Origin of the sequence: Segatella cerevisiae (assembly GCF_024054555.1) — a bacterium.
In the GTDB taxonomy this organism is placed as follows: Bacteria; Bacteroidota; Bacteroidia; order Bacteroidales; family Bacteroidaceae; genus Prevotella; species Prevotella cerevisiae.
Genome location: NZ_JAMXLY010000029.1, coordinates 1 through 40,713, shown reverse-complemented (window position 1 = coordinate 40,713; position 40,713 = coordinate 1). Strand labels below are relative to the sequence as shown.

At 45.4% G+C, this 40,713-nt stretch carries 31 protein-coding genes, 5 tRNA genes and 1 rRNA gene; 13 read left to right on the top strand and 24 right to left on the bottom strand.

From position 1 onward, the window contains the following. Positions 1-121: 121 nt before the first annotated feature. From NG821_RS08260 to NG821_RS08245, 4 genes are all read right to left on the bottom strand, one after another. Positions 122-1,015, bottom strand: coding sequence for a LicD family protein (locus NG821_RS08260; protein WP_252761184.1), 894 nt, complete (start codon positions 1,013-1,015; stop codon positions 122-124). Positions 1,016-1,672: 657 nt separating this feature from the next. Then, a complete protein-coding gene (locus NG821_RS08255; RefSeq protein WP_252761183.1) occupies positions 1,673-2,527 on the bottom strand; it encodes an N-acetylmuramoyl-L-alanine amidase-like domain-containing protein in 855 nt (284 codons plus the stop codon). Positions 2,528-2,531: 4 nt separating this feature from the next. Beyond that, positions 2,532-3,686: a DUF4421 domain-containing protein gene (locus NG821_RS08250; protein WP_252761182.1), complete on the bottom strand. Its 1,155-nt coding sequence runs from the start codon at positions 3,684-3,686 to the stop codon at positions 2,532-2,534. Between the two features lie 45 nt (positions 3,687-3,731). Continuing rightward, on the bottom strand, positions 3,732-4,715 hold the full coding sequence (locus NG821_RS08245) for a Gfo/Idh/MocA family protein (RefSeq protein WP_252761181.1): 984 nt from the start codon (positions 4,713-4,715) through the stop codon (positions 3,732-3,734). Positions 4,716-4,891: 176 nt separating this feature from the next. On the opposite strand from NG821_RS08245, the gene yihA reads away from it, so the two are divergent. Beyond that, entirely contained in the window at positions 4,892-5,488 is a 597-nt protein-coding gene (yihA, locus tag NG821_RS08240) for a ribosome biogenesis GTP-binding protein YihA/YsxC (RefSeq protein WP_252761180.1), read from the top strand. A 131-nt stretch (positions 5,489-5,619) separates the two neighbouring features. Here the strand turns inward: yihA and NG821_RS08235 are convergent, their stop codons facing one another. The 4 genes from NG821_RS08235 to NG821_RS08220 form a co-directional block, all read right to left on the bottom strand. After that, on the bottom strand, positions 5,620-7,782 hold the full coding sequence (locus NG821_RS08235; protein ID WP_252761179.1) for a peptidylprolyl isomerase: 2,163 nt from the start codon (positions 7,780-7,782) through the stop codon (positions 5,620-5,622). 178 nt (positions 7,783-7,960) lie between these two features. After that, positions 7,961-9,220 (bottom strand): hemolysin family protein, encoded by a 1,260-nt coding sequence (locus tag NG821_RS08230; protein ID WP_252761178.1) that lies wholly within the window; start codon positions 9,218-9,220, stop codon positions 7,961-7,963. 51 nt (positions 9,221-9,271) lie between these two features. After that, on the bottom strand, positions 9,272-9,892 hold the full coding sequence (locus tag NG821_RS08225; protein WP_394802073.1) for an LPS export ABC transporter periplasmic protein LptC: 621 nt from the start codon (positions 9,890-9,892) through the stop codon (positions 9,272-9,274). A 38-nt stretch (positions 9,893-9,930) separates the two neighbouring features. Then, entirely contained in the window at positions 9,931-11,229 is a 1,299-nt protein-coding gene (locus tag NG821_RS08220) for a hypothetical protein (protein ID WP_252761176.1), read from the bottom strand. Positions 11,230-11,432: 203 nt separating this feature from the next. Between NG821_RS08220 and NG821_RS08215 the strand changes: the two genes are divergently transcribed. The 6 genes from NG821_RS08215 to NG821_RS08190 all read left to right on the top strand — a co-directional run bounded on the left by NG821_RS08215 (position 11,433) and on the right by NG821_RS08190 (position 20,206). Further along, positions 11,433-12,632 carry an Lnb N-terminal periplasmic domain-containing protein gene (locus NG821_RS08215; RefSeq protein ID WP_252761175.1) on the top strand — a complete coding sequence of 400 codons (1,200 nt, stop codon included), beginning with the start codon at positions 11,433-11,435 and terminating at the stop codon, positions 12,630-12,632. Next, entirely contained in the window at positions 12,622-13,029 is a 408-nt protein-coding gene (locus tag NG821_RS08210) for a hypothetical protein (RefSeq protein ID WP_252761174.1), read from the top strand. Before NG821_RS08215 ends, NG821_RS08210 begins: the two co-directional genes overlap by 11 nt. Before the next feature lie 80 nt (positions 13,030-13,109). After that, a complete protein-coding gene (secA, locus tag NG821_RS08205) occupies positions 13,110-16,472 on the top strand; it encodes a preprotein translocase subunit SecA (RefSeq protein ID WP_252761173.1) in 3,363 nt (1,120 codons plus the stop codon). A gap of 15 nt (positions 16,473-16,487) precedes the next feature. Next, complete coding sequence (locus tag NG821_RS08200) at positions 16,488-17,213, top strand: ATP-binding cassette domain-containing protein (RefSeq protein ID WP_252761172.1); 726 nt, start codon at positions 16,488-16,490, stop codon at positions 17,211-17,213. 186 nt (positions 17,214-17,399) lie between these two features. After that, positions 17,400-19,868, top strand: coding sequence for a ferrous iron transport protein B (gene feoB / locus NG821_RS08195; protein WP_252761171.1), 2,469 nt, complete (start codon positions 17,400-17,402; stop codon positions 19,866-19,868). Positions 19,869-20,132: 264 nt separating this feature from the next. Further along, positions 20,133-20,206: transfer RNA gene (locus NG821_RS08190), tRNA-Cys, on the top strand. Positions 20,207-20,687: 481 nt separating this feature from the next. On the opposite strand, the gene NG821_RS08185 is transcribed toward NG821_RS08190, so the two are convergent. Both NG821_RS08185 and NG821_RS08180 read right to left on the bottom strand, forming a co-directional pair. Continuing rightward, complete coding sequence (locus tag NG821_RS08185) at positions 20,688-21,506, bottom strand: MBL fold metallo-hydrolase (protein ID WP_252761170.1); 819 nt, start codon at positions 21,504-21,506, stop codon at positions 20,688-20,690. Next, positions 21,506-22,375, bottom strand: a complete 870-nt coding sequence (locus NG821_RS08180; RefSeq protein WP_252761169.1) for an MBL fold metallo-hydrolase — start codon at positions 22,373-22,375, stop codon at positions 21,506-21,508. Before NG821_RS08180 ends, NG821_RS08185 begins: the two co-directional genes overlap by 1 nt. A gap of 88 nt (positions 22,376-22,463) precedes the next feature. Between NG821_RS08180 and NG821_RS08175 the strand changes: the two genes are divergently transcribed. Then, on the top strand, positions 22,464-22,961 hold the full coding sequence (locus NG821_RS08175; RefSeq protein ID WP_252761168.1) for a hypothetical protein: 498 nt from the start codon (positions 22,464-22,466) through the stop codon (positions 22,959-22,961). On the opposite strand, the gene tamL is transcribed toward NG821_RS08175, so the two are convergent. Then, positions 22,915-25,107, bottom strand: coding sequence for a translocation and assembly module lipoprotein TamL (gene tamL, locus NG821_RS08170; RefSeq protein ID WP_252761186.1), 2,193 nt, complete (start codon positions 25,105-25,107; stop codon positions 22,915-22,917). The genes NG821_RS08175 and tamL overlap by 47 nt on opposite strands. Before the next feature lie 265 nt (positions 25,108-25,372). Here tamL and NG821_RS08165 point away from each other — a divergent pair, with 265 nt between their 5' ends. From NG821_RS08165 to hisB, 3 genes are read left to right on the top strand one after another with little or no spacing between them, the layout of a single operon-like run. Continuing rightward, the gene (locus NG821_RS08165) at positions 25,373-26,134 is read left to right on the top strand and encodes an RNA methyltransferase (RefSeq protein WP_252761167.1); all 762 of its coding nucleotides are present in this window, start codon (positions 25,373-25,375) and stop codon (positions 26,132-26,134) included. Next, on the top strand, positions 26,115-27,026 hold the full coding sequence (locus tag NG821_RS08160) for an MFS transporter (protein WP_252761166.1): 912 nt from the start codon (positions 26,115-26,117) through the stop codon (positions 27,024-27,026). The genes NG821_RS08165 and NG821_RS08160 overlap by 20 nt, the downstream gene beginning before the upstream one ends. Further along, a complete protein-coding gene (gene hisB / locus NG821_RS08155; RefSeq protein WP_252761165.1) occupies positions 26,998-28,074 on the top strand; it encodes a bifunctional histidinol-phosphatase/imidazoleglycerol-phosphate dehydratase HisB in 1,077 nt (358 codons plus the stop codon). The genes NG821_RS08160 and hisB overlap by 29 nt, the downstream gene beginning before the upstream one ends. Positions 28,075-28,312: 238 nt before the next feature. On the opposite strand, the gene NG821_RS08150 is transcribed toward hisB, so the two are convergent. The 10 genes from NG821_RS08150 to nspC form a co-directional block, all read right to left on the bottom strand. Next, the gene (locus tag NG821_RS08150) at positions 28,313-28,876 is read right to left on the bottom strand and encodes a hypothetical protein (RefSeq protein WP_252761164.1); all 564 of its coding nucleotides are present in this window, start codon (positions 28,874-28,876) and stop codon (positions 28,313-28,315) included. A gap of 365 nt (positions 28,877-29,241) precedes the next feature. Further along, positions 29,242-29,859, bottom strand: coding sequence for a 4'-phosphopantetheinyl transferase family protein (locus NG821_RS08145; protein ID WP_252761163.1), 618 nt, complete (start codon positions 29,857-29,859; stop codon positions 29,242-29,244). Between the two features lie 6 nt (positions 29,860-29,865). Beyond that, positions 29,866-31,143, bottom strand: coding sequence for a gliding motility-associated protein GldE (gene gldE / locus NG821_RS08140; protein ID WP_252761185.1), 1,278 nt, complete (start codon positions 31,141-31,143; stop codon positions 29,866-29,868). Between the two features lie 79 nt (positions 31,144-31,222). Beyond that, entirely contained in the window at positions 31,223-31,669 is a 447-nt protein-coding gene (locus NG821_RS08135; protein WP_252761162.1) for a single-stranded DNA-binding protein, read from the bottom strand. Between the two features lie 9 nt (positions 31,670-31,678). Further along, the gene (locus tag NG821_RS08130) at positions 31,679-32,236 is read right to left on the bottom strand and encodes a hypothetical protein (RefSeq protein ID WP_252761161.1); all 558 of its coding nucleotides are present in this window, start codon (positions 32,234-32,236) and stop codon (positions 31,679-31,681) included. 30 nt (positions 32,237-32,266) lie between these two features. Then, positions 32,267-32,339: transfer RNA gene (locus tag NG821_RS08125), tRNA-Gly, on the bottom strand. Between the two features lie 16 nt (positions 32,340-32,355). Continuing rightward, positions 32,356-32,439: transfer RNA gene (locus tag NG821_RS08120), tRNA-Leu, on the bottom strand. 29 nt (positions 32,440-32,468) lie between these two features. After that, a tRNA-Leu gene (locus NG821_RS08115) sits at positions 32,469-32,550 on the bottom strand. 34 nt (positions 32,551-32,584) lie between these two features. Beyond that, positions 32,585-32,657, bottom strand: a tRNA-Gly gene (locus tag NG821_RS08110). A gap of 118 nt (positions 32,658-32,775) precedes the next feature. Continuing rightward, on the bottom strand, positions 32,776-33,948 hold the full coding sequence (gene nspC, locus NG821_RS08105) for a carboxynorspermidine decarboxylase (protein ID WP_252761160.1): 1,173 nt from the start codon (positions 33,946-33,948) through the stop codon (positions 32,776-32,778). A gap of 253 nt (positions 33,949-34,201) precedes the next feature. On the opposite strand from nspC, the gene NG821_RS08100 reads away from it, so the two are divergent. After that, positions 34,202-35,140 carry a ribose-phosphate pyrophosphokinase gene (locus NG821_RS08100; RefSeq protein WP_252761159.1) on the top strand — a complete coding sequence of 313 codons (939 nt, stop codon included), beginning with the start codon at positions 34,202-34,204 and terminating at the stop codon, positions 35,138-35,140. Between the two features lie 234 nt (positions 35,141-35,374). Here the strand turns inward: NG821_RS08100 and glgP are convergent, their stop codons facing one another. Both glgP and NG821_RS08090 read right to left on the bottom strand, forming a co-directional pair. Beyond that, positions 35,375-37,939 (bottom strand): alpha-glucan family phosphorylase, encoded by a 2,565-nt coding sequence (gene glgP, locus NG821_RS08095; protein WP_252761158.1) that lies wholly within the window; start codon positions 37,937-37,939, stop codon positions 35,375-35,377. 33 nt (positions 37,940-37,972) lie between these two features. Next, positions 37,973-39,640, bottom strand: coding sequence for a glycogen/starch synthase (locus tag NG821_RS08090; RefSeq protein ID WP_252761157.1), 1,668 nt, complete (start codon positions 39,638-39,640; stop codon positions 37,973-37,975). 125 nt (positions 39,641-39,765) lie between these two features. Here NG821_RS08090 and NG821_RS08085 point away from each other — a divergent pair, with 125 nt between their 5' ends. Continuing rightward, complete coding sequence (locus NG821_RS08085; RefSeq protein ID WP_252761156.1) at positions 39,766-40,212, top strand: hypothetical protein; 447 nt, start codon at positions 39,766-39,768, stop codon at positions 40,210-40,212. Positions 40,213-40,593: 381 nt separating this feature from the next. On the opposite strand, the gene rrf is transcribed toward NG821_RS08085, so the two are convergent. Beyond that, positions 40,594-40,706, bottom strand: a 5S ribosomal RNA gene (rrf, locus tag NG821_RS08080). Positions 40,707-40,713: the final 7 nt, after the last annotated feature.

Here is a 40,713-nt window from a genome sequence, read left to right as displayed (position 1 = left end):
TACCTTTGCCTTAAAACTTGGTTCAAACTTACTTCTTCTTCCCATTTCTGTTCCTTTCTTACTTAGTGCAAAGATAAACAATATTCTTTAACTTTAGCACCTGTACTAAAATTGGGGAGTATTATACCCTCAGTTCAGGAAGATAATCTGTATAGGGTTTGTCCGGATCAAGGACCTGAAATCCCCCATGCTGGGAGGATATCATAATCGGAGTCATGTAATTGTCTCCATATTGTCCCCTTAAAATTTTCTTGTAGTCAATCGGTGCAGGCAGTTCCATATCTTCAAAAGGTATCATTATCGTTTGTCTATACCAAGAAAGATCTTTAATTGAAGTCTTAAGCGTCTTCCTGCTGAAACACGGACTACTTATTCGTTTGCAATCTTCAGAATCATAATAGCGGAAGAGGTCATTATAAAGGGTAAACATGTGATTCCGCTTTTTCTTTGTCAGAAAAACCCGGGTGTTCAAAAGACTCAAATTCCTGGATAAATTCGAGAGACCGGGCGACATCTGCCGATAACAATATTTATCCAAACGTCTCCCAATATCATCAGCCGTTTCAAGTCTGCGCTTCCAATCACTGTCTTCTACATCTGGCATGTGGTCATAAACAAATATGTCTATAAATATACCCTGATGAAACTTTTGGTTGATGTCACAAGGCAATATGGCTGTCGTCCCATCATATCGGAGTTGGGCATGTCCCCGATAATAATTAATATCCGAATACGCCGATTGGAAAAAAAACGGATGTCTGAACTCAGTCTGACTGATTTTGACAAGTTGATCATAATCCTCTCGTATCATCAAGAAATCCATATCATCATCCCAGGGAATATAACCGTGATGGCGTATAAGCCCCAATAAGGTCCCGCCATCAGCCCAAACTCGGAGATGGTGCTTTTTGCAAACCTCCAGCAACTTCGCTGCCATGGTCATCTGGATATTCCACACCCTCTTCATCTTCGGGGAAATGATGTATCCACCTCTGTTCTCTTCTCTTAAATCCATAGTTTAAACGTCTTTATGTATTGCCTTTGTACAAGGAATCCGGGGTATCACATTCCATTGTCCATTTCTCCTCGAATCACATTTCCTCAACGACATTGACAATATATCACAAAGTCCGTGCATTATTCATTGTCACAATTAATGCTTTGATACAAGTCAATGTCAAACAGACTTAGTCTACTATAGTAAATAAGAAATTAACGGAAATCTGTTTTCTGAGAGCCTGTTTTATTTTATGAGCATAACCTAAACCCCACTTATTCTCTCCGATCTATCAACTTTCTGATACCTTCTCTTTGGTCACAGAACACCAAGACCTGCCTAATCAGAAATCCATCAACAACACGCAACCGAATCAATTCAGATACAAAACAATGCAGAATTAGCTCCCAAAATATGAAAAACTCCAGCAGCACTTTTCTTATGATCTGCATGAAGGGTTGCTTTAAAGGAACAAAAACAGAATGGCATACACTTAACCCTTCACAAAACAGAGTAAAGAACGTCTCCGGGCAAAAATCTTTTGTCTGCCACTATAGAAAGGAAAGGCAAGGGCAAATAATAGTATACCTTACCAAGGGCATTTCCCCCAAGACGAGAAGTGAGGAGGATTACAGCAGAATAAAAGAGTACCTTTTCCCGAAATTAGTCAGACATCTATCTCAACCGGCATACCCGGATGCCAATCTGGGTAGGATGATGACTCATATATGCAGCCAAGGTCATCGACTCCTCAACTACCTTATGATGGATGCTTGAGGCATTCAGAAGGTGCAAGGCACCATCTTCACCCCATGCAGCAATGCCGATGTGAGCAATATCTAGGCCTGACTTGTTTGTTACGAGAGCCAGAATATCACCATTTTTCACCGCCTTGCGGAGGAGCGCACTGTCGCTGAGCCGCTGTTTGGGGATATACCTGTAAACTTTCCCATTGATACCCGACTCCATACTTCGGATACCTTTCACCCAACTAGGATGGACACTGAGCATATGGTAACTGCGCCAATGAGTAGACATATACCCTACCTTGATCCTCTGAAGAGCAGAGAAAGGAGGAACAGGCCCCTGGATGTCTGTCACCAGACCTGACTTGACATTCTCGTTGATCCAAACTGTGAAATAATGCTTGCGGTTCAGGAAAGCGACTTTCCCGCCAATATAGCGTAATTGTGCCAACCGGGAACAGAAAGAGGAGAAGTCGTATCGATGCGACTGGGCACATAAAGCAAGTGCGGCAGCTTCTTCGACGAAAGTAGTACAGTCCACTTCCCGTACATTGACAACAAGTTTTTCCTGTGTATTGCGGTCGAGTGTTCCGCTGACATAAGGGATGCCAATGAATTTCCTGCCGAAATAGAGCATCCAGTCAGCAGGCTTTTTCTTCAATGCCGCAGCTTCCTGCAGCCATTTAGTGATCTTGGTCCGGTCAGCAGTCGTATAACTCGTGCCTTGGGCAAAGGCCGTAAAAGGCAAGATCAAGAACAGAATCACACCTAAGAGTTTCTTCATATCCTTATCCAAAATTAAATCCTACATAGACATTAAATGAACCGAAATAATTATTCACAGAGAACCGGTTCTTCTTATAATTATACGAATTGAAAATTGCGCTTGTACCGAAATACCAGCGCATGTTGTTCCACACCATTCCGAATCTACCTATCCCGTTCAGATTGAAATTATGGATACTGAAATCCCTGAACTTGAAGTAATCATGCTTCTCGTTACCTTCAGTATGATTATAGGCGACGGCAGCTGAAAGACTAACATTCAGCAGCCAGTTCTTCGCAAATACCCAGTTGTAGCCGTATCCACAACTCACATTCCAGTCTGTATAATGCACATTTCCTCGAGAAGTGCTGTCCTGGGTAAACACATTCTTGATTCCCAGATTAGTCTCGACCATCTCATTCATCTGCGCCCAATCCATGTCGATCTTATGGTTCAGATAACCTAATCCCAGCAGAAAACTGCCGACACTCTTCTTCTGTATCGTGCTTTGGCTGTAAGCCGCAGGATAAGAGAAATGGTGATGGTTAAAGATGTAATAGACGTTGATTGACCTGATACAGGAATTGAACCCACCAAAATCCTGATTGATCAGAGGACTTGTGTCAACATGATTTCCAATACTTAAGGAGCGAATCTTATAATTATTACCAGTTTTCTTCCAAAGCAGGTCGATACCAATCATGTTACTGTAGATGCTCAGGTCAAATTCTTTCCTGTTCTTGTCATTCTTGCTGGCACTGATATGCGCCAAGTCTATAGTATAACCCAGAAATATCCACTGCCAACCCACATACGGTCCCATCCGATAAGAATTTTCCGGTGCCAAGGTCACCCGTTTATCAGATGCAGTAGTCAAGGTATACCCTTCATAGGAATTAGTATTCTGGAGCATCACTGTGAAATTATAACGTTGAGGCTCGATATAGGAATGATCGTAATTATTGAAACTATGGACGATCTTGCCCAGTCCATGTGCAATCCGCTGGAAAAATCCTCTGCGTTCAGGTTTCTGTATGCTATCCCGCATTGCGAAAAGACTGTCTGTAGGAGTCTGAGAACCATCTGAATGAAACGCATGCTCAGATCTATCAGAAAGCACCGGCAAATCTTCTCTCTGCCTGCCGAAACAGGAAAGAGCGACGAGGGCTAACGCCAAAAACAAATATCTTCGTAAACGGAACAACGCGCAATAAATTAAAGATCAATTTTTCCAGAGAATACGATCCAAGACCCAGTTAGTAGGGGTTGCCGAGACACTCGTACAGGTACAGTTGCCTATCCCCTGAAGATCCTCGATGACAGACTTGATGATCGGCAACTGGACATAAGGCGGATTAGGAACGACAATACTCCTGCTGCCATCACTGGTAATGAGTTTGATAGGATCATAGTTGAACACCGAAAAAGACAGCGTGCCTTTTGTGCCGATAATCTCGATACGATCCTCCCTGGCACTCTCGTGCCCTACAAAGCACCAACTCCCACTCCCCGGAATGCCGCTCTCGAAATAAAAGCAGGCCGAGATGGTATCCTCAGCCTCATAGAGGCGGGCGACATTGGCAGGGTAGCCGTGGGCACGTGTGATTACACCGAAGAGATCTTGAAGCAGGTCAAACTGATGAGGCGCAAGGTCATAGAAATACCCGCCGCCTGAGATGTCAGGATTCAGCCTCCACGACAGTTTACCCTGGGACTGGTAATCCAAACCACGTGGAGGCACTGAGAAGCGCAGCAGCACGTTGACGGGTTTGCCGATCGCCTGATTTTCGATCAGAGACTTCACTTTCCTGAAATAAGGCAGATAGCGACGATAATAAGCCACGAAGCAAGGGACCCCCGTCTCCTGACTAATCCGATTGACACGGGTACAGTCAGCATAGCGGGATGCCAGAGGTTTCTCCACATAGCAAGGTTTCCCCGCCCGCATCGCCATAATAGCATAGGTGACATGGCTGGAAGGAGGCGTGGCAATATAGATGGCATTCACTGCAGGATCATCTATCAGTTCCTGCGCATCCGTATACCATTTCGGAATACGGTGACGCTCAGCATAGAAGCGCGCCTGTTCCTTAGAACGGCACATGACAGCTTCCACATGCGAGCCTTGGACATCATTAAAGGCAGGTCCGGACTTCTTCTCAGTCACCTCTCCACAACCAATAAATCCCCAGCTAATCTCTTTCATATCAGGTACATCTTAATAATGCAAAGATAATATTTTCAAGTCGAAAAGAAGCCCTTTTTACAAATTTTATTAACCCTCCTACTGTTTATCGCCTCATGAACAAGCCTATAAGGAAGTTATTCCGGTTTTTTTTCTTACCTTTGTGCTGAACCAACCATTCATTACAAGAAAATTTTATGAAAATAGAAAAGTCGGAATTCACGATCTCTGCACCCAGTGTAGAATTGTGTCCTAAAGACCATCAACCAGAATACGCCTTTATCGGGCGAAGTAACGTGGGAAAGTCCAGTCTCATCAACATGCTCTGCGCACACAAGGGACTGGCAAAGACTTCCTCCACTCCAGGAAAGACCTTACTGATCAACCACTTCATCATCAATGACAGTTGGTATCTCGTGGACCTCCCGGGATATGGGTTTGCCAAGCGTTCGAAGACGGAGAAGATGAAACTCGACCACATGATCACTGAGTATATCCTGAAGCGCGAACAACTCGTCAATGTGTTTGTCCTGATTGATATCAGGCACGAGCAACACGCCATTGACCGCCAGTTTGTCGACTGGCTCGGCGAGAACAGCATCCCCTTCTCCATCATCTTCACGAAGGCTGACAAAATCGGCAAGAACAAAGTTAGGGAGAATGTCAAAAAATGGATGGATGGCCTGAAAGATACCTGGGAAGAGACACCTCCCTACTTCATTACGAGCAGTCTGGACAAAACCGGACGCGATGAAATCCTAGACTATATCGAAAAGATCCAAAAGACTTTATAAGAGAGTCTCCTCCGGATAAAGAAACGGTATCATATCAAAACGGCTACACTTATCGGACACGAAAAAGCCCGGAACTCCTGCATGAAGTTCCGGGCTTTATTGTCCTCCTTAAAAGGAGGAGTTATAGCATATTAGAAGAACAAATATCTATTGTCTACAACATGAGCGTTCAGATACAGTTCCTGCATGAAGTTGCTGGCATACTGCATTTCCTTCTGGCGCAGTTTCTGTTCTTCAGTTTTCTCGTCAAATTTGACAGGAAGCATCGTCTTGTTCACGACCGCAAAGAGATAGACTCCAGCCTCACCCTTTACAGGATGATCGACGAACTTGCCCTTAGCGGTGGCATAGACCGCACCTGACAGAGCCGGTTCACTGGCACCTGTCGCAGAGACGAATACCGGTGCGGCAAAAGTAACCTGATTGACCGCACTGACCTTAGCACCTTTGGCTTTGGCAGCAGCGATACTGTTCACACCCTTCAGCTTGGCAATGATCATGGCAGCCTTCTTGTCTTTCATGACCTCAGCCTTGACAACAGCCATGACCTGAGGATCATCGAGGTCACGATAGCCGACACGATGAATCTTATTGAGGATCACAACCATCAGATGGTCATTGTCCCCACACTCATACAACGGAGAGACGTCACCCTCATGAGTACCACCATCGAAAATCCATTTCAAGGCATCACGGGTAGAGTGCACATTCCCCACATAATGGGTAGCTGTTGTCAGATCCTTGAAGGACTGCAACTTATAGCCATAATGGGCAGCATCCTTGGCAATAGCCCCTGCCGTCTGGTTCGCACTCACGAAAGCAGAGAATTTATTGTAAGCATTGCGATAAGTATCTTTCGAGAACTCAATAGGCTTTTTGATGACTGCCACCTGATAATTGTCCTTAAAGCCTTGACGGTCGGTCACCTGAACGATGATATTACCTTGAGTCAATGAGATATTGGCATAAGCATTCAACTGGCCCGACTGTAAGGCCGTCACCATCTTACGGTTGTCAGCAGAAGCACTCTGTGCCATACTCCCGATAAGTTGTTGGCTCGTCACCCACATCTTATTGCCTGTCTGACCGGATTTCTTAGCCAAAGCCTCGAAATCAGCACCTTTCTGGAGAGCCTTCATGATACTGTCAGCCTTCACACGAGATGCAGCAGGCGTACTTGCCATAACCTGAATGGAACGATATTGTACAGAGTCAGGCAATGATGCCTTGGACATCACTTTCAAAATATTCAACGTATTGTCCTGTCTGTTTTCCATCACCTTCGTGGTTGTACCTACGCTGATGGAATCCAAGTCAGCTGCAATATCGGCAGGATAGAAAGCCTTGGGAGCCGGAACGCCGAGATAAGGGATCGTCGACTCAGACTTTCTGACGACGTCAGTCGGATCTGCGGCAGAAGCAAGTTGTTTCTGGTAGCCGTTCATACTGTTCATGAGCGTTGAGCGGTCAGAACGCGAAGCAACGACATGATAGTCGACATAACTGATGTCCCTACTCTCTACAGGTTGCTTGAAACGCAATTTCAACTCATCATATTTCTTTTCGAGATCGCCTCTGGTGATCTTCACTTGACTGTCATTGATGTCAGCATAAGGGAAGGCGGCGAGTTGGATGGAACTCTCCTGATTTTCTTCCTTGAAAGCCATCTTGGCCTCTACCGGATTGGACAGGAAACAGTGGGCGAACAGACTCTGGTATTTCTGGGCCAGGACCTGTTGACGAAGCGTTTTCTCAATGAATGTCCAATACTTGTAAATCTTATCATACTGTTCCTGCTCTTGAGGGTTAGCAGAAGGAGAATTCTGGTTGGCCTTGTATTCAGCCAAGAATTTCTGCAGTGCGGTAGCGTCGAAGCGTCCCGTCTGCTGGTTCACGAACGGTGTCTGGAGGAGCATGGGGTTAGTGCCTTCGTTGAGGATGTTCTGCATCTCTCCATCAGTAACCCGAAGACCGAGTTTCTTGGCTTCTTTCTCCACGATATGCGACTGCACATAAGTATTCCAGACCATATCCTTGACCTGATTCATCTGGTCGTCAGGGATGTTGTCCGTTCCCTGTTGCATCTTAATGACGTCCGAATAATCATCCACAAGTTTCTGAAAGTCATTGACGCTGATTTTCTCGCCCAATACCTCACCCACTTGTTGCCGACGATCATTTGAGGTCGTTTCGCAAGAGCGGAATAGTTCCTCGGCAATAAAAGCGAAGAGGCCAAATCCGATGATAATAATCAGAATGGTACCTCGAGATCTAATTTTTCCTAATGCTGCCATTATTATTCAATTCTATATATTTATTATTATTTTTTTCAGAGTGACCACAAAAATACGAATAAATTATCAAACACGTGAATAAATCCCAATAAAATTAAATTTCGAGGGCAAATTCACGTCTCTCACCTGTCTTGCAGGGAGATCTGTCAGCCTGATACACGTGACAAAGGGACTTATGTCAACACTCCACAGTCAACTTGACCAGTTCGATCTTCTTCATTGTGTTCTTGATGATTTTAAACTTATATTTCCCGAATTCGATGACCTCGTTGAGTTTCGGAAAACTCTTGTATTCGTACAGGATGAGTCCGCCGATAGTCATATAGTCCTCATTCTCCGGCAAGTGCAGTCCGAATTTCTCATTGACCTTGTCGATCTCCATCCTCGCCGAGAGGATGTACGTATTCTTGTCTATCCGTTTAGCGATAAGGTGGTTACTGTCATGCTCGTCCTCAATATCCCCAAAGATCTCCTCTACAACGTCCTCGAGACTGACGATGCCACTTGTGCCACCAAACTCGTCTACGACAACACCGAGAGATTTCTTCTGCTGGAGGAACAGTTGCATGAGTTTCTGAGCCGCCATCGTCTCCGGCACGAAAGGCATTGTGCGGATACGTTTTCGCCAGGTCGAGGAATCTCGGAACATCTCAGAGCTGTGAATGTAACCGATAACATGATCTATATCATTATGGTATACGATGATCTTGCTGTTCCCGCTCTCAATGAACATCTGCATCAATTCGTCCTCTGTACAGTTCTCATCCACGGCATTGATCTCCGTCCTGGGGATCATACAGTCACGCACCTTCGTATCCGGGAAATCCAGGACATTGTGGAAGATCTTCACGTCATCCTCCACAGACCCGTCATTCTTCGCACTGTCAATACTGGAACTCACGAGATAGTCGAGGTCAACCTTGGAAAAACCGTCATCATCACCATCTTTATCCAACTTTACCCCGATCAACCTCAGCAGTAACTTGGACAGGAAAGTGGCAAAATGAGAGATCGGCCACAGGAGTATATAGAAGAAATAGGCAACTGGGGCGAAGAACGCCAAAAGATGATTTGAATTGCTTTTAAAAAGGACTTTCGGAAGAAACTCGCCCGTAAACAAGATGACAAGTGTCGAGAGGACGGTATCCCCGATGACCCTCGACGCTGGTCCGAAATCCCGAAACAAAGTGGCATCAAAGAGTTTGGCAAAGAACATCCCATAGATAATCATGGAGATATTGTTGCCCACCACCATCGTCGAAACAAAACCATTGGGATGGTTATAAAAAACGGAAAGCAGTTTCTGGACAAGTCCATTTTTATCCTTGTCCATTTCCGCAAGCATCCGGTTACTGGTCACGAAAGCAATCTCCATTCCATTCAGGAAGGCACAGAGCACGATCGTCAATATAATCCCTGCCACAAGCGGTAAGTTCATGAATACTCCTTTCTCATTAAACGTCAAATTCAGGTATCACAGTCCTACTCCTCAGTGAGTCAAAGGTATTGTCGTATTTTTCGGTCTCGGAACAGCCTGCGGCCTCAATCTTGATTTCATTGTGTCCGGTGCTGTCCGCATGGTATCATTGCCACTTGACATCATATTCCCCTTCACGAAAGAGCCTTTCGTATTGGATACGAAATACTTGGTCATCTGCTCGTCACTTCTGAAATAAGCGCCCACCAACGTACGGTCAGGGGTAACCAGACGAGAGAATTTATTCGAATAGATCTCGTGCTGATTCTCGTCCCAGAAGAGTTCCTCACTCGAGAAGCGCAACCCGTCTTTAGTCAGGATCCGCACCCTTCCATGCAACTCCCACAGTCGGTTACGGTCATAGTAATAAGCCGTGTCAGCCTGCAGATAACTGTAGATATGAAAATGCTCGTCGAAAGCTTCCAGGAAAACCCCCTTGTTGAAAATCCAACGAGAAGGGTTGAGATTCTGGTTGACCTCCCAGCGCTCTGTGACAATACGGTATTTGATGACGCCCGAATCAGAAATCAGGGCGTTCACCCCATAGGATGTCATCACCGGCACTGAATCACGGTCACGAATCGCCGGCGCAGTATGCTCTACTTCCTGCTGACATGCTGCCAGGAAAGCCATCAACATCACACAGACAATGACGAGACCCGATTTTCTCATTATTCCACCTTGAACTTCTGGAACCAGCGCTCATTGAACGTAATTCCGATATTGATTCTGAATGTGTTTTCCGTGATCAGACCTGTAGCCATGCGGTGCACCCACTGTGCACTCACGTTCAGGAAAGAACGGTTATTAATACTGTTGATAATAGGAATGCCAAAACCGAGCGATGCGGAATACTCCTTAGGGCCATCTGCTCCGTTGATAGTAGTATAAGGTGTAGCGTAAGAGACACCTGCTCTATATCTCATGCGGCGGAAAAAGCGCCGGTCACGCTCACTGTAGCAATACTCACCGCCCAGTGTCATTTTCTGACGGTCTTTCAACACCCCGCTTTGCATGACATAACTGGTGGAAGACTGGCTCTCGTTCAGCATTGGAAAATTGAGTTTGCCCCATTTCTGCAAGGTATAATCCAATCCTATCTTCCACTGGTTATTGTGATTCCACATCAGACCTGCACCATACATGTCCGGAATATCCAGATGAAGGGATTTGCCCCCGAGCGTGTCGGCATCAGAAACTCCCGTTTGGGAATTCGTCGAGGTGACGATGACATTCGGACGTCCATCGATATTGTGCCCCGGACTGTAAGTCAAGCCGACAGTCAAGGCGTCCTTCTTCGTCAGTTGATGTGAATACTGGAGACCGAAATCCAGTTTATAACTTTTTACGTCAGCCGAATAATTTCGGGTCAACGTATTGACATAAGCATCTGAATAAGCATTGGAGATACCACGGCTGTAGTCTCCCCACAGGTAAGAACCGTTGACACCAAAGGCAAAGCCTTTGAAAGGCTCCCAGCCGAAACCCAGGTACACCTGATGAATGCCACCGCTTCCGTTATAAGTATTGGTATAAGTCGTATTCGACGCCTCTCCAGTATTGCCGGTGAGCGTATAGTCATAGCCTACATTCGTGAAAGGCACCAATCCGAAACTGACACCGACGTGTCTGAAAGCCCTGAACCCTGCTACCACATATTCCAAGTCAGCGTTCTTGGCATTCAGAGATTTGCCAGCTTCCTTGAAACGGGTCAACTGGCCAGAAAGTCCCATATCAAAAATAAACGATAAAGAATCGATTGCAGAATAAGAAGCCGGGTTGAGGTAATTGACCTGATTATGCTCCCTAAAACCTAACGCAACGCCATTCATGCCCCTGTTAAAACCGGTAGTCTGCTCGGACATTTCTCCAAGTCCATACGCACTATAAGGAGAATTTGTGCCGCTTTGAGCCCATACAGACGGCGATATTGCAGTCAAAAGGATGACTGCCAGAATCAATTTCTTCATTCGTTTTTTTTTAGAGTTAGGAATTTACTCGTCACGAACCTTTGTAATTCTACGTCTTGTTTGCAAAATTATTGTAAACGTATTTGTTTGCAAAAGTATTGAAAATTTTTGAGATAAAAGAACGATAAGTCAGAAATTAAAGTTATTTTTGCATCGTGAAACGTTTCAAATCCATTTTCTGTGGCGTGCTGTGCTTACTGTTAATGAATTTAACAGCCTCAGCAACCACAGGCGAGAAAACCGCACCTGCAGAGGATATTCTCAGGCACATGGAGCAAGTCGATATCAGTTTACTGACCTGCGGCCCGGGGCAAGAGATCTGGAGTCTTTACGGTCACACAGCCATTCGCGTCAATGACCGTGCTACCGGTACGGACTACTCGGCCAACTACGGCATGTTCTCGTTCAGCCAAAAGTATTTCGTACTGCGCTTTGTGTTCGGACTGACTGATTATCAGATGGGCGTGATGAGCACGGCAGATTTTCTGGCGGAATACCAGGAAGAAGGGCGTTGGGTGAAAGAACAGCAGCTCCGTCTCTCTCCTGGAGAGAAATGGCAGATTATCCAAGCGCTTTCAAAGAACTACCTCCCCGAAAATAGGACGTACAGGTACAATTATTTCTATGACAACTGTACGACAAGGGCTAGGGACATCCTTCTAAAACCTTTGGGTGCAGCGAGCAAACTGAGCAATCCGGGGGAAACAAAAATCTATCCGTCATACAGACAACTGATTCACAAGTGTACCCAAAACAACAGATGGGATCAGTTCGGCGAAGACCTTCTTCTGGGCATCAAGGCTGACCGCCCACTTCATTATAAGGAACAGGAATTCCTGCCAGAACGCCTCAGTGACGATTTTGGACAAACTTTCCGTGTGGTCAACGGCAGGAAGCAACCTTTCGTCAGCAAGACAACTTATCTGGTCAGTCCTTCGGCAGTCCTCGTTCCGGGAAATCAGTTTACACCCAGGATGGCAGTTGTCGCCTTCGTCATTGTCCTTCTGGGACTGAGTCTGTTGGAGTATTTCAAGAAAAAGAACTATTGGGGCATCGACTTGGCTCTTGCGCTCCTCACAGGAATACCGGGAATCATCATCTTCCTGATGATCTTCTCACAGCATCCGACGGTCAGCCTGAACTTTCAGATCCTTATCCTCAATCCCCTCACCCTATTCTTCGTCTGGCCGCTTATCAAGAATGAGAGGAAAGGCATCATACACCCTGTATGGAAGTTGTGGATGACCTTTCTGATTTTCGGGATCATCGGAGGCGTCTTCCAAACTTATGCGGAAGGAATGACGTTGCTGGCATGGATTTTGCTATTAAGATGCATATTCAAAATGACGTTACTTCGTGAGAAACGAAAAAATCAAAACAAGGAATCTCTGAATGAACGCTGAATCAAAAAGAAAACACAAGGACTACGCCGTCAATCACTGCATTGTCACAATGCTGGTCTTGTTGGCCTCTACAGGTGTGGAGACCCAGGCTTACCATTCTGCTTTGCAACTGGTTCTGGAGGGCATTTCCAACAGTGGTGTCAATCAGACACAGGAGACGAAGGCCTTTGAAAACGATATTCTGTCAATCATCCGGATCATCAAGACCCAGAGTGACCAGACATCACCAATACAACATCTGGAAAAAGATGCTTTTTTCAATTACCAACCTCGAATCCTCTCTTATATAGAAGTCGGGAAATATGCTTATAAACAAGAGCCGGCACTCAAAAGTGCCAACCAGACCTTCAAGGATTCCATCGTCATCCGAGGACCTAACGACAGAGTGACAGTATAGGACAACCCTCAAAAATCATGTCATATCAATCAAGGCGTGCCAATCCGACACGCATCATTCAAGAAACAATCAATTAAAAAATGAATTTAAATAAATTTCTCAAATCCCTTTTCGGTGACAAATCTGCACGCGACATGAAATTGATTAAGCCGTATGTGGACAAAATCAAAGCAGCTTACCCTGACATCAAGAAACTCACCAACGACGAGTTGCGTGCTAAGACGAACGAAATCAAGAAATATGTTCAGGATGCAGCCAAACCCGAACTGGATAAGATTGCAGAACTCAAGGCAAAAATCGAAGACACGCCGATCGACGAACGTGAAACGATCTTCGACCAGATAGACAAACTCACCAAAGAAGCTGACGACAAGTATGAGGTGGCCCTGAACGAGGTCATGCCGATTGCATTCAGTATCATGAAGGATACGGCACGTCGCTTCGCCGAGAACGAAGAGACGGTAGTCACGGCAACTGATTTTGACCGCACCCTTGCCTCCGACCCTCAGAAAGATTTCATCACGATCAAGGGTGACAAGGCTATCTACCATAATGAATGGACAGCAGGTGGGAACAAGATCAAATGGAATATGGTCCACTATGATGTTCAACTTTTCGGAGGTGTCGTACTCCATCAAGGAAAGATTGCAGAGATGGCAACCGGTGAAGGTAAGACGCTTGTCGCTACTCTGCCTGTATTCCTGAATGCGCTCACCGGCAAAGGTGTCCACATGGTGACCGTCAATGACTATCTGGCAAAACGTGACTGTCAGTGGATGGGCCCTCTGTATGAATTCAACGGTTTGAGTGTCGACTGTATCGACCTGCACCAACCTAATTCCCCCCAGCGCCGCAAAGCTTACCAGGCTGACGTGACGTTCGGTACCAACAATGAGTTCGGTTTCGATTATTTGCGTGACAATATGGCCATCAGCCCGGACGATCTCGTGCAGCGCAAACACAACTATGCCATTGTCGATGAGGTCGACTCCGTGCTCATCGATGATGCCCGGACCCCTCTGATCATTTCAGGTCCTATCCCCAAAGGGGACGACCAGATGTACGAAGAGTACCAGCCGCTGGTAGAGCGCCTCTATGAGGTACAACGCAGACAGGCTACTGAACTGTTGGCTGAAGCCAGACAGAAAATCACGAAGGGCAAACAGAGCAATGACCAGAAATTACTGGACGAAGGTTTCCTCGCTCTTTACAGGTCTTACAAAGCTCTGCCTAAATACAAACCACTGATCAAATACCTCTCTGAAGAAGGTATCAAGGCTGGAATGCTCAAGACGGAAGAGTACTATATGGCAAACAACAATAGGGAAATGCCAAAGGCCATCGAACCGCTCTATTTCGTCGTAGACGAGAAACTGAATTCCGCCGACACGACGGACAGAGGTGACGCCTGGCTCTCCCGGCAGACCAATGATCCCAAACTATTCGTGCTCCCTGACATTGCCAGTGAACTGTCAAACTTGGAGAAAGAGAAAGAAGACGGAAAATATACTGATGAGCAGTACGTTGACATGAAAGACGATCTGCTAACACACTATAGTGTCCAGAGCGAACGCGTACACACCCTGCAGCAACTCCTCAAAGGTTACACGATGTTCAACAAGGACGATGAATATGTCGTCATGGACGGACAAGTGAAGATCGTCGACGAGCAGACCGGCCGTATCATGGAAGGCCGCCGTTGGAGCGATGGCCTGCACCAGGCTATCGAGGCTAAGGAACATGTCAAGGTAGAGGCTGCCACACAGACCTATGCGACCATTACGCTGCAGAACTATTTCAGAATGTACCACAAACTCGCAGGTATGACTGGTACGGCCAGCACGGAAGCCGGTGAATTCTGGGACATCTACAAACTGGATGTCGTGGAGATCCCGACAAACAAACCTATCATTCGTAAAGACCTCGAAGACCGTATCTATAAGACTGCCCGCGAGAAATACAAGGCTGTCATCGACGAGATCGTCAAGATGAGGGAGAGTGGCCGTCCTTGTTTGGTAGGTACAACTTCTGTAGAGATATCCGAGTTGTTGAGCAAGATGCTCAAGATGCGTGATATTCCTCACAATGTGTTGAACGCCAAACTCCATCAGAAAGAGGCTATGATCGTTGCTTCGGCCGGCCGCAGTGAGAACGGGCTGGGCGTCATTACGATCGCTACCAATATGGCAGGTCGTGGTACTGATATCAAACTGACCCCTGAGGTCAGAGCTGCCGGTGGTCTTGCCATCATCGGTACGGAACGTCACGAGAGCCGCCGTGTAGACCGCCAGTTGCGTGGTCGTGCAGGTCGTCAGGGTGATCCGGGATCGTCTGTGTTCTACGTGAGCCTTGAAGACAAACTGATGCGTCTGTTCGGATCTGAACGTATTGCGAAAGTTATGGACAGACTGGGATTCTCTGAAGGCGAACGTATCGAGAGTCCGATGATTTCGAGAAGCATCGAACGTGCCCAAAAGAAGGTTGAAGAGAACAACTTCGGTATCCGTAAGCACTTGCTGGAATATGACGATGTCATGAACAAGCAACGTACCGTGATCTATGAGAAACGCCGTCATGCTCTGATGGGCGAACGGATCGGAATGGATATTACCAATATCATTTGGGACCGGGTCGTGAACATCGTCAACAACAATGACTTCGAAGGTGCTTCGGAAGAGTTCCTCAAAGTCCTGGCAATGGAAATTCCATTCGATGCCGACGAATTCGAGAACGGCAACAAGAACGATCTGGCAGAACGTGCCTTTCAGTCAGCCATGGCAGACTTCAAGCGGAAGACAGACCGTATCCAGTCTGTAGCTTTGCCGATCATCAAAGATGTCTATGAAAAACAGGGACAGATTTACCAGCGGATCATGGTACCAATCACGGACGGCAAACGTGTCTACAATATTCCATGTGATCTGAAAGAGGCCTACGACACAGAAGCAAAATCTGTAGTCAAACAGTTTGAAAAGGTTATTATGCTCCATATCGTTGACGATGAATGGAAAGAGAATCTCCGCCAACTTGATGATCTGCGCCATTCTGTCCAGAACGCAAGTTATGAACAGAAAGACCCGTTACTGGTGTTCAAGCTCGAGAGTGTCAAAGTATGGGACTCCATGATCGATGAAATGAACAATCGTATCGCAGAGATCCTCATGCGTGGGCAGATTCCGGAAATGCAGCAACAGGTACAAGAGGCAGCACCAGAGCAGCACTCCAGACGTTACATTGAACAGAAGAATGACCTCGGTGATGAAACAGGACGTTCCGGGCGTGCAGCTCAACAAGCTGCAATGCGCCAGGATACCCGAAATGAAGGTGCACCGATGCGTAACCACACCCCCTATAAGGCTGAAAAGATGCCACGTCCGAATGATCCTTGTCCATGTGGAAGCGGAAAGAAATTCAAGTACTGCCACGGGAAAAACTTATTTTAAAAACAAACAGAGATTATGAAGATAGAACTCCATCATCTCATCAAGAAGTTCGGGGAAAAGACAGCAGTCAATATCCCCGAACTTCTGTTGTCTTCAGGAGAAATTATCGGTCTTGTCGGAAACAATGGTGCCGGAAAGACAACGCTGTTCCGATTAATGCTTGACCTTTTAAAAAGTGATGAGGGGTATGTTCATCTCATTTATCAGATTGAAGATGAGAACCAAAGTATTGATCCAGCCAAATCGGAAGAATGGAAGCCTTTCACCGGTGCCTATATTGATGAAGGATTTCTCATAGACTTTCTCACCCCTGAAGAATACTTTGAATTCGTAGCTAAAGTCAATAATATCCCTAAAGAACAACTCTACGAGCAACTCGCTTCTTTCCACGACTTCATGGGAGATGAAATCATGGGACAGAAAAAACTCATAAGGGATTTCTCTGCCGGTAACAAACAAAAGATCGGTATTGTCGGTGCCATGATCAACCGGCCTCAACTCCTCGTTCTCGATGAACCGTTCAATTTCCTGGATCCATCAAGCCAAAACTATCTAAAACGGCTACTGACGAATTATTTACAGGAGACGAAGGCAACCATTATCGTATCCAGCCATAATCTTCAACATACTGTTGAAATCAGTAACCGAATCATTCTTATGGAGAAAGGATATGTGCTCAAGGACCTTACCAATGAAAATGGTTCCGCAAATCAAGAACTCGATGATTATTTTGAAATATAAACTTTCTGATTGCATACACACATCATTTCAGGCATTATCTTCACTGCTACAAGAGAGTAGAAGGGCCAAACATACTGTTTTCCCCTCATTATTTGTAGGTATTTTCAGATATTACAGACGCAATTCTGTCCTAGTCCTATAAAGTATGTTTATATTTGCAACCAAATATAGGTAAAACGGTAAAAGATGAAATTATCAGAACTCAAAACCGGAGAAAAAGCAGTAATCGTAAAAGTATCCGGTCATGGCGGTTTTCGCAAAAGGATCATAGAAATGGGATTTATCAAGGGCAAGACAGTAGAAGCCCTTCTTAATGCACCACTGAGGGATCCGGTAAAATACAGGGTAATGGGATACGAGGTATCTCTCAGACATTGCGAAGCTGCCTTGATAGAGGTAATCTCTCTGGAAGAGGCAAGAATTATCGAAAAGGAGAAACAAAAACAGGCCTCAGCCGGAAAACAAACACTTCGTACAGTGGCAGACGCCACTGACCCTGATGACCGTCCTTTCATCAATAAGGAATGGGAAGAGGCGGCAGACGAAAGACACCGTGTCATCAACGTAGCACTGGTAGGAAACCCCAACTGTGGAAAAACTTCTCTTTTCAATTTTGCTTCCGGAGCTCATGAGCGTGTAGGCAACTACGCAGGAGTGACGGTAGATGCAAAAGAAGGCTACGCTAAATTTGAGGGCTATGAATTCAATCTGGTCGACTTACCCGGAACTTATTCATTATCAGCCTACTCGCCCGAAGAGATCTACGTACGTAAGCAACTTATTGAGAAGACACCCGATGTGGTCATCAATGTTGTTGATTCGTTCAACCTTGAGCGTAATCTCTATCTCACCACTGAATTGATTGACATGCACATCAGCATGGTCGTAGCCTTGAATTTCTATGACGAAGCCAATCAGCGTGGTGACATCTTCGACCGGGACAAATTAAGTGAACTGTTGGGTGTACCCATGGTACCGACCGTTTTCAAAAGCGGAAAGGGTGTCAAAGAACTCTTCCACGAAATCATTCAAGTCTATGAGTCGGAAGAAGGCAGTGACCCGCATTACCGCCACATCCATATCAATCACGGACACGAGATCGAGAACGGGATCAAAGAGATTCAGGAACACCTGAAGAAAGAAACGGATATCCGCCAGAGTTATTCCACTAGATACCTCGCTATCAAACTCCTACAGATGGACAAGGACGTGGAGAGCATTGTCTCCAAACTGCCGGATGCAAAAGAGATCTTTGCCCATAGAGATACAGCCGCAGCCAGAGTCAAGGAAGAAACAGAGGAAGACAGTGAAACAGCAATCATGGATGCCAAATACGGATTCATTCATGGCGCCTTGGAGGAAGCCGGTTACCATACCGGCAAGAAGAAAAACAGCTACCAGCTCACTCATCAGATAGATAAGATCCTTACCAATAAATGGATAGGATTCCCTATCTTCTTTTTAATTCTCTTTGTGATATTCACAGCCACATTTGTACTTGGATCATATCCGCAGGAATGGCTGCAAGAGGGCATCAACGGGTTGGGGAATATAATCAGCGCGACGATGCCGGACGGTCCGATAAAAGCCATGATAGTAGACGGTATCATCGGAGGTGTGGGAGCTGTAATCGTCTTCGTGCCACAGATTCTCATCCTCTATTTCTTTATCTCCTTCATGGAAGACTCAGGATATATGGCCCGGGCAGCTTTCATCATGGATAAGTTGATGCACAAGATGGGACTTCACGGTAAATCCTTCATCCCTCTGATTATGGGATTCGGGTGTAATGTACCGGCTGTCATGGCTACGCGGACAATAGAGAGCAAACGTTCACGTCTGATCACGATGCTGATCATTCCGATGATGAGTTGTACGGCACGTATACCTATCTATGTCATGATCTGCGGAATCTTCTTCCCTCTGAAATACCGAGGGCTCATCCTCACCTCTTTCTATCTCGTTGGCATCATCATGGCCATTCTGATGAGTCTGTTGTTCGGTAAACTTTTCTTTAAAGGAGAAGATACGCCATTTGTAATGGAACTCCCCCCCTACCGTTTCCCTACATGGAAAGCGATGGGCCGTCACACTTGGGAAAAAGGGAAACAGTACTTGAAAAAGATGGGTGGTGTCATCCTGGTCGGAAGTATCATCATCTGGGCCTTAGGCTATTTCCCCCATCCGGAGAACCTTACAGCTCAGCAACAACAAGAACAGAGTTTCCTTGGCAAGATCGGACACACTGTTGAACCAGTTTTCCGTCCTCAGGGGTTCAACTGGAAACTAGATGTCGGTCTTATTGCGGGAATAGCAGCCAAAGAGATCGTCGCATCCAGCCTTGGAGTACTCTATGCAAATCAGGGGAACGCTACAGAAGGCCCCCGCGGATCAGAAATGATCCATCAACAAATGGTCAAAGATATAGCCCAATCAGATGGAATAAGCATCTCGCAGGCGAATCGCATAGCAGGTCTTACAGCCTACTGTTACCTCCTGTTCGTACTGTTGTATGTCCCCTGCATCGCGACTATTGCAGCCATAAAAGGAGAAACGGGGAGTTGGAAATGGGCAGGATTTACAGCCGGATACACGTGCGTGTTAGCATGGATCGTCAGTGCTATAGTTTTCCAGATAGGTCTGTTTGTGATATAGCTACAGAAAACAGGACTGAGCATTTTACTTAAAACCGTAAAGAATATGACTCTACAATATATCATTATCGGAATCATTCTGCTTGCCGCCCTTACCTACATAGGGATAAGCACATACAGAACTATAAAACGGAATCTGGTCTGCAAAGATTACCGTTGTGCAGGGTGTGCCTTCTACGATACCTGCCAAAAAAATAAGAAAAAGCCAAGAAAAAATTTGGCAAAGTAAAATAAAAACCCTACCTTTGCATCCGTAAATCAGAATGGTACCATGGCCGAGCGGTTAGGTAACGGTCTGCAAAACCGTGGAGAGCAGTTCGACTCTGCTTGGTACCTCCAAAGGATGATCAGGAAGACTTCAGTTTGAAGCCTTCCTTTTTTCGTCTTAAGCTATTCCTTCAATCTTACCTTCGGTGGGAAATCAAGCGTTGGGAACCATCGAGAAAGGGCACTTGGTAGTTTCGAGAAACTTGGACGTCTCTTTCGAGAAACAAGACGCCGACTTTCTCGAAACTATGAGGGCAGGTATTACTATGGTTACGAGGTCTCTTTTACATCGTCAAAAAACGACAAAACATTAAGGGAAACCGATAGGTTTCCTCGCCTATCAGACTTTCCTACAATACGAAAAAACACTTCATTTATTTTTTTGAAAAAACGAGTTTTCAAGAACTCCAATCCCGGTCATCGAGAAAAGTAGGGCCGTGTGACCGGAAAGAATCTGTACTCGTCATTGCGAATAATCGGGGGCGGAATGACAGTCCCCAAGGCAAATTCCAGAAGTATACCTACCCCAATATCAGAATAATTCCCACCCCTATCATTTCAGATTGAAAATCTCACTGGGAATCTTACGGGACAAGGCATCAATAGGAACATCCAAAAGAAACCGGCGAGAAGGATCAACCCTGACAGCCTCCTCTATCACCTCCCTGACATCCGAAAGCGCCGTCGACTGGGAATTATTCGTCCCGCTCAGGTGACAGAGCCAGATGTGTCGTAGATTATCCGAAGCATTCTCCGAAAGCGCTTTTCCACAATCCACATTACTCTGATGTCCAGTATCACTCAAGATCTGTTTTTTCATCCCTTCAGGATAAGGTCCCCTATTCAGCATATCTATGTTGAAATTAGCTTCAATGACCAGATAGTCAGCCTTACTGATGGCATGTCGGATACCGGGATTCAAGGACCCGACATCTGTCAGCAGACAGAAGGTCACGCCTTCCGACTTGATCAGATAACCCACATTTTCAGGACTATTATGAGGCACTTCAAAAGGTGTAACCTGAAAGTCACCCAACAAGAAAGTGGTATCTTTCTCAATCGTCCGTATGAGAACACGGGGAATCTTCTTCCGCACACAGACATTTTCCCTGATGCCACGATGCACTTTCGCCGTTGCATACACAGGGACATTGAAAGTTGTACTGAAACTCCCCACCGACTTGACATGATCAGCATGATTATGTGTGACCAGTACATGCCGGACCATGCTCAGATCCAAACCATAATCATGAAAGTATTTTTTCAAGCCTCGCAGTCCTACCCCCACATCAATCAGGAGGGCATCTGAAGACGTATAGAGCAGATAGCAATTGCCACTGGTCCCACTGCCGAAAGAAATAAATCGGAACATTATCCAGCCAATTCAAAAAGGTCACTCATCTTCCCGCGTTCCAGGACATCTATAGGCACGTTCAACATAAAGTCACGGCCCTGTACATTTTCTACTGTCGTGCGGATCATCTCCTTCACCTCGCTTAAGGCGAGTGCAGGAGAATTATTGGTCTTGCTCAGATGACACAGCCAGATATGTCGGAGCCGGCTAGAAGCATACTCTGCTACAGCCTGGCCACATTCCTTATTGCTCAGATGACCCGTTGCGCCCAGAATCCGCTCCTTCAGATAGGCAGGATAAGGACCGTTCATGACGGAATCGCGATCATGATTAGCCTCGATGACCAGATAATCAGCCTTACTGATATAGGCCTTCATCTCTTCTGTAAGATGCCCGATATCCGTCATCAGACAGAACATTATTCCATCGTATTCTATGGCATAACCCACATTGTCAGAACTGTCATGCGGAACACCGAAAGGCGTAACGCGAAAAGCTCCCAACATGAAAGGGACACCCTTCTCTACATACCTGCGACATTCTGGGAGAATAGGCTGTAGGAGGCCGGAAGTTCGCTTTTTCGGTCCTGCCAAGCAGCGTTCCCGCATGTGCTCGACGCTTCTGTCTATCCCTTCATGCACCGCTCTTGTGGCAAAGACAGGCAGATGGTACTCCCCACTCAGGCGCCCGACAAGTTTGATATGGTCTGAGTGGTCATGAGTGATCAGGACATCATCCACAGAATCAAAATCAATATGATATTTTCTGAAACACCTCTTCAAGGCATTTATTCCTACTCCTAAATCAATCAACAAAGAATCCGTCCCGTTAGTCAGGTAATAGCAATTGCCACTGCTCCCGCTACCGACGGCAATAAATTTCAACATTATAAAACGATTTGCTGCGAAATTACGAAAAAAGATCAAGAAAACAAAAATTTTCAGTACCTTTGTGAGAACGATTTACAGTTTCATTATGAATTTTAAGATTTCAGATATTCTCCCGTCATCTTTTCGTGCGCTCTCACTCTGCGCAGCCGTAGCCACGATTCTCACGATTCCCGCAGGCTGCCGGCCTCATCATGCCGGAGATGACAAACAACTGAAAGCTGATGCTGACTCATTTGCCATGAGCTATTTCAACTGGCAATTCGAGAAGGCTGCAGGATATTGCACGACCGATTCCCGGATATGGCTCAGATATGCCGCATCCAATGTACGCGAATCAGATATTGATATTCTCAAGAACAAGTCGGACGGTGCTTCCTATAAAATAGAAAAGATCCATTTCCCGGGTGACTCTATTGCCCATATCCTACTTACGGTCAAGGATTTCGTCAGCATGGATACCTTGGGTAAAAAAGCCAAGATTATACCTGAAGCCCGGTTCCGCCTATCGATGGTCTTTGAAGACAACCATTGGAAGGTCAGAATGGAAGGCCTACCGCGAAGTGAAAAGCAAAATCACGACTGAAATCAGGATGAAAGATCGCATAGTGCTCATCCTGAGTCGTATAAGCGGGATTAATAGCTTTGATACCCATATCAAAGCGTAATATAAAATAATTGAAGTTGAACCGGAGTCCCAGTCCATACGACATTGCAATCTGCTGATAGAATGTATTCCATTTGAATTCCCCTCCGGGTTGGTCCGCATAATTACGCAGTGTCCAGATATTCCCGGCATCCACGAATGCAGCCCCATAAAGTTTCCAGAACAGAAAGGTTCTGTATTCCACATTCATATCCAGTTTCATATCTCCCGTCTGATTGATGAAGTCAATCCTTCCGTCAGTTCCCCTGAATTTTCCGGGACCGAGTTCACGTACTCCCCAACCTCTGACAGAATTGGCCCCACCGGAGAAATAGCGTTTTTCAAAAGGCAGGATATCACTGTTGCCATAAGGTACTGCAATGCCGAAGTCCCCATGCAGGGCGAGCGCATTGCGGGTATCGAAATGCAACAGTCGCGTATAGTCAAAATCAAATTTGGCATACTGGGCATAGGCAATATCGAAAAGCGTATGCTGCCCGCTGCTGTTCGTATGAAAGTTGAACATCGAAGAAAGCCCCTGAAGCAGGTTTCCTGCGGTCTCCACATTCGCACGCACAGCGTCCTTGCCATTGGAATAACTCAGGCCGAACCCCATGCGCATAATGAAAAGATCTTCATAATTGTATCTGAGGATCGCATTGCGGTTGGAGACACTGTCCAGATAGTCATGCTTGAACGTCTCAGAGATCCAAGGCATATAGACATAGTTCAAGTTCAGGAAATCAAAATGGTAAGTAATGTGGTGCTGAGGATTGCTCCAGCGATAACTCCAGGTCATGGAAAAGTCACGGCGGTGAAACTCCGGTCTGTTCTGGAAATCCCATCCCACGGAAAAATCCGTGGAGGCATTCTGACGATCCTTGAAAGGTTGGGACGTAAAAGGAACGAGAAACCTCGGGAAAGACAACTTGGTCTCAATGGAATACTCCTGATAGTCCTGATTCTTGTACCCTTCCAAATCCGTGATTGCCTCGTAAGCCCCACGCAGTGCTATACTCAACTGTTCACTGCCCCTGAAGAGATTCCTGTTCGTATAAGTCAGTGACGCTGCGGCTCCGAGATCCCCGGCCGTATTCGTCCCCTCAGGTTGGAAAGAGATAGAAGACGGTTTGTTCGTACTGATCTGAATGCCACAATCCAAGAGTCCCGAATCCGGCAACTCCTTGAATCGGATATTCGTAAATTTCACGGCTTGAAGGCGACTGAAATTGCGATAAGTCCGTTGCAAGTCAAGGGCACTGTAGTAATCCCCTGCCTTCACGTCCGTATTCTCTTCAAGGATTTTCTCTCTGAGATGGATCTTCCCTGAATCACCGCTCAGGAACTGGACAGAGCGAATCTTATACCGGGGGTGAAGGGTCTCGGGAGCATCATTATTCTCACGGTATTTCATCAAGTGGAAAGTCAGGGCGATATCCCTCTTCCCCGGCAAAGTGTCGGCGGAATACTGAATAAACTCCTTATGAAAACGATAATATCCTAAATTATTCAGGAGGGCAGTGACACGGCTCCGCTCATTCTGAAGGGCAGTCACTGTAAATTTCATTCCCGGATGCAAGCCCCTGTTCTTTTCTTCGTCCATACGAAGAAGACGGGCTATGGAATCGTCATCAATGACATAATCCACCTTTCCTATCGTGAAAGCCTCCCCGGGATGCAACTGATAAGTCAACTGAATCTTTTTACCTTTGACCCGATGGTCAAGACTTACCCGGGCGTTCATAAAACCCAGGTTATGCATAGCCGCTTCCAAATCCTGACAGGATAGGCGCGCCTGAAGCGTATCATAGATGACTGGCCGCTCCCCTATCCGCTGCAATTCCCTGTTCAGCCATTTCGTGGAATCTTTTCCTGAGAGCGCATACGTGTACAAAGGGATCTTGAAAGCCGAGAACCATTTGGAATTTGCTTTCTGGCGGATATAAGGTTCGAGAGAAGAAGGATCGAGATCTTGGCGGTCAGACTTGAGCTCCACCTTAGTCAACAGATATTTCTTATCAGGCACAAACTTCGTGGGCGAGCATGATGAAAGAAGAAGAAGGATAAAAAAAAGCAGACCCGGCATAATAAGTATCCAGGCCTTCTTCCGAAGTCCAGCATTTAATAAGTTCGTATCCACTTGTACTTGATTTTTTGCAAAGGTAATGAATTTTTGCCTCAAGCCTGCCCCGTTAACAGAGTTTTTTTCGCATTAAGAATAATTCTAACACCACGGTTTCTCGGTTTCAATTAAATTGCGTAATTTTGCAAATAATGAAAGGGTATCGGCATTTTAACGAGGGCTGAACTTCTTTCATGGAAAGTGTCAGGAACCTACAAGTCGGGGAATAATGATCAGCAAAGCAACTATAAAGTACATCCGTTCTCTAGATCATAAAAAGATCCGGAATCAAGAGAAAGTCTTTGTGGCTGAAGGCCCGAAAGTCGTGGGAGACCTGCTCGCCATACAACCTGCCAAGACCATCATTGCCACAAAGGAATGGATGAGCCGACAGGAAAAAGCTCTCTTCACGACCTATGTAGAAGTGAGTGAGGAAGAATTGAAAAAAGTCAGTTTCCTTCAGCATCCTCAGAATGTACTCGCTGTGTTCGACCAACGGGAAGTTCCCCAAACTCCTCACCCTGACAAGGAATTGACGTTGGCGCTCGACGGCGTTCAGGACCCGGGCAACTTGGGGACCATCATACGTATATCCGACTGGTTCGGCATCGAGTCCATCGTATGTTCTCTCGATACTGTTGACGTTTACAACCCCAAGGTGGTCCAGGCGACGATGGGAAGCATAGCGAGGGTGAACCTCCTCTATACCGATTTACTGGCATACATAGCAGGTCTTTCTACAGATACACCCATATACGGTACTTTCTTGGATGGAAAAGACATCTATACGGAACCGTTGACCTCTAATGGTCTGTTGGTCATGGGCAATGAAGGCAACGGGATCTCCGAGTCAGTGTCCCGACTGATCAATCACCGTCTGCTGATTCCCAACTATCCCGAGGGAAGACCCACGGCAGACAGTCTCAACGTGGCAATAGCGACAGCAATAACTTGTTCAGAATTCAGAAGAAATGGAAATAGACATCAATAAGAACCGCAGTTTTACGGCATGCCTGCGTGACGCTCGCAATTTCGTGACAGAAAACATCAAGCCGTTGATCCAGAAGACTTGGATACCGGCAGTCGTACTTTCAGTTCTAGGGGCATTCTGCATCTTTTTCAGACTGCCTAACCTGAGCCTGCACAACTGGGGGATCACGCATCCTTGGGCATCATGGATTTTCCAGACCATTATCTATGCCGGTACGCTCATTGCCGAGATATTCTATTTCAGTAATGTCTTCAATGCCGTCAACGGATACGGCAGAAAGAAGAACCTATGGAGATATGTCCAGTATTTTCTGATCACGGTCTGTGCAGACGTTGTCCTTTGCCTTGTCGCCGTAGGACTCAAGAAACTCCTGACTCTTGTGATCGGAGGACGCACGCTCTCCCATATCGCCAACATGTCTATTTTCGGCATTTATGCTCTGATCTGTTTGGCCCTCTTTTGCCTCGTACTCATCCCTCTGCTGTATATCGCCCCGAAATACATGATGGATCCTGAGGCAAAATGGAAGCAGTTCTTCAAACATTTTTCCACAGGATTACATCGATGGGGAATGTTGTTCATAACTTCTTTATTGCTCCTCATTCTCATCGGCATACTGACATTCATTGTCGCACTGCCGGCCATTGTCCTCATCCTTGCCCAGATTTCCTCGCAGATGGGACTGTTCATGGGGGATCCTTCTAATCTCCCGGGATATTTCCCGGTTCTGTCATTCATCGTCTTCGCCTTGACGACACTCCTCTTTTCAGGTTTGATGATATATGCCATTGTGACTTATATATATGTCTATGGCTCTATAGATACACAAGAGGAAAACAAGAAAGAACTGATGCCGAAACAAAATGAAAAAAAACAAGATACTCTTTATTGACAGAGACGGAACACTCGTCGAAGAACCCGAAGACGAACAAGTCGATTCGTTTGAGAAACTAAAATTTACCAAAGGTGTTTTCAAGAACCTCGGATTCATCCGAAGTCATTTGGATTTCAGGTTTGTAATGGTCAGCAATCAGGATGGATTGGGAACTCCAGCCTTTCCTAAGGAAAAGTTTGAGCCTATCCACCACTTTATCCTTCAGACCTTTGAAGGAGAAGGGATTACTTTTGATGATCAACTCATCGACAGTCACTTCCCTGAAGACCATTCTCCCATGAGGAAACCAGGTACCGGCATGCTCCTCAAATACTTGAATGACCCGGCCTATGATATCCCCGGCAGTTATGTGATCGGTGACCGTGAAAGCGACGAGCAACTGGCCAAAAATATCGGTTGCAAATGTCTGATCTTGGGGAAAGACGGCATGACGTGGGATAAGATCGCAGAGATCCTCTTTGCGGGAGAACGCATCGCAGAAGTGAGACGGACGACGAAAGAGACGGATGTCGATGTGAGACTGAATTTGGATGGAACGGGGAAATGCGACATCTCTACAGGCATCGGCTTCTTTGATCATATGTTGGAGCAGATCGGCCGACACGGGATGATGGACCTGACCATTCACACTCACGGTGATCTGTATGTCGACGAGCACCATACAATAGAAGATACGGCCCTGACTTTAGGAGAGTGCATACTGAAAGCCCTTGGAGACAAACGCGGCATCGAACGGTATGGCTACTGCCTGCCTATGGATGACTGCCTCTGTCAGGTCGCCTTGGATTTCGGCGGAAGACCTTGGCTGGTATGGGATGCTGAATTCAAAAGAGAAAAGATAGGAGAAATGCCTACTGAGATGTTCATGCATTTCTTCAAGAGTTTAAGTGATACCGCCAAGATGAATCTCAATATCAAGGCGGAAGGTACTAATGAGCACCATAAGATCGAAGGTATCTTCAAGGCTCTGGCAAGATCACTGAAAATGGCGGTCAGGAGGGATATCTATCACTACCAACTGCCGAGTTCGAAGGGTGTCCTTTAAATACAGAAAGGAGTCATGATCATGACTCCTTCTTTTATATTCAACAGTAGCTTAATTTCCACTAGCTTGTCAAGAATTGATTATCCTTGACGCAATCTTTCAATCGGGATAAAATTGCCTTTCCGGTAACAACTTGCCGATAGACAAGTCTGTCGTCAAAGATGATCCACCCCACTTCACCGATTACTCTTTTCTAAGAGATTTGTCCTCAGTGATTACGGTCAAAGTCAAGGGCAGATTATTTTACTGTAAATGTCGTAACCTTCAAACTGTCTTGGGTATTGCCGGTGATAGAATCTCTAAAAACAACTCCATATTCACCCGGCGTCAGATTATCCATAGTGATGAGAAAAGAACTTTGACCGTATCTTTTCGCATTGTATTGGACTCTTGACAGATTCCCTGTTTCGGATGACGAAGGAGTGTCCGTCCCGGAAAATTGATAGCGACGTTCCTTGCCTTTTACCTGAAATTTGAGAATATCCATAAAGGAATTTGGATCTGCCGCATTACCTTTAGCCTTGACGATGAGCCGGGTCGTTTTGCCGCCTCTATCCTTACTGATTGAAGCTACGCCTTGTAATGTCAACGTTGCCTTAACTTTACCTGCAATAATGAGAGAAGGACTTGTACCTGACTTAACTTTCAACGTGCCGTTCTCCGTGTCCAAAAGTGCTCCACCTGTGTCAGAGGTCAGAATCAGAGTTTGTTCCGCTAAGGTCGGTTCAGGTATCGTTGCCTGAGCTTGGACTCCCAAAGCAAACACCAAACTCAGCATCAAAGTAAAAAAGAATTTTCTCATAATCAAAAATTTAAATTTATTTATAGTACCAGAGCCTTTCTGAAAGGCAAATGAATGGAGGATGATGTCACGACTCCCCCTCATGCAAAGATATTAAAATTCGAGTTGGTCACCAGTCAATCTGTTCACATCCCACTGACATCTCAACTGTTTCTCTATGCAAAGATAGTAAAAATACATCTAATTGCAAGCCTCTATTGCCAAATAAAACACACATTAATGTTCTAGGGACAATTGATACTCCAATCGTCCTTTATTGAATTCATCAAACTCTTGTAAAAATACGATGGGGAAAATGATAAGGAATGGCATATAGGAATGCCTTGTAATCAGGACTTATCCTTGCCTGTTTTCAAAAGATATCATCAATCGCTCTGACGACCATAAGTAAAAGTCAGGACAAAATCCCGATGGACCTCGAAGAAAACTTTGAGTTGCCGGTGAACTTTCAAATCGTCTACCAGGCAAAAGGTATCCTGAAGCGAGAATGGATGTACCCGCATCTCATCATACCTGAGATGCTCTTCCGAATCATATTTATAGACCGTCTCCTTGGCACTCCAATGAATGAGGAGACTACTTAGGTCCGGCGCCTGCTCATCTGCCCTAAGAAACCGGGATGCAACTTTCTCAACGCGGTTACTGTAATATTCAATATCAATTCCTACGGGGTCTTTTTTGGAAAGAAGGACTGCAGCATATCCCACGGTGTGACTGATACTGATAGACCAACCCGATAACGTAGGTTTTCCGCTCTCCTCATGTCCGATAGTCAGAGGCTCTTCCGGAACAAGACGGTGAACCAATGCACGTACTGCCAGGAACTCTAATCGTCGTGCCTGACTGTGATAATGCTCAAAACAAAATTGACGTAAAGCAGAGAGTTCAGGTTCCATACGGAAGAATTCTTCCTCTGTCTCCTGAATAGCCCAAAGTCCCAAGAAAATATCAGGCCCCAAAGAGCGAGTTGCCAAAAGTGCCATACCTGATCAGTCCTCTGTTTTATCCTCTTTGACAGCAGGCGGAAAAACTTTTACCTTGACCTTGCTGATCCGACGGCCCTCGATAGCCATCACCTCAAAACTGTAATTCTTATACGTGATTTGCTCATGCAGAACCGGAAAATCCCCCTTGAGTTCCAAAAGCAGACCGGCAAGTGAATCGGCATCTCCTGCAGCGTCATCAAATTCATCATCGGGAAGGTTCAGGATCTTGCAGACATCGCTCAACAAAGTCTTTCCTTCAAAAATATAGATATGGTCACCTATCTTCTTATAAAATTTCTCATCTTCATCATACTCGTCATTGATCTCACCGACGATCTCTTCCAGAATATCATCCAAGGTCACAAGGCCACTCGTACCGCCGAATTCATCGACCACAATCGCCATGTGCACTCTGTTATCCTGAAACTCACGGAGCAGGTCATCAATAGGTTTCGTCTCCGGTACAAAATAAGGGGGACGGATCAAACTCTGCCATCTGAAATTCGAAGGTTTATCCAGATACGGCAGAAGGTCCTTGATGTAAAGGATGCCCCGCACATTATCTGTATTCTTCTGATAAACAGGAATACGGCTGTAATTGTTCTTTACGATAAATTTCAAGACATCGGGGTAAGGGCTTCTCATGTCCAAGAACACGATATCCTGACGTGTCGTCATGACCTCTTTCGCAGTCTCATCCCCAAAACGGATAATCCCTTGAAGCATGCTCTGCTCATTCTTGATGTCATCCATATCCGTCAGTTCCAAAGCCTGCTGAAGATCATCGACACTCAACTGGCGATTTTCCTTAGGCACTGCCCGCTCCGCAAGGGAACCACCTTTGATCAGCAAACTCTCCAAAGGCCAAAACAAACGGCGCATGAAAAGAATTCCCCCTACTGCCTTACGGCAAAAACGAAGCGGATCCTGACGACTATACAGTTTCGGCATGATCTCACCAAAGAGCAGGATCAGGAATGTCAACAGGACGGTGATGCAGACAAACTGCAACCATGCAACTTGGAAATGCAACCATGAACTCAGTATATAATTACTGAGCATAATGATCATGACGTTGACGAATTCATTCGTAATGAGGATTGCAGCAAGAGTCCTTTCTGAATCATTACGAAAACTCTGGATCAATTTGTCTTTAGCGTTTTTCTCCGGATCCAGATTATCCAGATCATCGGGGGAAAGACTGAAAAAAGCAATCTCCGAAGCACTGGTAAATCCAGACAACCATAGGAGAACAACGGTTAAGACTGCCGCTGCCAGCATGCTCAACGTAACAGGTTGAAAACTCACCCAACTACTGATTTGAGATGTAAGTGCTATAAACAAATCCGTAAGTGTTTAACTAAAAAGGTAAGGCATTTTTATCGCCCTCTCCCTGTGCAGGAGACGGGGACTGAGGTGAATCAGGAGCCTGATCCTTAGGCGGCATAGCAGCACCTGCTTGAGATGCTGCGGAACTGTCCTTAGAAGAAAGCATTTCCATGTTTTCCACCAAAATCTCTGTGACATAATGGCGACGGCCCTCTTTATCATTATAGGAACGATAGCGAATCCTGCCTTCTACATACAGTCGGTCACCTTTGTGAACATATTTCTCTACGACCTTAGCCAAGCCGCGATAAAAAAGCAAATGATGCCAGTCCGTATGATCAGGGACCTGTGTGCCGTTCTGAAGCGTATAGCCACGTTCTGTAGTGGCAAGACTGACCTGAGCTACAGCCTGATCCCGGTCATAGTATCTCACATCCGGCTCTGCACCGACATTCCCAATTAACATGACCTTGTTCATAGGCGCAATTTATTTCCACATTCCTAAATACTTAAACTGGAAATTCTTCCCCTTGGCAGAAGGAAACTGGCTACGGCTGTCTACCCGTGTCCGAAGATGGTCCACGATCCGATTATAACAGTCCTGGCCCGACATTGCCTTGACATCAGCCACGAAATGGGTATCCCTATATTCATGTTTCCCTGTTGCGGGAATCATCACCACCCGCTTGAAATCCAAAGAACCTTCATACCAGCCTTGGCGCTCAACTGTCAGCCTTGTCATAGCCGTAGCAGCCAGATCATGCCTTTCAGCTGCAGGCAGGACACCACCCACATTGGGATGTACCGCCTTCTTTTCCTTGAAATCCAACATTGTAGCAGCAGTGGTTTTTATTATGATAAAATAAACTCGTGGACGAACCTTGTAGCGCTTCGGATACATCACATCACTTGCGACATAGTCGCGGATGTCCTCAACGAGCGTTTCATCCAAATTAATTTCGGGTATGCCCCTTAAGAATTCAATAGCATCGTCAACATTAGAAACTAATGTCTCCTTATCAAAGTATCTAAGATATAAATTCATGAAATTGTATGTTTCCCTCAACCAAAAAAGAGCGGCAAACGGGACTCGGACCCGCGACCTCGACCTTGGCAAGGTCGCGCTCTACCAACTGAGCTATTGCCGCGACAGCAAAAAAATAGTGAAGAGGAGGAGACTCGAACTCCCACGAAATAATTTTCACTACCCCCTCAAAGTAGCGCGTCTACCAATTCCGCCACCTCTCCAACATATAAAATCATTCTGAATAAAAGAGTGCCCAGAACAGGACTCGAACCTGCACGTCGTGAAACACACGCACCTGAAACGTGCGCGTCTACCAATTCCGCCACCTGGGCTTAGGTTTTGACCTTTCATCTATTCAGAATGTTGAGCGGCAAACGGGACTCGGACCCGCGACCTCGACCTTGGCAAGGTCGCGCTCTACCAACTGAGCTATTGCCGCCTATCCCTTTACAGGGGCATTTCTCCAAATGCGATTGCAAAGGTAACGGTTTTTTTTAAACCTGACAAATTTTTAGTCTATTTTTTTAGAAAAGTTCATTGCGTCCCAAGGTTTAAAATCAATCCATACGCGTCTTATAGTCCTCATAACCAAACCTCCGGAGTATTTCCAGATTGCCGTCTGAATGTAGGAAAGCGATGGCCGGATGGGGCACCCCATTGAACATATTTGTCTTGACTGTGGTATAGTGGAGCATGTCTTCGAAGATGATGTTTTCACCGATCTGAAGTTCGTGTTTGAACTTCCAACTTCCCATGAAATCGCCACTCAGACAGGAGTTTCCTCCCAACCGATAGATATGTGACTCCTCAGGCGCTTTCGCCTTCGCCAATGTCAACTTCTCTGCTCCGCGCACGTCTGGTTTGTAAGGCATTTCCAAGCAATCCGGCATATGACAGGTAAAACTGACATTGAGAATAGCGGTCCGAATACCTCCGTTTTCCACAATATCCACAACTTGGGCTACCAATGGTCCGGTATGCCAGCCAAAGGCACTTCCCGGTTCCAAGATCACGTTCAAGTTTGGATAGCGCTGATGGAAACCTTGAAGGATACGACACAACAGACCGGTATCATATTTCTTGTGGGTCATCAAATGACCGCCACCGAAATTGATCCATTTCAACTGTGGAAACCAATTGCTGAACTTTTCTTCAATATGCTTGAGGGTTCGCTGAAAGACGTCTGCCCCATTCTCACAATGGCAATGGATATGAAAACCTTCAATATCTTCAGGCAGACGATCAGGCAACTGGGCAGAAATGATGCCGAACCTTGATCCGGGTGCACAAGGATTATATAGGGCAGTCTTAATTTCAGAATACTCCGGATTGACGCGGATGCCCATACTGAGTTTAGGATTAGCATGAAGCGCACGCTCATGATAACGGGTATACTGCGACCAGGAATTGAAGACCAAATGACTGGAATAGCGTGCAACCTGTTCTATCATGTCATCGGTATACGCCGGAGTGTAAGTGTGGACCGGACTGCCAAACTCTTCATAGCCAAGGCGAGCTTCATTCAAGGAACTTGCCGTAGTGGCAGACACATACTCGCTGATCAGGGGAAACGTCTTCCATAACGAATAAGCTTTCAAAGCCAAGATGATCTCGACATCAGCTGATTCCGCTATCGAATGGATCACTTGTAGATTTCGTCTCAGGAGATCTTCTTCCAAGATATACATCGGTTCGTGAATCTCCTGGAAAGTTGTAGAATTCACCTTCATTATTATCAAATCTCTATTTTTCGACAAAGTTAGTTTTTTATTCCGGATATTTTGCGCTTTTTGATAGAAAATACTTACTTTTGCAATGGAATTGAGGATCCCTACGACCAATCTGACATCGGTCAAGGTCCCGTTCTGCGCCAAGCTCATCCCAGATTCCCTTACCACATAAGAGAAATTGCAAGACAAGCAGATATCAATAACTGGAAAGTCGGATATATCAACCAAATATTTCAAACATAAACTTATAGTAATGAGCGAAAAAAACTCTTTTTTGGTATTTTCTGGTACAAACACAAGGTATTTAGCAGAAAAAATCTGTGCAAGTCTTGGAGTTCCTCTAGGGAAATTGCAAGTTACAAGATTTTCAGACGGTGAGTTTGCCGTTTCCTATGAAGAATCCATTCGCGGCCGTGATCTATTTCTGGTGCAAAGCACATTCCCCAATTCGGACAATCTCATGGAGTTGCTCTTGATGATCGACGCTGCCAAACGCGCTTCTGCCAGGCACATCATTGCCGTAATCCCCTATTTCGGCTGGGCCAGACAAGATAGGAAAGACAAACCCAGAGTGAGCATCGGTGCAAAACTGGTGGCTGATCTCCTCAGTGTAGCCGGTATCGACCGCTTGATTACGATGGATCTTCATGCTGACCAGATTCAGGGATTCTTCAATGTCCCAGTAGACCATCTCTACGCTTCCGCTGTCCTGCTGCCTTATGTTCAGTCTTTGCATATCAAGGATCTGGTCATCGCCTCTCCTGATGTCGGCGGTTCAAAACGCGCAAACACGTATGCCAAGTACCTGGGATGCCCACTGGTTCTCTGCAACAAGACCCGCGCCCGCGCCAATGTTGTCGGGAGCATGCAGATCATCGGTGATGTCAAAGGCAAGAATGTCGTGATCATTGACGATATGGTAGATACTGCCGGCACGATCACTAAGGCTGCAGACATTATGAAACAGGCCGGTGCCAAGAGTGTAAGGGCTTGTGCCTCTCATTGCGTCATGAGTGGTCCGGCCTCGGAAAGAGTCCAAAACTCTGCCTTGGAAGAAATCGTATTCACTGATTCTATTCCTTATTCCAACAGATGTGCTAAAGTTAAACAGATTTCTGTTGCAGCTATGTTTGCTGAAACCATCCGTCGCGTAGAAGCCAATGAGAGCATTTCATCACAATATTTAGTCTGAATTATTGATCAAAATAACTTTCAATCGGGGGAGGTACTTGTTACCTTTCCCGATTTTTTATTGCCTGCCAGAAAGACCGTTCACAAAACAGTACAATATGGTGTTTTCCAAAAGTGGACTGATGAACGGGAACTTTAACGGACGACCCATAAAAAAGGAGATCAGCATGATGCTGGTCCCCTTCCCTATTCGGCACCGGCAGAAAGCCTGATGCCCTATCAATCTCTCTTATTATTATTCATTTAACCATTTCACATAGCAGAAGTCCTGCCGATGAGGCAGATTAGGATTCTTGGGATACATCCGGACACAACTGCGGAATGTCCCGGACACCTCTGGTTCGAAGACAGTCTCATAAACATAGTTGTTCCCATCATGACCTGCCAATTTAAAAGGATAAACTTTATAGACCTGACGGTCGTCATCCGAATTGACTGGTTTCAAAATGACCAGTTCCAGTCCTATGGCATCATTCAATCCTTGTTCGTCAATCGTATACTGGATCTTGTATTTGACTCCTGTCTCTCCTCCGTCATCAAGTACTGTCGTGTCTTTGGAGACGACCTTAATCGCATCCCAACGCTGGGCGACCTCTTCCTTCCATTGTGCAATCTCCTTCGCCAGGCGGTTGTCATTGGCAGATAATTTCTTGAAACGCGTAGCTTCCTTGATATAAAACTTGTCGTAATAATCATCCAACTGGCGTTTCATCGTATAATGAGGGGCAATAGTCGCAATAGAATTTTTGATGACCTTCACCCACTGATGACTGTATCCGTCCTTTCCTTTATCGTAATAAAGGGGTACGATTTCATTTTCGAGGAGATTATAGATCGTAGCGGCATCCAGTTTATCCTGATAAGCCTGATTCTGATAGGTCCGTTTCTGAGGAAGTGCCCAGCCGGCACCTTTACGATAGCCTTCTACCCACCATCCGTCTAAGACAGACAAATTGACAACTCCGTTCATCTCGGCTTTTTCACCAGATGTACCGGAAGCTTCCAAAGGCCGGGTAGGCGTATTCATCCAGATGTCACACCCGGATACCAGACGACGTGCCAGTTGCATATCATAATCTTCGAGGAAGATAATCTTTCCCAAAAATTCAGGACGCTGGCTGATATCGAAGATCATCTTGATTAAGCCTTGCCCTGCACCATCAGCAGGATGTGCCTTCCCCGAGAAGAAGAACAAGACCGGTCGCTTGGGATCATTCACGATCTTCGACAAACGGTCGAGGTCTGTGAAAAGAAGATTCGCACGTTTATAAGTGGCAAAGCGTCTGCAGAAACCGATCATCAGCGCATTGGGATTGATACATTCCAACAAAGAGACGACACGGGCAGGATCACCCTGATTCTTCAACCAGGTCTGAGTGAATTTCTCACGGATATAATCTACCAGTTTCTTCTTCAGGGCCATACGTGTCTGCCAAATTTCCGCGTCATCAACGTGATAAATTGCATGCCAGAGTTCCTCATTGCTTTGGTCTTCCATGAAAGAAGGATCGAAATAAGCATCATAGAGTTTCCGCCATTCGGAAGCACACCACGTCGGGAAATGCACGCCATTGGTCACATATCCTACATGATTCTCTTCAGGATAATAGCCTTTCCAGATCGGAGCAAACATTTTCTGGGAGGTCCAGCCATGCAATTTGCTCACACCATTCACTTCCTGACAGGTATTGCATGCAAATATGGACATGCAGAATCTCTCATTATGGTCATCGGGGTTCTGACGACCCATTCCGATCAATTCATCCCAGGAGATTCCTAAACGGGCAGGATAACCGCCCATATATTTTCCAAATAGTCCTTCATCGAAATAATCATGCCCTGCAGGGACCGGTGTATGAACAGTGTAGAGAGAAGAGGCACGGACCAACTCCAAAGCCTGATTGAAACTCAAACCTGAGCCGACGTAGTCCAGCAAGCGTTGCAGATTACAGAGAGCTGCATGCCCTTCATTACAATGGAAGATTGTCTTGTGAATACCCAGTTTCTTGAGCATCAGAATACCTCCCATACCTAGAAGAATTTCCTGTTTCAGGCGATTTTCCCAATCGCCGCCATACAAATTATAGGTAATCGGACGATCGAACTGTGAATTCATATCATTGTCAGTATCCAACAGATAGAGTTTGATACGCCCTACATTCACGCGCCAGACATAAGCATGCACCTGATAGTTGACATAAGGAACATCCACCACGACAGGATTACCATCCTTGTCCAAGACGCGTTCTATAGGCAGAGAATTAAAATCCTGAGCATCGTATTTTGCGATCTGCTGTCCGTCCATATTCAAGGACTGCTTGAAATATCCGAAACGATAGAGGAATCCGACGCCGACAAGGTCTACATTGCTATCGGAAGCCTCTTTCAGGTAATCTCCGGCAAGCATGCCCAGTCCGCCAGAATAGATCTTCAATGTCTGGTCAAGTCCATATTCCATGCTGAAATAAGCTATGGAAGGGCGACTTTTATCGGGTTTGACATTCATATAGTCACGGAACTTCGTATAGACGTCCTTCACTCGAGACATCATCGCTTTGTCCTTAACGACAGCCATCTTCCGGTCACAGCTCAACCGCTCCAACAAGACCACCGGGTTATGCCCTACTTCCTCGAAAAGTTGTCCATCCAAACTCTTGAACAAATTACGGGCTTCATAGTTCCATGACCACCACATATTATGTGCAAGTTCATCTAAACATCTCAACTGTTCCGGCAGACGTGACTTGATGGTCATATCTTTCCATTGAGGAGCATTAGAATAATCTGCTTTAATTTTCATACGCTTGAAATTTAATCGTCAATTCTCTATCGTTCAATTTTTCTTTTCTTTTCTATCTTCGGCTTTTTGGAGTGCGAAATCATAAGCTTTCCTATAATAGGTAAAGAAACGGCTCCACAAAGCTCTTCTCGAAAGTTCTCCTGCTTTCGTACGACAAGCATTCACCTGAGAATCAGTCATCTTGGAAAACTTGATGATGGTATTCATGATGGTATCAGCCACATCAAAATAATTGAAATCTGTGCGATGGACAACTTGCACGCCATCTTCAATCGTACCCGCTCTCCCCAGTTCTTTATTGACCCACAGCCCAAAACCTGCCAGATCAGTTGTTATAGAAGGTACTTTAAATGCTATTGCCTCTAGCGGTGTATAGCCCCACGGTTCATAATAAGACGGATACACACACATATCATTTCCTAAGATCAAATCATAATAGGTCATATTGAAGATGCCATCATGACCATCAAAATAGCAGGGTACAAAGATCAATTTCACTTGGTCATTGCTGATATTATGGAAATTCAAATAGTCCATCATCCCTAGGATTCTATCATCATCCATATTATGCAACCAGTGTGTGATATACGGTTTCTCCAAAGGACCATACGTTTTCTTTTGGCTTTTGAGACGCTCAATAAGATCTGCCCTCGGCTCTGATACCCATCCTGGAACGGATATAAAAGCAAGAATCGGTCGATGGAGTTCATGGGATTTCTTAAGTCTGTTCACGGATTCTATAAATTCGTCAATTCCTTTGTTTCGAAATTCATATCTTCCACTCGTAGACAGGATGATAGTGTGATCATCCAAAGAAGTGCCCAATAAAGCATTAGCAACCGACAGTAATTTCTTTCTGGCAATTTCGCGCTTCTGCGTGAAAAGGGGCTCTGGAGGGACAAAATCGTCTTCGAAGCCATTAGGCAGGACAACGTCTACCGGTTTATCCAGTAATTCTTTGCATTCTCTTGCTGTAATATCACTCACAGTGGTAAAACAATCTACAAATTTAGCCGTCTGTTTCTCTATCGAGTGCTTGCTCTGCATATTCAATTCCACAGCCATCTGATCTCCATTATAATTAGAGAAATAAGCGTAAAGGGGTTTATTGTTACCGGCAATACTACGACCGATACTCGTAGCATGAGTGGTAAACAAAGTGGCAACAGAGGGCAATTTATAATGAATGTACAACAGTCCTAAACCTGTCATCCACTCATTTCCATGGAAAATGACCTTGTACTTTTCGTTCAAATAAAACTGATAAAAACTTTCTACAACTCGTCCGGAAGCATAAGAGAACATAGATGCTTCATCGTAATCACCATAACCGTGCAGACTATCAACCCTAAAAAGATCCCAACATTTACCATACAATTGGTTTTTGATCTTGAAATAAGGTTGGAAGTCCACCAAGAAAGTAATAGGCTTTCCCGGCACAAGCCAACGCCCTGTTCTCACTCGGAGCCCTTGACGAGAAGCTGATTGTTTCCACGATGGAAACAAGGAGTCGTCTTCTTCAAAATAGGGATTACTCTGCTGATCCTGCAAATCCGGACCAATAAAAAAGATATGATCCTTCATCACATCTTGCAACGTTTTCGCACGAGTTGAAAGGACAGCATAAATGCCTCCTACCTTATTACATACTTCCCAACTCGCCTCAAAAATATAGTCTGGAAATAGTCTGTTTTTTTCCATTATGATTTTGCTAAAACATTACAAAGATAAACTAAAAAAAGTAATATCGCAATTTAATCGTCAAATATTTCCAAAATCATTGGATTTATTAACTAAAATCAATAACTTTGCAAGAAACAGAATATATGAAAAAACTATTATTCAGCTTATTATTCATGGGTATAGCCTTAACGACTTATGCCCAGACTGACAGTACAGTATTCAAAGGATACTTGTATAATGACAAATATGAGGTTTACCTCAGTATCAATTTCTATGCCAACGACATCACCGTTCCACATCAAGAAATTTATGGAAAGCTCCCGGGATTCTTCGGTGATGTCCATGATGGTAGGAAATGGTTATTCACCTCTGCAAAGATCACATCCCCGAACACAGCAGAAATAGGTATTACCAACGACTACGGTAGTGAAGATCTGACAGCTACCTTAACGTTCAATAAAGACCATACATATACCCTTAAACAACTCAAAGGCAGCACCTTAAAAATTGCACGAAACCGTAAATGGGTAAAAATGCCTGCGGAATTGACTTTTGTTCAAAAATCCGGACCTGTAGGATTAGTACCATAACATATTTACGATAGTCGCATTACCATATCACCGACTAAAAACATTGTTTATATCGATTATCTCCAAATTACAATACATATACCACCTTTTCTTATTCTGCAAAGGAGACGAAAAAGGAATAACTACCTTCCATATTCCAAGATTATCACCAAAGGATATATTATCAGAAGAATATAATATAGAATTCTAATATTATGGACTGGAATCTACTTACCAATGAGTCCAAGGTTATGAACTGCCCCATTTTATGTCCTTGTCTCTGAGGCTGTCCCTGTCAAGACCTTTGCTCCCTGACGGGAGCCATCGTCACACAAAAAGAGGGCCCCGGAAGCATTCCTGCCTCCGGGGTCCTCATCTTCAGTCCTTCTCTTTTATTTTAAAAGGAGGCGGCTGCCTACTCTCCCGCATTGCATTGCAGTACCATCGGCGCAAGTGGGCTTAACTTCTCTGTTCGGAATGGGAAGAGGTGGGACACCACCGCTCAAGCCACCTGGTTTGGCG

What these genes read in the sequence shown, in the direction of transcription:
- NG821_RS08260 (WP_252761184.1), bottom strand. Translation starts at nt 1,015, where the DNA reads ATGGATTTAAGAGAAGAGAACAGAGGTGGATACATCATTTCCCCGAAG.
- NG821_RS08255 (WP_252761183.1), bottom strand. Translation starts at nt 2,527, where the DNA reads ATGAAGAAACTCTTAGGTGTGATTCTGTTCTTGATCTTGCCTTTTACG.
- NG821_RS08245 (WP_252761181.1), bottom strand. Translation starts at nt 4,715, where the DNA reads ATGAAAGAGATTAGCTGGGGATTTATTGGTTGTGGAGAGGTGACTGAG.
- yihA (WP_252761180.1), top strand. Translation starts at nt 4,892, where the DNA reads ATGAAAATAGAAAAGTCGGAATTCACGATCTCTGCACCCAGTGTAGAA.
- NG821_RS08235 (WP_252761179.1), bottom strand. Translation starts at nt 7,782, where the DNA reads ATGGCAGCATTAGGAAAAATTAGATCTCGAGGTACCATTCTGATTATT.
- NG821_RS08230 (WP_252761178.1), bottom strand. Translation starts at nt 9,220, where the DNA reads ATGAACTTACCGCTTGTGGCAGGGATTATATTGACGATCGTGCTCTGT.
- NG821_RS08225 (WP_394802073.1), bottom strand. Translation starts at nt 9,892, where the DNA reads ATGGCTTTCCTGGCAGCATGTCAGCAGGAAGTAGAGCATACTGCGCCG.
- NG821_RS08220 (WP_252761176.1), bottom strand. Translation starts at nt 11,229, where the DNA reads ATGAAGAAATTGATTCTGGCAGTCATCCTTTTGACTGCAATATCGCCG.
- NG821_RS08215 (WP_252761175.1), top strand. Translation starts at nt 11,433, where the DNA reads ATGAATTTAACAGCCTCAGCAACCACAGGCGAGAAAACCGCACCTGCA.
- NG821_RS08210 (WP_252761174.1), top strand. Translation starts at nt 12,622, where the DNA reads ATGAACGCTGAATCAAAAAGAAAACACAAGGACTACGCCGTCAATCAC.
- secA (WP_252761173.1), top strand. Translation starts at nt 13,110, where the DNA reads ATGAATTTAAATAAATTTCTCAAATCCCTTTTCGGTGACAAATCTGCA.
- NG821_RS08200 (WP_252761172.1), top strand. Translation starts at nt 16,488, where the DNA reads ATGAAGATAGAACTCCATCATCTCATCAAGAAGTTCGGGGAAAAGACA.
- feoB (WP_252761171.1), top strand. Translation starts at nt 17,400, where the DNA reads ATGAAATTATCAGAACTCAAAACCGGAGAAAAAGCAGTAATCGTAAAA.
- NG821_RS08185 (WP_252761170.1), bottom strand. Translation starts at nt 21,506, where the DNA reads ATGTTCCGATTTATTTCTTTCGGCAGTGGGACCAGTGGCAATTGCTAT.
- NG821_RS08180 (WP_252761169.1), bottom strand. Translation starts at nt 22,375, where the DNA reads ATGTTGAAATTTATTGCCGTCGGTAGCGGGAGCAGTGGCAATTGCTAT.
- NG821_RS08175 (WP_252761168.1), top strand. Translation starts at nt 22,464, where the DNA reads ATGAATTTTAAGATTTCAGATATTCTCCCGTCATCTTTTCGTGCGCTC.
- tamL (WP_252761186.1), bottom strand. Translation starts at nt 25,107, where the DNA reads ATGCCGGGTCTGCTTTTTTTTATCCTTCTTCTTCTTTCATCATGCTCG.
- NG821_RS08165 (WP_252761167.1), top strand. Translation starts at nt 25,373, where the DNA reads ATGATCAGCAAAGCAACTATAAAGTACATCCGTTCTCTAGATCATAAA.
- NG821_RS08160 (WP_252761166.1), top strand. Translation starts at nt 26,115, where the DNA reads ATGGAAATAGACATCAATAAGAACCGCAGTTTTACGGCATGCCTGCGT.
- hisB (WP_252761165.1), top strand. Translation starts at nt 26,998, where the DNA reads ATGAAAAAAAACAAGATACTCTTTATTGACAGAGACGGAACACTCGTC.
- NG821_RS08150 (WP_252761164.1), bottom strand. Translation starts at nt 28,876, where the DNA reads ATGAGAAAATTCTTTTTTACTTTGATGCTGAGTTTGGTGTTTGCTTTG.
- NG821_RS08145 (WP_252761163.1), bottom strand. Translation starts at nt 29,859, where the DNA reads ATGGCACTTTTGGCAACTCGCTCTTTGGGGCCTGATATTTTCTTGGGA.
- gldE (WP_252761185.1), bottom strand. Translation starts at nt 31,143, where the DNA reads ATGCTGGCAGCGGCAGTCTTAACCGTTGTTCTCCTATGGTTGTCTGGA.
- NG821_RS08135 (WP_252761162.1), bottom strand. Translation starts at nt 31,669, where the DNA reads ATGAACAAGGTCATGTTAATTGGGAATGTCGGTGCAGAGCCGGATGTG.
- NG821_RS08130 (WP_252761161.1), bottom strand. Translation starts at nt 32,236, where the DNA reads ATGAATTTATATCTTAGATACTTTGATAAGGAGACATTAGTTTCTAAT.
- nspC (WP_252761160.1), bottom strand. Translation starts at nt 33,948, where the DNA reads ATGAAGGTGAATTCTACAACTTTCCAGGAGATTCACGAACCGATGTAT.
- NG821_RS08100 (WP_252761159.1), top strand. Translation starts at nt 34,202, where the DNA reads ATGAGCGAAAAAAACTCTTTTTTGGTATTTTCTGGTACAAACACAAGG.
- glgP (WP_252761158.1), bottom strand. Translation starts at nt 37,939, where the DNA reads ATGAAAATTAAAGCAGATTATTCTAATGCTCCTCAATGGAAAGATATG.
- NG821_RS08090 (WP_252761157.1), bottom strand. Translation starts at nt 39,640, where the DNA reads ATGGAAAAAAACAGACTATTTCCAGACTATATTTTTGAGGCGAGTTGG.
- NG821_RS08085 (WP_252761156.1), top strand. Translation starts at nt 39,766, where the DNA reads ATGAAAAAACTATTATTCAGCTTATTATTCATGGGTATAGCCTTAACG.